Raw genomic sequence first — 57,671 nt, 5'->3', positions numbered from 1 at the left:
ATCCGAACAATGCGGTAGATAATGATCTTACCAATGTGAGCCACCTGCATATCCTTGTGGGAGCAGTCGGTTCGTATGTTGCCCAAACCTTAATATTTGGTGAAAGCGGAACCGTAGGCGATTCTGTTACTGTAGCCTTAAATTTCCCGGCTGCCATTATTTCAGCAGGCTTGTTGAACAGGATCAGCATTGCATCATTTAACGGTGCTACCAATAACGGTGATGCTATTTTCCTCGATAATAACGCGATTAAATTACAAGTATTAGCTAATGGTACATCAGCCTTAATTCGCTTTGCGCCACAAGCTGCGTTTGATAGGGTAGTAGTTACCTTAAACAGTGCTTTGCTTGGTGTAAACAATTCTGTTGATATACTATACGCCAGCAAGCAGGTTGAAAAACCACAATTGGCAACATCAACCATTAATGCTTGTTCGGGCAGCGATGCCACATTTACCGTAAGCAATGCACGTGCAGGGGTAATTTACCAATGGTACGATGCTTCTACAGGTGGTACATTGCTACACACCGGTAATACTTATACAGCAACCAATGTAACAACAACCACTACATATTATGTACAAAGTGCAAGATCGGCCAATAACTGTCCTAACCCTAACCGCGTTGCTGCAACTGTAAACGTTACACAATCTCCGGTTAACGCCATTGTAAGTGTAACAGGTTCTCCGGCATGTTCAGGTGATCAGGTAACCTTAACTGTTACCAATGCGGGTACTAACACAGTGAACTGGTATGATGCACTAACTGGCGGTAACCTGGTATTTACAGGCCCGGTTTACACCGTATCGCCAATTTCATCAGTTACTTATTATGCCGAATTAGCTAATGGTACCTGTACCAGCCCAGCCAGGGCACCGGGTGCTATTACAGTTAACCCTCGTCCATTAGCACCGGGTGTAGTATCCAACAATGTGAGTGTATGTCTTGGAGCATCTGCCACCTTACAAGTGTTAAGCCCTGAAGCAGGTGTTACCTACAGTTGGTATGCCGCTGCTACAGGTGGTGCAGCTTTGGCGCAAGGTACATCCTACAATACACAACCCATTTTAGCCAATACTACTTTTTATGTAGAGGCATCTAACGCATCAGGCTGTATTAATAATGGTGGCCGTACAGCTGTTAATGTAACCACTAACGGACAAATTGCTGCACCAACATTAAGCGCCTCAGCAACGTCCGTATGTACCGGTGGAAGTGCAAGCATCAGCGTTGTTAATCCAATAGCCGGTCTTCAATATAACTTCTATACCGTAGCAACAGGTGGTACACCGGTATTTACAGGTACAACGCTTACATTGAACAATGTTACTGCCGATGCCACTTATTATGTAGAAGCAAGCAACGGAACTTGTACCAGTGCAACCCGTACGCAAACAGATATCACCGTTGTACCTCCGCCAACACCTCCGACTATACAATCAGCTTCTGGTAGTTTGAGCGTATGTTCTGGCGCATCTGCAACGTTGAGCATTGTAAACCCACAAGCGAATGAAGTATATCGCTGGTACGATGCAGCTACAAACGGTACTTTATTATTTACCGGTACCGAATTCCACACACCGGCATTATCAACCAATACAACTTATTATGTAGAAGCTGCACAGGCCGGAAATTGTAACCCATCAACCCGTACATCTGTAACAGTTACTGTTAACGGATTACCTGCTGATCCAACCCTGGTTAATGCTACTGTACCTGTTTGTTTGGGTGGTAATGCAACACTGGCGGTAGCTTCACCACAACCGGGTATTACTTATCTGTGGTACAATAATCCAACATTAACTACGCCAGTATTTACCGGCCAGCCTTTTGTAACAGGTGCCATTACAGCTAACACAACTTATTACTTAGTTGCCATGAACGCCACCGGTTGCACCAGTGCTAATGCAGCTACCGCACAGGTAACTATATCACCTGCACCGGGCGCTCCTGTAGTTGCCAACGGTGCTACGGTAGAAAGCTGTGCAGGTTCGCCGGTTACGCTTAATATTTCTAACCCTCAGGTAGATTTAACTTATAAATGGTACACCACTGCTACAGGTGGCAGTGCAGTAGGTACAGGTACAAGCTTTACAACCGGCAACCTTACAACCAGCATCACTTATTATGCTGAAGCTGTAAATTCTACAGGTTGTACTTCTGATACCCGTACAGCAGTTACTATCGATGTTAATCAATTACCGGTTGCACCTGTAGTAACAGCTCAGGGTGGCTCAACTACGCCATCGGTATGCTCGGGTAGAAGTACTGTACTTACAGCTACAAGCACAACCGCAAACGTGATCTTCAACTGGTACACTGCGGCAACTGGCGGTACGCCGATATTTACAGGGGCAACTTATACTACAGATCCACTGACTGCTAACACAACATTTTATGTTGAAGCAGTAACCAGTACCGGATCATGCCCATCGGCCACACGTACTGCGGTGCAGGTTACTATCAGCAATACAACGGCAACAGCACCACAGGTAAATGCTGCTGATTTAACTGCCTGTCAAAATAGCACAACAACTATACACGTCCTTAACCCTGATCCGGCTACTACTTACAATTGGTACACCGCATCAACAGGCGGCAGCCCGATATTTACAGGCTCTGCCTATACCACGCCACAATTAACAGTCAACACAACTTATTATGTAGAAGCTGTTAACCCGACAAGCTGTAACCCATCTGCACGTACAACAGCAGCGGTAACAGTTAATGGTTTACCTGCCGATCCAACCCTGGTAACAGCAAATATGCCGGTTTGTATGGGCAGTACAGCAGCATTGGCAGTAGCATCACCACAACCAGGTATTACTTACCAATGGTTTGATGATGCAGGGCTTACCCACCAGGTAGCTACAGGTGCAAACTTTACCACACCTGTTATAAATGCTAATACAACTTATTACCTGCGTGCGGTTAATGGTAATGGCTGTAACAGTGCCAACACGGCAATTGCACAGGTAACCATATCAACCGCGCCAACCGCACCGATCATTGCCAACGGTTCAACCGTTGAAAGTTGTGCAGGTGCATCGGTAACGTTAACCATCTCTAATCCTCAATCTGGGTTTGTTTATAATTGGTATGCTGCAGCTACAGGAGGTAGCCCGGTAAATACTGGTATTAGCTTCAACACGGCTGCACTTACAACAGGTGTTACCTATTATGCAGAAGCTGTGAACGCAACCGGTTGTATTTCAGGCACACGTACACCGGTTGTTATTGATGTTAATCCAATACCGGCTGCCCCTGTAGTAACAGCTCAGGGTGGCTCAGCAACCCCATCAGTTTGTTCTGGCAGCAGTGCTGTACTGACTGCAACCAGCACAACACCAAATGTTAACTTTAACTGGTACACAGCAGCAACAGGCGGTACACCGGTATATATGGGTGCAACTTATACTACCGATCCGCTTACTGCCAATACCACTTTTTATGTAGAAGCAGTGAGCAACAGCGGCGGTTGTGTTTCAACCACACGTACAGCGATACAGGTTACTATCAACAATACCATAGCCACACAACCAGTGGTAAATACTGCTGACCTGAATATCTGCCAGAATAATTCAACAACAATCCATGTTACCAATCCTGATGCCTCAACAGTTTATAACTGGTATACAGCAGCAACAGGCGGCACGCCAATTTTTACAGGTACGGCATACACAACAGCTGTATTATCTGCCAATACTACTTATTATGTAGAAGCAGTAAGCAGCCAAAACTGTAGCCCATCAACCAGATTGGCTGCAACAGTTACCGTAGTGCCACAACCAGCCACACCGGTACCAACCAATGCTACCATGACAGCTTGTACAGGCAACCCGGTTACGCTTACGGTGTCATCACCTCAATTGGGTATTACTTATAACTGGTACGATTCTCCATCGAAAAACAATTTGTTGGGTACCGGTCCAAGTTATACAACAGGTACAATAACAGCCAACGCTACTTTTTATGTTGATGCAACAAACGGTTCATGTACAAGCCCATCGGTAGGCAGCGTGCAGGTAAGCGTGAGCCCTATACCGGCAACACCGATGCTGGTTAACGCCACAGTACCAACTTGTACCAGCAGCCAGGTTACCCTAAGCGTATCCAGCCCGATGAGTGGTTTCACCTACAACTGGTACACAGCAGCCACAGGTGGTTCACCGGTTTATACTGGTACAGATTTTACTACACCGGTACTATCAGCCAATACTACATTTTATGTAGAAGCCGTAAATGCAGGAGGTTGTAGCTCACCAACACGGGCTACTGCAACAGTAACCGTTTCGGGAGCACCTACAGCACCAGTAATTGCAGGTAATACAATTGTTTGCCCAGGCAGCACTGCTACTTTAACAGCTACCAGTGCAGATCCTAATGCAGTTATCACCTGGTATGCTGCAGCAACAGGCGGTACAGCTTTAGCAACCGGAGCAAGTTTTACTACACCTGCAATTAATGCAGCAACAACATATTACGCCCAGGCCACTAATGCTGGAGGATGCAGCAGTACAACCAGATCGCCAGCCATGATCCAGGTGTACGCTGCGCCAACGGCGCCGGTTGTTACGGCAACAGTTACAGCAACATCGGTAACCTTTACCTGGAATAATGTATCAGGGGCTAGCAGCTACCAGGTGAGTTTAGATAATGGGGCAACGTTTATAACGCCAAGTTCCGGTATTACAGGTTTGACCGAGATCGTTTCGAACCTGCAGCCTAACCATAACATCAGCATCATTGTAAAAGCTATAGGTTCATCACCATGTTTGTTAAGTGCGGTCTCAAACGCAATTACAGCCATAACCCAGAATCCATTGGGTGATGATGTATTCGTACCAAATGCCTTTACACCTAACGGTGATGGTAAAAACGACATTCTGAGTGTGTATAGCAACGCTATCCAAAAACTCGATATGTGGGTTTACGACCAATGGGGCGAGATGCAATTCCACTCCAACACCCAGGCCTCCGGGTGGGATGGTACCTATAAGGGCAAGCCCCAGCCTGTAGGTGTGTATGTGTACTACATCGAAGCAACCATGCAAGATGGACAAGTAGTTAAGAAAAAAGGAACTATTAACCTAATACGATAATGAAAACCAAACTAATCATAATAGCCTTACTGCTCCAAATTGGGGTAGTAATCCATAGCAGCGCGCAGGTAGATCCGCATTTTTCACAATATTATGCGTATCCCTTATGGCTTAACCCGGCATTAACAGGCGTTATTAATGGCGATGCGCGGGTGGCTGCCAACTATAAAAACCAATGGGCAACCATCAATAACGCTTATGAAACAGCAGCAGTTTCTGCCGATTTCAGAGCGACTGATAAGTTAAGCCTGGGTATTAACGTGTTAAACCAGTCTGCCGGTGGTGCGAGTTATAATTACTTCAGCGCTTACGGTTCATTGGGATACGGGATCACCCTGTCTGACGATGGTAACCAGAAACTGCATTTCGGTTTACAGGCTGGTGTAATAAACCGGGCTTTTGATATGAGCAAGTTGCAATTCGGCAGCCAGTATAACCCCGAAATGGGCTTCGATCCTAATCTGCCGAATTTCGAGAACCTGTCTAATACCAGTAGCACCGTATTTGATGCCAATGCCGGGATCTTTTATTACAATGGCGATCCTTCATCTAATCTGAATGCATTTGGTGGGTTTAGTGCGGGCCACTTATCCCGCCCAAAAGATGGTTTATCGGGTGATGGCAGTAGCCGGATCCCTATTCGCTGGACAGCACATGGTGGTGTGCGTATCAGGGCATCAGACTACTTTGATATTGTGCCGAATGCTTTATACATCAAACAACAGGAAACCACTATAAAAGCTTTTGGTGCGTACTCAGAAGTTAAGTTTCAGGATGATAAGGGGTTGATATTTGGTGCATTGTTCCGTGTTAACGACGCTGCAGTTGCCGATGTGGGTTACCATGTAAGCAACATGATCATCGGCGCCAGTTACGATTTTAATACATCAAACCTTAACCGGGCAACTGGTGGCCAGGGTGGGATAGAGCTTTCTATCAGCTATGTATTCAAAAAACGCATGTCGCAACCAGAACCTATTTGTCCAAGACTTTAACCACCTATCATGAAAAAGATCCTTTCAATAATACTCAGTCTTTTCTGCCTCCTATGGGCAGAAAACACCTTCGCGCAATATACTACGGTAAACTTCCGTGCTATGGGTGATAAGGCCTTTCGTAATAAAGATTACTACGAAGCCGCCTACTATTACAGAAAGGCTGCCGAAGGCCTGAAGCTGGTTCCGCAGATCAAAGTTCCATTTACGCCGGACAATAATGGGAAACAACAGCAACAGGTTAAAGCTACCGATCTTAATTATATCCGTTATCAGCTTGCCGAGTCTTATCGTGGCTACGAGAATTATCTCGAAGCCGAGCCCTGGTATTACCAGGTGGTAAATGAAAATGCAGAATCGCAATACCCACTGGTTAGGCTATGGTATGGCGTATGCCTGCGCGCTGATCAGCATTTTGATGAAGCTATTAAACAGCTCGAAATGTTTCAGCACAACTATAAAGGTGATGGTAAACTGGGTGAACTGGCCGAAAAAGAAATTCGTAATTGCCGCTTTGCGAAAGAGCAATACCAATATCCCATACTGCTTAATGTCACCAAGTTAAAAGGTAAATGGAATTCAGATGGCTCTAATTATGCGGTGGTGCGTAGAGATAACAATTTTTATTTCACCTCTTCGCGCATGATTAAAAGTGATAAAAAGCATTTGAATCGCATTTATCACGCCACGCCGGATATGGAGAGCCCGGAAATTGTTAATCTTCGTGATGCTGATAAGGAGAAGGAAACAGAATACGGTACACCATCACTAAGCCCGCAGGGTAACCGGCTTTACCTAACCAGATGGTATAAAATAGGGACTAAAATTATCCATGCCATTTATAAAAGCGATTGGAACGGTAGTGAGTGGAGCAGTCCACAGAAACTAAACTCGAATGTAAATGCCGATGGGTTTAACGCCATTCAGCCCTTTGTTTGTAAGGATGGCAAAACCATGTTCTTCGTTTCTAACAAACCAGGCGGCCAGGGTGGCGATGATATCTGGATGAGTGAACTGGATAGCAACGGAAATCCAATTAGTTCAATCAATTTAGGTTCTACTATTAATACGCCGAGTGATGAGCAAGCTCCCTATTATGATGAAGGTAATAAGAGGCTGATCTACAGTTCGAAAGGATTTATCGGCTTAGGCGGCTTTGATTTCTTTGAAAGCATAGGCCAGCCCGAACATTGGAGCCAGCCACGCAATATGGGTTACCCGATGAACTCGGCTAAGGATGATCTGTATTTTTCGCCTGACCCTGATAACGATACCAAGTTCTATGTAAGCTCTGACCGGGAGTCTGATTGCTGCCTGGAGTTATTCGAGATTATGGACCAGCGTTATTTTGCCGGTGGCTTTTTGGTTGATTGTAATACGCACAAGCCGCTGGGTGGAGCAATGGTTACACTGATTGATTCGTTGAGCAAGGAGAATATAAAGCAAATAACCCTGGCTAAAGACGGCAAGTATACTTTTAAGATTACCACCAAACGCCCTTATAACTTAATGTTTGAGAAAGACGGTTACTTTACCAAAGTACTGCCATTGCCTAAAGGTGGCAGAACGGTTGCAGATACATTATTCGGCCCGGATGTATGTTTACAGGCATTTGTGGTTGATAAGCCAATGGTTATCAATAATATATTGTATGATTTTGGTAAATCGACTTTAAGGCCGGAATCAGAAACCGAATTGAACGGAGTGGTAACCATCCTGAAAGATAACCCGAAATTTAAGATAGAGCTCAGTTCGCACACCGACTCTATTGGCAGCGATGCTTATAACGATAAGCTGTCGCAAGACAGGGCACAATCATGTGTAGACTATATTATTTCGAAAGGGATAGAGGATACTCGGGTATTTGCCAAAGGTTATGGAAAAACCAAACCTATTGCACCAAACTCGTTGCCTGATGGTAAAGACAATCCGGATGGCCGGCAGTTAAACCGCCGCACAGAATTTACAGTGTTAAAAACAGATTAAGAGGAGAGAGATATGAACACACATTTTTTAGATTCATTTAAAGACATGGGGATAATACAGCTGGTGCTGTCATTTGTATTATGCGTTTACGGTTTTAGTTATTTATTTAAATACGTTTTTGCCCGGTATTACCGTCTGTCGGCCACAGAGCAGGTCGATAAACTGTTAATGGCATTAGCTAATTTTTCGTTAAGTACAGTAAATATTTTATTGCTGTTCCTTTTTAAGGTTTAAAAAAGAAAGCCATACAGTGACACACTGTATGGCTTCTAAAATCAAAAATTGATTTTCGGGGTCTATGTTAAGCCTTTAAAAGAGCAACCAGGTCATTGTTGTTTTGCTGCATAGCATAATCTAATGCAGTTTTATGATTGGTGTCTTGTAATTTTAATTGGGCGCCGTGGCTAAGCAGGGTTTTTACCAGTGCAACATTCTGTGTTTGCACAGCATACATTAATGGGGTAAAACCATTTTTGCTTTGAGCGTTTACGTTTACGTCTTTTTCGATCAGGTAATCGGCAATACGGTCATTTTTAGTTTGGATGGCAATCATTAATGCAGTTTCGCCTTTAGCGTTGGTTGCATCAAGATCTGCACCTTTGTTTTGTAAGTACTTTACTGCAGCGATGTCATTAGTTTTAACTGCGGTGAAAATGTCGTGGGCAAATGCCGTGACCGTTAGGCACAGGGCTACGGAAAGAATGAATAATTTTTTCATTTTTTGTTGGAGTTTTGGGCGTTTATTTGTTTAACAACTGCAAGTACGGAAAATATATTTTATTTGGTTTTACGTTTAAGGCAATGTTAAAAATGCAACCAACTATCCGTTTAACTAATATGAAATAGACTAACTGGTCATTTGATTAAAAAAAAGCATTCAAAACCTGCTATAAAATAGATTATTTATAATCGGTAAAAACGTTACTTAATGTATCCATTACACTAAGCTCAAACCTGTAAGTTGTATGGATTATTAAGGTTTTGTTTTATTCAGAAGATATCCTCACTTGGTAATTTTAGTCAAATCATAGAAAAATATTTCCTTATAGTTTAAGCCGAATGACATTTTAATTACAAAAAAATTCACACCTATAAGTTGTATTGATGGTCTGCTGTGTCAAATTACTATGTGAAACAAATTAACTGCAGTAGCCGGGAAGTTATTTTTATATAAATTAATAACTTGCTAAAGTACAATCGCCTAATAGTTTCGATATGAAAAACATTTCCGGCTTGTTATTTATCTGCTTATTAAATATTCATGTTTCGTATGCACAGCCACGTGCAATCGCTCATAAAACAGATTCCATAAATGCAGTTAAACAAATGCTGCATACAGATTCGTTGCGGAAAAATGTAAAAGGCTTTCCCGTAGAAGCTTTTCATGATACTTTATTTTACATATATGCCAAATTGGGGAGCTTTACAGCAGAAGTGCGTGCCAAAGCAGTGAGCAAACGCATCGAAAAATTGGCCGACGATTACGCTTTCAGCACCGATTCATTAAAAATTACACAAGAGGACGAAACATCTGATATTGCTTATAAAGACCAGTTACTGGTATCTATTTTTGATCAGGATGCCTCATTGCAAAATACTACTAAAGACTCGTTGGCCTTAAAGCTGAAAAATAAGATAGGTAAAGCTGTTATAGATTACCAGGTAAAAACGGGCTGGAAAACTTTACTAAAAGAAACTTTACTGGCCTTGTTGGTAGTGCTGGTAGTGGTTTTATTAATTTATATTATAAGCCGTGCATTTAAGTGGTTTGTAAGAAAAGGCCATGCGTTAAAAGGAAAATTGATCAAAGGGGTAAAGATCAATAATTACGAAGTACTAAATACCGATCAGGAATTTGGGTTGTTAAGCAGCCTGGTAAATCTCATTAAATGGGTTACTATTATTGTTGTTATTTACCTGGCTTTGCCTGTAATGTTCGGCCTGTTTCCTTTTACTCAGGATATTTCTAACCAACTGCTTGCTTATTTCCTCAGTCCATTAAAAAGGATAGGTTTAGCCGTATGGGACTATGTACCTAATTTCATAACCATATTGGTATTGGTTATCATATTTAGATATGTGCTCAGATTTTTTGCTTATCTGAAAAATGAAATAGAAAAGGGAGCCTTAAAAATCCCCGGGTTTTATGCCGACTGGGCTAATCCTACTTATCAAATTGTAAAAGTGCTCACCCTTGCTTTTATGCTGATTGTGATATTTCCTTATATGCCGGGATCAGATTCGCCCATATTTAAAGGCGTGTCTGTATTTATGGGGGTACTCTTTACCTTCGGGTCGGCAGGTGCGCTCAGCAATATTGTAGCCGGGTTAGTGCTTACCTATATGCGGGCATTTAAAATAGGCGACAGGGTGCAGATAGGAGAGATTACCGGCGATATATTTGAAAAAACGATATTGGTTACCCGCATACGTACCATCCAGAATGAGATTGTATCCATCCCAAATTCAACGGTGATGAGCAGCCACACCAAAAATTTCAGTAGCGAGGCGTCAGAGAAGGGGTTGATTGTGTATACTACCGTTACTATTGGCTATGATGCTCCCTGGCGGCAGGTACATCAATTACTCATCGATGCTGCATTAGATACACCGATGATTGAGCAAGAACCTACACCTTATGTACTGCAAACAAGCCTGGATGATTACTATGTGAGTTACCGGATCAATGCTTACACCAAAGAAGCCAACAAACAATCTCGCATATACTCGGCCTTACATGCCAATATTCAGGACCATTTTAATAAAGCAGGGGTGGAGATCATGTCGCCGCACTATAAAGCGCTTCGGGATGGCAATGCCATAACTATCCCTACTGATTACCTGGATAAAGATTATGTGCAACCGGCCTTTCAGACAGAATCCAGAGACAAGAGCCAGGAAACAAGAACCAAGATGCAAAACAAAAAGCAAGAGTAGTCTTGTCTCTTGTTTCTAACTTCTTGTCTCTATACTTAAAATATCTCACCCACATCAATAAACAACCCTCTCGAGCCTTCGCGACCAAAACCATAATCAACAGCGATATTAGTACGCGATGTTTTATTGAGTTTAAGCCTTAAACCGGGGCCCAAGGCGGGCTGGATAGCTTGTAATTTAGTGCCTTGCTGTGCGGATAAGCTTTCGGCATTTACAAAAAATACACCGCCGAGTAAACCATTATTGGTGATCTTAAAGCGGTACTCGCTTTCGGCATAAACCATTTGTGCCCCCCTGAAACGACCTTGAATATATCCGCGACCAGTGGCAGAGTTAGGATCCCATGAGGTACTCGGTAAGTTAAGGTACGATGGGTTACCGCCCAATATCAGCCAATCATAAGACCAGAAAGCCAATACATTATCAGAACCTGCCGGGAACCTGATGTATTTGCGCAGATCAATAATCAATGATTGCCAATCTTGCGTGGAGCCTAAAAATTCCCTGTTATCACGATACTGGATACTGCCATACCAACCTTTAATAGGGTTAATCGAGTTATCCCGTGAATCATGAAGCACATTTAAGGTTAAACCCGATGAAACACTGTGCGAGAATGTACCATACTTAGTATAATCGGATACAACCCCGCTGTTAGCACCAGTTTGTGATACGTTCCAGTAGTTATCTATGGCATAACCTAAACCAGCATACCAGTTACCGGTCACATGTCGTAATGCCGTTTCATAGAAGCGTACAAATGAAAAATCCATCGGGTCTTCATTTTTGATAGATGAGCTGCTACCCAGCCCATAAGTGCTTTGCGGATATTGGTAGTAACGTAAATCGCCCACAAAGTTAAACTTGTTGTTCTTGGTCCAGATGCTGCTTAGCACCGGCATGATAAACTGTTTGTTTTGTGTGTAGGATGCGCTGGCAACAATGGTAGATATTCGCGATTGCGGGCCCGTACGAAAAGCAATATTACCCGATAATACCAGTGCGAATTTAGATACCAGGGTATAACCAACCGCAGGTACTACAGATATTTCGGGTTTAGTGGTAACAGAGTCAGGCTGTGGTGAAGTTTTGGTATGAAACAGCTGATGGATAACGTCGGGCAAGTCTGTCTGGTCGCTCTTTTTAGCCTGGATCTTTGTGGTATCTGTAACATTCTTTTTGCCAGTAACCAGCTGAGGCAGAGATACACTTTTATCGGTCTGGGCTTTTGTGTTAATGCCAAATGCTAACATCAATACAAGGCAAGCCCATAATTTTAAAGATCGTTTTTTCAAACCCAGGGTAATTATTTAGAGATTTGGCGCAATTTTAATACATTTCTGCAATTCAAAGGTAAAGTGCAGGTAATAAAATAACATATTATTTATTTTTATATAAGACATACGAAACTGGAAATACCCTGATTTCATGTTTAATATAATTATATGCCATACACGTACAATCTATTTTCTATATTTAAAACACCAGTTTTAAAGCCGTTTTATTTATGAAAATTATAGCCCATATCCTTATTGCATTTGTTGCCATTGAGCACCTGTATATTTTGTGGATCGAAATGTTCGCCTGGACAACGGTAGGCAAAAAGACATTCAGAACCTTCCCGAAAGAGCTGTTTGAACCAACCAAAGCATTAGCTGCTAACCAGGGTTTATACAACGGTTTTCTTTCGGCCGGGTTAATATGGTCGTTATTGATAACTGATGCCAATTGGAGTGTTTATGTGGCAGAATTTTTTCTGGGCTGTGTAATTGTGGCTGGTATTTATGGTTCATTAACAGCCTCTAAAGGTATTTTTGTAAAGCAAGCCGTACCGGCAATTATAGCCTTAATATTTACTTTGCTGGCCCGATAACAAAAAAGCCAACCATTGAGGTTAGCTTTTACAATAATTGTGGGGTGTATCTGGCTATTTTTTAATTTTGATAGCATCTTTACCTATTAAGAGCAATCAACTACTCCTGCATGGCCTCAGGAGTAGTGTATTGATCGCTTCGCCCCGGTAGTAGTCCTTTATTTCGTTAATTATGAATTGTATAATGATTTTTTAAAGCTTTAAAGGATACAAATACTTTTATTTTTGATTGTATTTTATTAAATAGCTTTAATTTATATTGCAAATATAGTTTTAAAACTACTTAATTATTGAAATGTTGAAAATTTGATGCTGAATATGTTTATAATTTGTTCTTATTGATGGTTTTTTCATCTATTCATTGAATTAAATACGTAAATTTTGTTATTTTATAAGTATTTAATGCGCTTATTGTCTGCTTTTTTGCTTCTTCTACTCAAAAAAGTAGGCGCTTAAGGCACTAAATGTATATCCACTTAAAATGAAAGTCAATATTTTACCTATTTGGCTAGGTAACAGGTTGTATTTCTTCTTAAATGCCGAGGTAAAGTGATGCGCATTCTTATATCCTACAATTTCTGATACTTCACCTACAGTCTTACCTTCTTTTAAGAGTTGATATGCGGAGTCCATCCGTAACTCAAACAGATACCCAAATACCGTATGTCCGAAGAGTTCTTTAAAACCTTTCTTCAACTTAAAATCATTTAACCCGGTTTTGCGTGCCAGTTCAATAAGCGAGCAGGGGGTTTGCAGGTTTTGCTCTACCAGGGTTTTGGCTTCTTCCAATCGCGAAACATCTTCTTTACTAAAGTTTCCGGGCGATGACTGTTTGTTTTCCAGCCGCTCCAGTTGCATCGATAATAGCTCCAGTATCTTGGCCTCCAGGAATATCCTGCGGATATAATCGGGCTGCCCGGCTTTTACCATTTCTTTAATTAGTACCTTAAATCGGCCATCACGGTATTCGTCGGTAGTTACTAAGGTGAATGGTTCCTGGCCGCCGCCTTCAAAGTTTTCGGGTAAAATATCTTTGCCCAATAGTTTGCGGATAAAACGCTGGGTGAGGCAAATGGTAAATACTTCAGTCGGTTGATTTACAACCAGGTCAATATCGAGCGCTGAGCAATAAAAGGTGTGGTACCTGCCTTTCTCTAAGGTTAGGTTAACATCTTCCGTGTTTGATTGTACAGCAAGTTCTCCATCCAGCACAAAATTCATTACCCAGCAAAAGCTGCCGCACTGCAATCGCATGGCCGAAGTAGTATTCACATTAAAGTGACTGTTAAAGAGGCATACCCCTTCAAACCATAACTCTTTGATCTTCATATTTCCCCATTCGGCAGCTGCCGATGAGGTGCGTTGTTCTATGTGTGCGGCCCCGCTAAATTCTTTTGGATAGGCCAGGTTAAGCTGTGATTGCCGGTTAGGCAGAGATGTAAAGTTGATTTGCATATAATCCGTTTCGCGTTGTTTTCAATCCGTTTTGCGTTAACCGCCCAACTGATCTATGGCGCAAATTTGCATCATTATTTTTAATCAGTCTAAATAAATGGAGAAAAAATTTATCTGTGTGTTGATGCTACTCTCTGCAAAGCTGAGCGCACAACAGATAGATACCGCTGCGAGAGATACCAGCAAGGCCAAAAAATTAAAGGAAGTTATTGTAACAGCTACCCGGTCTGCAAAAGATTTAATGACAGTGCCCATGCCGGTAAGTACCATCAGTAATAAAGAAATTAAGAACAGGGGATTGGTGAGATTGGACGAAGTATTGAACGAGCAAACCGGCCTGTCGGTATTACCGGATGCCCACGGTCAGGGTATCCAGATCCAGGGTTTTAGCCCCGATTATACCATGATTATGCTGGATGGACTACCGATCATAGGACGTACCACCGGGATATTAGATCTTACCCGCATCACTACAAACGGTATCGACAGGATCGAAGTAGTAAAAGGCCCGGTATCATCATTATATGGCAGCGAGGCAATGGCGGGTGTGGTAAACCTCATTTCGGCAACACCACCATTGGGTTTCTCCACTTCTGTGGCAGCACGCTATGGTACTAATAAAAATGCCGACTTGTCTTTAAACGCAGCTTATGCCACACCAAGGTTATCTATATCAGGCTTTGTTAACCGTAATAGCAGCGATGGTTATTCGTTGGTGCCCTCATCAGGCAGCCCAACGGTTTCTCCTTTTCATGGGTACACCGTTAATGGCAGGGTTACCTATAAGTTGACACCTAATACAGATCTACGTTTATTGATCAGAAACTACACTAATACTACTAATAACAATTATAGTGTAGATAGCGGGCAGGTAGCCGGTAAAGGAACGGAAAGCAACTTTAGTATCTCGCCATCCATTACGCACCGGTTTTCAGAGAAATTTACAGGCGAGTTGAGATTGTACAGATCTACATACGAAACTACATCGCTGCTCAACTATACCGCTACCAACGCGGTTTACGACCAAACTTATTTTAACCAGGCGTTTAACAGGGCAGAGGTACAGAGTGATTACCAGGTTTACGCCAAATTAAGGGTAACATCAGGAGCAGGTGGTCAATACGAAACAGTGGACGCAACACGGTACGATACCAAACAATCTTTTACATCGGGTTATGTATACGCACAAGGCGATTGGACTCTGATTAAAAAGCTGAACATAATTGCCGGCGGCCGTTTTGATGCGCACAGTGTTTATCGTTCGCAATTTAGCCCGAAACTGGCTGTGAGCTATCAATTGTCAGATAAATTTGTGATCCTTGGCTCGACCGGTAAAGGTTATAAAGCGCCAGATTTCCGTCAGCTTTATCTCAACTTCACCAATGCGGTGGTTGGATACAGTGTATTTGGTTACGAAGAAGCGGCTGCACAAACAGCCAAGCTACAACAACAGGGGCAGATACAAACTATATTGATCGACCCATCCAAACTTCAGCCGCTAAACGCAGAAAGCTCAACAGGATATAACCTGGGTTACCGTTATCGCCCGGTAAAATCATTAATGTGGACAGTTAATTTCTTTCGGAATAATATCCGCGACCTTATTGATGCCGAGCCTATTGCCATCAAAACCAACGGCCAATCGGTTTACTCGTACTTCAACATCCATAGTGTATACACACAAGGAGCGGAGACAGACCTGAGCTATAATTTCCTGAAGCATTGGACTGTGGCCGGCGGCTACCAATATCTACAGGCTTATGATAACAGTGTACTCGACCAGATTAAAGCCGGGCAGGTATACGGTACAGACCCTAAAACCCGCGAAACGGTAAAGGTAACCAAGAGTATGTACGGCGGTTTATTAAACCGATCAAAAAATATGGCCAATGCCCGGATAAACTACCAGGATGATAAAACAGGCATCATTGCATCAGTAAGGGCCATCTATCGCGGTAGGTATGGTTTCTCTGATTTGGATGGTAACGGCATTGTAAACCGTGATGACGAATATGTAAAAGGCTATGTACTCTTTAATGCATCGGTATCTAAACTGTTTTATCACAACCAGCTCCGCTTTCAATTAACGGGCGAAAACCTGGGCGATTATAAACAACCGCTAACCATCAGCAACCTGCCGGGGCGGTTACTTTACGCAGGCTTCACCTATAATTTCAACAAACAATAACTCACAAATAGAAACAAACAAATAAGATGAACAAACTTCAAACTTTAGCTTTAGGATTAATTAGCAGCTCGGTACTTTTTATGAGCGCATGCAGCAAAAACAATGATGATACAACTACGCCCGTAGCTACGCTGAAAACCAACACTGTAACAGACCTTGATGGCTCAAAAGGTAACGTGTACTATAGTTTAGCTAACAACGCTGTTGTAACAGGCGCAGACACCACCGGGACAAAATGGGATGTTAAATTTTCGGGCACCAGTATTTTTATAAACAGCGGCTCGTCTGGCACAGGTACAACACAAGCGCAAGTAGTAAGCAGCACCTTTGCCGATTTAACTACAGCACCAACAAGTGGCTACAAGGCAGATGCTACCGGCGCTGCGGCAATTACAGGGTGGTATACCTATACTGCTACAACTGCACCTCAGCACGCTATTTTAATGGTTCCGGGTAAAATTATTGTGGTAAAAACCAGCGCTGGTAACTATGCCAAGATAGAAATGAAAAGCTATTACAAAGGCAACCCTGATACCACTACGCCAACATTTGCTGATTTAACCACCAGGCCGGCATCAAGAATTTACACATTTCGCTTTGCATACCAGGCAAACGGTACAACCAGTTTACAATAATTCAATTTGAGAAAGGATCAAGTCAGTTGATTCCATGTTCCGCTGCCGCGAGGGCGGCGGAACATATTTTAAAAATCCCCACAAACATGAAAATAAAAAACATTAAAAATCTGATCTTAAGCTTCATCGTATTAATGTTAAGCTACGCGCCGCAAACTATGGCGCAAACATCGCCCAAAATTGTATCTGTAAACGGTACCGTGAGCGAGATACTGGCAGGCATTGGCATGGAAGCCAATATTATTGGCACCGATATTACCAGTAACTACCCGGCTACCCTGAAAAGCAAACCCAAAGTTGGCCACAACCGTAACCTGAGTGCCGAAGGCATTTTGGCTCTGCAACCCGATATTGTAACCGGCTTATCAAATGAATTGAAGCCGGAATTGGTATCGCAATTAAAAAGCACAGGCATTAAACTGGTATTATTTACCCAAACCTATAGCGCCGATGGCACCCGCAAACTGATTAAAGATGTTGCAGCTGCTTTCGGTAAACCAAAGGCGGCCGATCCGCTGATTAAAAAACTGGATAGCGACCTGGCTGCTGCTGCAAAAGTTAATAAAGGCGCTAAACCTAAAGTATTATTTATTTACGCCCGTGGTACAGGCACCATGATGGTAGCCGGCGAAGGCACGCAGATGCAACAGATCATTGAAATGGCAGGCGGCGCAAATGCCGTTACCGGTTTCAGCGATTTTAAACCTTTAACTCCTGAGGCTTTGGTTGCCGCTAACCCTGATGTGATCTTACTGTTTAGCAGCGGTATGGATAGTTTGGGCGGTGCAGCCGGTTTATTAAATGTACAAGGCGTAGCCCAAACCAACGCAGGCAAAAACAAGCGTTTTGTTACGATGGATGGCGAACTGGTAAGCAGCTTTGGCCCAAGATTAGGATTAGCGGTTGGCGAACTGGCACAGAAAATTAAGTAATGATTGTTAAAAATCATAGCTACATACTCATTGGTTTATCGGTGCTGTTGCTGCTGGTAGTTATTGCTTCTATATGTATCGGGGCAGTACACATCCAGGTTAATCAGCTCTGGTCGATGATAAGTTATCATATTGGTTTAAGCGATAAGGCTGAGTTTACCACGCAGCAATTTGCCGTGATGTTTAACCTGCGCTTGCCGAGGGTAGTATCGGGCGTATTGATCGGCGCTGCGTTGGCTGTTGCGGGATCAGCTATTCAAGGCTTATTCCGCAATCCACTGGCCGAGCCAGGGTTGATCGGTATTTCATCAGGTGCTACACTGTTTGCGGCCTTAACTATTGTATTCGGTGGTAAACTGTTAACCCTGATGGGCAGCACTTACAGCTATTACATGTTATCGGTATCAGCCTTTATTGGTGCTTTTATTACAACATTGGCGGTGTATAAACTGGCTATGCGCAATGGCCGCACCATGATAACGGCTTTACTGTTAACAGGTATTGCCATCAATGCCCTGGCATTCTCGTTCACCGGTTTGCTTACTTATATCTCAACAGATGAACAGCTTCGTAACCTTACTTTCTGGAGTCTGGGAAGTTTAGGAGGATCGAGCTGGCTTTCGGTGGGTAGTATATTGCCTTTTATATTGATCCCTGTGCTGGTATTACCATTCATGGGTAAGTCACTTAACGCCATAGCCCTGGGCGAAACGCAAGCCGGGCACATGGGCTTCAACGTAAATAAAATAAAGCGTGCAGTGCTTTTACTGGCTACGATGTCTGTGGGGGCATCAGTTGCAGTTGCCGGTATTATCAGCTTTGTGGGGCTTGTAGTCCCGCATATTATCCGGATAGGTTTTGGTGCCGATAATAGACTGGTAATACCCGGCTCTGCTATACTGGGAGCAGCCATGCTCACCCTCGCCGATCTCGCATCGCGAACCGTAGTCGCACCTACAGAATTACCCATTGGTATTGTAACTGCACTGGCAGGTTCGCCGGTATTTATTTACATGATCAATGCACAAATTAAAAAACAACAGGTATGATCAAGGTTAATAACGTTTCTTATTCCGTTGGCAAAAAGGTGATCTTAAACAATGTTTCGTTTGAAGCTAAACCGGGCGAAATTCTTGCCATCATAGGCGCAAACGGGGCTGGTAAAAGTACCCTGCTTAAATTGTTGTGCAATGAGATGTTGCCATCTGCCGGGCAAATTCAATTCAATGATAAAGATCTGGACGATTATCCAATCAAAGAACTGGCACGCAAACGTTCGGTTTTAACGCAGCATAATACACTCAGTCTTTCATTTACCGTTAAAGAGCTGGTGCTAATGGGCAGATACCCTCATTTCGATGGTCAGCCTACGGAGCACGACATGCAAATGGTGGTTGAAGCCATGCAGGCTACAGGCGTTACCATGATGGCGGGTAGAACCTACGAAACTTTATCAGGAGGCGAGCAGCAGCGTGTGCAACTGGCGCGTGTTATTGCCCAGATCCAGGATGTGCCCAATGGCTGGTTGTTTTTGGATGAGCCTACCAACGGTCTCGATATTCTGCATCAGCAACAATTACTGATGCAGGCGCGTGATATGGCTGATAGGGGATATGGTGTGATCTGCATTCTGCATGATATTAACCTGGCCGCTGCCTATGCAGATCAGATCATGATCCTGAAACAAGGAAAAGTACAGGCTTTGGGCAACCCCGAAGAAGTGGTTACCTGCGAAAACTTGCACGATGCTTTTGGCATTAAGGTGCAATTAATGAAAAATGAAAACTTTAACTGTCCGCTGGTAATTACCACCGGGCGAATTAATTATAACTCGTAAACTAAAACAAATATGGAAAGTACAACACAAACTATAAAAGCGCAATGGGACGCTTTCAAAGAGCAAAATCCTAAAGTGCGCATCCGCGATGCTGCCAAACAACTGGGCGTAAGCGAAGCCGATCTGGTAAATACCGGCATCGGTGTAAGTGTGGTTAGGTTGAAAAATGAGTTCCCCGAACTTTTAAAAGAAGTAAATACACTGGGCAAGGTAATGGCCTTAACCCGTAACGATTATTGCGTGCACGAGCGTAAAGGCATCTACAAAAAAGCGACATTTAACGGCCATGTAGGTTTGGTGGTTACACCGGATATCGACCTGCGCTTATTTATGAGCCAGTGGGCTTTTGGTTTTGCAGTTAATGAGGCAGAGCGCCATAGCTTACAATTTTTCGATAAAAGCGGTGAGGCCGTACACAAGATCTACCTGATTGATGATAGCGACAAACAAGCTTATCAGCAACTGGTAGCAAAATATACTGCAGAAGATCAGCAGGAAACCTTAACTGTTTTACCGGCATCGGCACCAACTGTTGAGTTACCTGATAGCGAAATTAATGTTGCTGAATTTCAGGAAGGCTGGAAAGCTTTGCAGGATACGCACGATTTTCATCCATTATTGAAGAAATATCAAATTACCCGCACCCAGGCTTTGCGTTTAGCACCAGATGATTATGCGGTAAGACTGGAAGTAGCTACGCTTAAAACTATCCTGGAAAATGCATCTGCACGCGGACAAGAGATCATGGTGTTTACCGGCAGCGCAGGCTGTATCCAGATCCATACAGGCCCTATTGTTAAACTGGTAGAAACCGGCCCATGGTTCAATGTGCTCGATCCTGACTTTAACATGCACCTGCGTTTGGATGGTATTGATACTGTTTGGCTGGTTAAAAAACCTACCAATGATGGCTGGGTGCACAGCATCGAAGTATTTGATAAGGATGGAAATACCATTGTGCAATTTTTTGGCAAACGTAAACCCGGCATTCCTGAAAGCGAAGGCTGGAGAACTTTGCTTACAAACAGCACAGCTAAATAATTAAACTTTAAAAGTCCTGGTTACCTGCGGCATAGCAAGCATGCGCCGCAGGTAATGCAGGCACCAAATAACATGGCCATGTGTGAAACCCGAGTATTAGCCCAAAGCGGCACAGCCGTAATATGCGATTGCCCAGAATGTGGTATGATGAGTATATGGCATCAAAACCTGATGCTTAGTTTTACGCCCGACCAGATGGCGGCTTTCCATCAGTTTACGAGTGAACTGAACTTTGACGATCGCAGTTTCCCATTTCCCGATGGATCCGAAAGGGCAGTGGTTTGTACGCCTAACCAGGATATTAATTTCGTATTCACCAAAACAGAATGGCGCGATTTGAATGTTGCTATGGGCGAAGCATTGCAGATGTACGAAGTTTACAAACTGCTTTATTCGCGTTAGTAATTATTGTCGAGGATTTTTTGAAAGGCTTTTTGCGAAAGATTAGGTTTGCGGCTTTTGATGGCCTTAAGTAAATCTTCGTGCAAATGATGGTTCATGGCGAAGTAACCGATTCCCTGCGTATCGCGTGCCGAAAAGAAGTTGCGCATAATTAACACAAAGCTCTGGTAAAGATCGGATAGTACCGGGTTGGCGCAGGCATCGGCAATAGCCACGTGAAATGCAATGTCTGCTTCTGCACACTCTTCCGGATTTTCTGTCTTGATAGCCTGTTTACGTAGCTCCAGGTTACGTTCCATTTCTAAGATGTTGGCCTCGGTATGTTTTTCGGTAGCCAGTTTTACAATCTCTTTCTCTAATAACGACCGGGTGGCGTTAATGTCGTCAAAGTCGGCACGGCGCAAACGCTGTTCAATACCTACTGCCTGGAAATTGTTATTTACAAACGTACCCGAACCTTGCTGCACCTTCAATATGCCTGAGATAGCCAATGTCTTGATGGCCTCACGAATAGTTGATCTCCCTACACCGTAAAGTTGCATCAACTCAGGCTCAGCCGGAATTTTTTCGCCAGGTTTGTATTTACCGTCGGCAATATCCTTCCTTATCTGCTCAACTATTTTGTCGTAAAGTTTCACCGTGTGTATCAATTAATCTTATGCAAAGGTATGATGTTTGTTTCAAATATCATAATTACACTACTTTCGTTAACTATTGCTTTAGCGTTTTAATATTTAATGTATCAGTTTATTGATTGTATGTCAAATTTAAATAAACATCGCATGTATTTATTAAACATCAGATGTTTAATTGTTTTTCTGAAAATTCTTATCTATGTTTGCCTCATATTATTTCGGGCTTAGTTTTAAATGGCCCTTTAAAAAACTGATGATATGACAACTTTAGTATTTTGCATCATTCTGCTGGCAGGGGCGTACCTGGCAGGCTTGGTGGGTTCGTTAACCGGCCTTGGCGGCGGGGTAGTAATTATCCCTTTATTAACGCTGATATTTCACATCGATATTCGTTACGCCATTGGCGCGGCATTACTGGCATCCATCGCCACATCTTCGGGCGCGGCAAGTGCTTATGTAAAGGAGGGCATAACCAATATACGGTTGGGCATGTTCCTGGAAATAGCCACTACCATAGGGGCTGTAGTCGGGGCATTAATTGCGGTTTATACACCTACCAATACCATCGCTATCATGTTTGGCAGTATTTTGATCTTCTCGGCAGCAATGACCCTGCGGAAGAAAAACCAGGAAGCGTTGGCAGAAGGCAGTAAATTATCGTACCTGCTCAAACTAAACAACAGCTACCCAACCAAAGAAGGTAACGTTGAATACAAATTAAAAAATGTAGGAGCTGGGTTCTCCATTATGGCTGTAGCAGGTGTATTGTCTGGCTTATTAGGTATCGGATCCGGCGCATTAAAAGTTTTGGCTATGGATTCAACCATGCGCATCCCATTTAAGGTAAGCACAACTACCAGTAATTTTATGATTGGTGTAACCGCAGCAGCCAGCGCGGTGGTATACCTGCAAAGAGGTTACATGGATCCCGGATTGGCATTTCCGGTTATATTGGGTGTTTTGGGCGGTGCCTTTACCGGATCGAAACTGTTGACCCGGATAGACCCGAAAGCATTGCGGTTGATATTTTGCCTGGCTATAACATTTGTAGCCGTAGAGATGATCTACAACGGTTACAATCATAAATTTTAATCATCAGCATTATGAAAAAAGTTATTTCAAAAAGTTTTTGGGTTGACAAAGACGTTGAACAATTAATAGGCGAATTACTAAGGTACGGGGTTATGATAGCCAGTATTATTGTGCTTTTGGGCGGCATTATTTGCTTATATCAGCAAGGTCAGTTAACGGTGCCATCAAGGCATACATTTACCGGCGAAGGTGCAAGTTATACTACCGTAAAAGGTATTATAAATGGTGTGCGCAATCTTAATGCGCCCGATATTATACAGTTAGGCGTTTTAGCAGTAATTGCCACACCAATATTAAGAATTGCATTCTCGCTGGTTGCCTTTGTGGTAGAAAAGGATAAACTATACGTGTTTATTACCCTGTTGGTATTATGCGTAATGCTGTTCAGTATGTTTAGCGGCTTAAAAGTTTAATCGGCAGGTTCATAATTAATGTATTGTACAAAACGCGGTACGGTAGCAGTATTTGGGCTGCTGCCATGCGGTAAGGCATGATGCCAAATGATAAAATCGCCCGCATTTGCGGCTATAGGCATACTGCCTAAGGCATACAGGTTTTGTTTTTGCGGATCAACACCTTCAGGCAATGCCTCGAGCCAGGCATCAATTTTATGCTGAAAACCCGGTACCAAAGTAAATGCACCCTGGTTTGCGGCAGTGTCTGATAGGTAAAGGATGCCCTGTAAACCAAACGGAATAGGTTTAGTGAATTTTAAATCCCAATGCAGGTATGGGCCTCTAAATTTATGCGTTTCGGTCTCTGGCGGGTTAAAGCCAACGCGATCAGTATTTACCCAGATATCCCTTCGCTGCCAAAGCTCTTCATAAGCCTTTCTTATTTTATCCGATTGCCGGTTACGTTCTAAAGCCGGGTGTTGAAACAACTGCACCATAATACCCTGTTGTGATGGGTGCACATTATACCACGTAGCCGGATCATATCTCTCTACCCTGATATGCTCACAAAGCGCTGCAATTGTTTCATCACAATCTTCTTTATTGACGGCGTTTCTAATTATTACATAGCCGTTCTTATCCCAGCATTTTAAATCTTCTGGTGAGAGTATTTCGTAGGGTACAGGTTCTTTACCGGCAATGCTTTCTCCCGAGAGTATCCGGTTAAACTGCTCAATTTTGCTTTCATTTATGCCTGTACTATTTTCAGATACCCAGTTTTCAAATGATTCGAAATCCGGCGCGCTACGGTACAGGTATTGTAAGGTTGGCTCCAAGCCAATTCCCAGGGCGCTTAATAGGGTAACATCGGTTTGCCACTCGTCTTCTAACTCATCCTGTTTTAGCTGACCGTTACGTTTTAGCATGGCTTTATGCCAGTAACGTTTGAGGTGCATGATATTGAGTTTACCTTTTTCGTGCGATGAAGTTAGGTGAATAGTTAGCATAGTACTGTTATTCGTTTTTATAAATATATCCAAAATTTAGTGCAACAGGTAGCCATAAAATAAGATCGGCCATTAGGGTATCTTTTGCTATTGTAGCTTGTTCAGCCGCCATACTAATGGCTTCGGTGTAATTGGCGTTGGTTTGTAATGCTTGTAAAAAGCACCATTGCCAATACTCAATTTCCTGAAACTTGATGCGATAATGCATTCGGCTAATGGCTAAAAGGCTTTCCCGTTTTTCAGGTATTTCGGCCTCCTGATTTTGATAAACAGCTTTCACATAATCAGCCAAAGGCCAGTTGAGTTTTAATAATATTAAACCCGGCGAAGCCTGAATATTACTCGTATTAAATAGGTATAATAAGTCGTGATGGTTATTAGGTTTAACAGCCATAGCTTCCAGGCCTTTAATTCGTGCAACTTCGGCCAACGATCGTTCCAGTATAGCCAGCTCTACGGGTAAGTCAAATTCACTGGATTGATCTGTGCTTTTAGGCTGAGATGCTTTGAGGAAAGCGGCAAAGTTTTTACCCAGATCATAAAGATCGGGCGAGGTTGATGGTTGCTCAACTAAGTAAGCACGCACAAAGGTGTGGAAAAGCTCGTCGCCCAATAAATGGCAAATTGCAGGATACTCGGCCTCCATGCATTCCAGTAAACGTGCTACGTAACCACGGGCATAGATCTCGATTCTTTGTGCCGATGTTTGCCGTAAGGATGGCTGTACAACTTCTGTGTTGTTGAGCTTATAATAATCGTCGGCCAATTTTATTTTATCATGTAAAGTTCCCGGTTTTACGATGATAGAAGTGAGCCAGCGTTGTATGTTAGCCAGCTCAGTCATGCGTTATCTGCATTTGGTGGTCAACCGGGTTCGATACTGCATCTAAATAAGGAGTTTTGTAAACCGGCACTTCAGGGATGTAACCCTGCATTACCTGCTTGGCTTTTTGCACTTCGGCTACCAGTTCGGGGTATTCGGGTATATTGGCATCCCATTCCAGCAGGGTAGAAACGCCGCCGGTTAGTTCCTGCGCCAAACGGTATAAGTTCCACACCTGCGTAGGGACAGGTTGATCGTGGGTATCCAACAAATAGGTATCACAATCTGTTGGCCCCGCTACGTGCATTTGTACCACAGCCTTGTGCGGAATGTTGCGGATGTAAAACTCAGGGTCGAAGCCGTGATTAAAGCCCGAGACAAATACATTATTGACATCGAGCAATAAACCACAGCCCGTTTTACTAACCAGTTCTGATAAAAATTCCCACTCATGCAAGGTAGAACTTTGAAACTCCATGTACGTTGATGGGTTTTCGAGGATCAGCGGCCGCTGTAAAATATCCTGCACTTGGTTAACCCGATCGGCTACATGTTGGAGGCTTTCGAGTGTTAGGGGCAGGGGCAGCAGATCGTGGGTGTTGAGGTGGGCAACGCCTGTCCAGCATAAATGATCGGAGATCCAAACCGGTTTTACAAAATCGGCCAGTTCCTTTAACTGTTTCAGGTAATTAAGATTCAGCGGATCTGTACTGCCGATGGACATAGACACACCGTGCATCACAACGGGCCTTATGGCGCAAATATGTTCGAGCACATGCCTGCCATAGCCAAAATTATTAATGTAATTTTCGCTGATGATCTCAAACCAGTCAACCACCGGGTCATTTTGCATGAGGTGGCTGTAGTGTTTGCTGCGTAAACCAACGCCCAGGCCCAAATTTGGCAGGCCCAGGCGGTTTGTATCGGTTATACTCATATTGTGAATATTTGATCAGGTAGATGGAGGGAATGCCAACCGGATATCGCTTGGTTTCGGTTTTTCGGGAAGGGGTTGTTTCCTGTGATTTAGTACCTCAGTGTAAGCATTCCATGCAATATCATGTACCATATCGCCGGTGTTGAACGGAACGGTTTCACCATCTATCTTCTGGATAGGGTGCGGTGGCCTCGGCCCGAAATTGTTTAACTCCATAATACCCGATGTTATAGCACTCTGGCCACTACCCGAAATAACCGGATAAATTTGCGATGCCGAAATTGGCACGGCGCAGCCGCCGAAGCTACTGCAAACATTATCGCCAGGCGCACTATAAACCGTTACCGGAGGTTTTGGCGGCTTAGGGCCGCATAAATTCTCGGCTGTTTTTAGCGACATCACACTGCTGCCGCATGATTTGGATTGACCAACCTGCTGCACAAAACCACAACCGCCTTGTGCCTTACAAGAGTTTGAACCACGGCAGTTATGATAAATTTCGGCAGATGCACAAGTGGCAGGATCGGCTGTACTTGGTTCATTGAGATCCAAGCCCTGGCAGGCATGATAAAGCACGCCATCTTTAATTGGCTGTACCCCGCGCGAAAGATCTGGCAGTTGGCCAAATACCGCCCAGCACATCATCAGCCTGTCGCCAGAGCCACCCATGGATGGGAATGGGAAACCAACACCCGCATTTGCCCAAAACTGATCGAGCACGGTTGTAATCCCTGCAATAGCACCGGTTGCTATTTCGCAGAACTGCTGATAGTTAGCCTCGCGTTTAGGATCGTTCAAATCACCGGTACCGCTTGGGTCGTTCAATCTGTTTAAAGCACCTGCAATTTCCTCGGCTTTTGGTAAAGGGTATTTGTTCTGGTCGTATGTATCTGTTTTAAGGTCCTCGGGTTGCCATTTATTGAGGCCCGGTCTTGTTTTTTTGTGCCAGGTTGGCCAGGTTACAATCCGGTCGCATTCCAGATCGGTTCTTATTTCTATAAAGCGTTCGTAATGGTCGTGCTCACCGTTACCGTGGCGTGCAAAAGCATGGCTTGAAGGGGCAGGTTTACCGGTATCAGTAAAGTTGGGGTAATCTGTTTTTAGTGCTTCATCAGCTGCCTGGTTAATCGGTTTTACAGCCTGTAAACCAAATGACGGACGCATGTTTTTGGTAATATCGGCACCTTCGCCCTGGTCGGTAATGGCACAGATCAATCTGAACACCAGTTCTTTTGCCCGCTCCGGCAACCAGCCTTCAATTACGGTATCCATATCCTGAAACTCCTTGTAAGGGTGGCCGGATGATACGGTATTAAATATATCCTGCTGGATGGCTGCGGGTTGATAGATCTTTTCCCAAAGTGTGGTTACTTCACCGTCAAGATCTTTGTAGGTAATGTCCAGATAATCCCAAAGGCACTGGTACATCTGGCCTATACTGCCAAACATCGGTAGTGTATCGCCTTGTTGCCAGTTTTCAAACGGTGCGGTTGGGAAGTATTTATGTTTTTCTTCGTCCTTAACCCGTCCCTTGGCAATCTCTTCACCAGCTTCAATCGCCAGGAAAAGATCATTTTGGGTATGGTTCAGTTCATCAAGCTTAACCCTGATTTTGGTATAGTCGATACCTTCGTAAAAGTCTTTACAGTCTTTCAGGTCGATAATGCCTGGTATCACAGTCGAATCCGGGCTGTAACATTGCCATGCATAGTTATCGGCCTTGGGCGATAGCTGGGTAAATACCGGCACTACGCCAACTGCAGTGGCAATGTTTGATGCCAGTTGCAGGTGCAGCATTTCTTCAATAAACACACTGAAAATGGTATTAAATGCTTTCTCATTCTCGGGAATGTTTTTAGATGGATTAATCCCCGGCCTGAATGTAGGAGCCAGGCCCGGCCATAAACGCCCCTGGTACAAACTGTTTTGCCCGGTAATTTGGTGCACACCTTGTATGGAGTACAACGTTGTCATGTAAAGCGGGATGGTAAACAGTTCTACATTTACTGCGGTTTGCACAATGGCCTTAACAGCGGCATAATCAGTTTCAAAAAGCGACGGGTCGCGGTCGAAGAGATCTTTTTTGTCTGCTTGTGTTTTCATGAAATGGATAGGTTATTTGGTGCAATAAATGTATCAAATAATTATCCATACAAACAAATAAGTTGTACCTGAAATTTGGGGTTTATGTACCTTATTTATAGGTGGGTAATAGGGGGAAATAAAGTGGTTTTTACCCTGTGCAATAATTGATATGCTCACAAACTTTGTCATTTCGACGAACCGGGCAGGACATTGTGTAGTTGGAGGTGAGGCGAAATCTTCTACATTATGCTTCAATCTCCGTAAGAAAGCATGTAGCATAAGATTTCTCACCCTTGCCCCACAATTGCCCACGCTTCAAGGTTCGAAATGACAAAAGTTGCAGACATAATATAATATAGGTAATAATCGGATTTTAAACTTTATCGACTACTGCTTATCCAAAATAGAATTAATTACACCGGCCAGCCTAATGCCGCCTTTTTCAATTCTTTTTTCGAGGATGGGTAGGTGTTGCTGATAATATTCTTCGGTAAAATTATTGTCTTGCGCAGCTTCTTCATACAGGATGCTGCTGATCTGGTACGATTCCCATAACCAGATCATTACCGGGTCTTTTTGCCATTTTTCTATTTCAACAGGTGTAGCGTTGTCATATTCGGTAGCCATTTTTTTGTACGAGAAGCCCTGGTGGTCTATAATACCTTCGTCCCATAAACTGTGCAGGCTTTCGTTGTATCCGCTATGGATTATTTGGATGTTATTGCCGCCTTTATCCTCCGCATGGCTAACGTGCATCGGCTGGTGCAAATCGCCAACAATGTGCACAATAAACTTTAAAGCAAGGGCTTTTTGCGTTCTCGATTTGGTAGGGTCGCCCAGTTCGTGTTCGAAATTGAGCAGGGCTTTGTAGCCGTTATCACCCGGTGAATTGGTTATAGCATTGGCAAATTGATCGAAGGTATAGCCACTCGGCAAGTTTACAAAGTGCCAGGGCGCGGTGTATTTGTACTGAGGGTTACTGCGTAATTCATCAGCATAAGTACTTACATCGGCCAGTGATTCATTACCCAGCAACTTTTTAACGGCTAAACGCGCGTTAGGGGTGAGGTGATTCTCGGCTATCTGGGCCACAGCGCGGTGACCGGTTACACCCCAAGATACCAGGCTTAAAGAACATACGGCCATTAAGGCCAATACAAAGTACTTTTTCATCGACATATAAACATATAAAGTGATGTAAATATGAGTATGTTATATGAAGATGTGATTAAGAGAGCAAGGATTTTTAGAAGAAGGACAAAGGACAAAAGGAGTAAGGATTAAGAGAGCAAGGATTTTTAGAAAAATGATAAAGGACAGGATATAGTATAGATGTTCGTCCTTCATCCTTTTTTTCGTCCTTACTCTTTTGTCCTTTATCTTTCTTCTGCTAACAGCGCCACTACTTCTTGCCAGTTATTGGCCCGTTGGTGGTGGTTGTAGCTCACATTATGGAAGGCATGGAACATAATAGTTTTGCCTTTAAAATTATCGAGGTTTTTAAGGTGGTCATCAATCATGTAATCGGTATTGATAATGCTTTTATCGCCGCAAAATATAATGTTTTTCCAGCTAATGGCTGGGAAGTGGGTATTTAACCATTCCAGTTTTTCGGGCAAACTTAAGGGGAATTCCATAGCTGCCGATACGATATAGATTTCGAATTTCTCTGATAGTGTTTTAATAGCTTCCTGTGCGCCTTCCATAAGTGGGAGCGTGGAGAAAAAACCCGGCGTTAAAACATATTTGCGCATCATACCTTTTTCGGGAAAGGCAGTTTCTTCGGTTTTACCGGCTAACTGGTCTTTGGTCATCTTGATGCCGAAGTCGCGTTCGTACCAGTTTAACCATTGGGTTTCTACATCGGCTAAAACGCCGTCCATATCTATAGCAATTGTTTTTTTCTTGTCTGCAATACTCATACTGCAAATAAAAGGGTAAAGGAGGAAGGATAAAAGAGAAAGGACAAAAGATAAAAGAGAAAGGATAAAAAAGAAAAAGAGTACGTAAGGGTTGAAAGATAAACGCAAATAATTGAGCGATAAATTTAAGACGCTCATTTTGTGTCTTTCGTCTATTGTCTTTCGTCATTTCTCCTATAAATATTGTCACATTTTAAAATTTTAAACGTCTTGTAGGTAGGTTTTACAAAAGGTAAGAAAAGTTTCTTACCTAAAATTTGTTTCGTACGAAAATATTCCTACCTTTGATTTGGAGATAAATATGGAAGCACAAAACAAGCAAATAGAGCCTACTAAATCGGAGTTGGAAATACTACAGGTGTTATGGGAATTAGGCCCATCTACCGTACGTGCGGTTAACGATGAGCTGCTGAAACAAAAGGATGTAAACTATACGACCACCTTAAAGCTGATGCAGATTATGGCCGACAAAGGCATCCTGAAACGCGACGAAAGCCAGATGAAACATATTTACAGCGTGGTAGAGGAGGAGCAGAAAACCAAGGCCCATTTGCTGGATAAGTTTGTGGATTCGATGTATAAAGGTTCGGCAGGTAAACTGGTAATGCAGCTGTTGGGCAACAAAAAGGCATCGCAACAAGAATTGCAGGATATAAAAGACCTGCTTAAAAAACTAGAAGAATAATTGATCATTTAAAAGAGATACGATCATGGATCTTTCAATGGTAAAGGAAACAGCTGGTTATGTAGTTAAGGCATTATGTAATACATTGGTGCATTCACTATGGCAGGGTTTGTTACTGGCTGCTGTGGCGGGTTTAATTGTGATCTGCACCAGACGGTCGAGCCCGGCCCGCAGGTATAATTTGCTGATCGCCTCTTTGGTGTTATTTGCCTGTTCGGTTACTTATACTTTAATAGATCAACTGCAGGAAGTGCAGGTTTATAGAACAATAGTGCTTATAAAACCGCATCAATTGCATAACAATGCGGCCGATGTACGTATTAAAATTACTACCCCTGTGTTCCCTCAAATCAGAATGATCAATGATAGTAAACTGTTCAACTACTTAAATGAGCATTCTTATACCATTGTATTAGTATGGTTCCTGATTGTTTTTGCACGCTGTTTACAGTTGATTACAGGTTTGCATAGTTTATATTATATGCGCCGCAGAAACATTTTCGCTGTGGATGAAGCCTGGGAAACCCGGGTGAAGGAGTTAGCCCAACGACTGGGTATTAAGCAAATTGTCCATATTGCAGAATCGGGCATGGCCAAGGCGCCAATGGTTATTGGTCATCTGAAACCGCTGATCCTCATTCCTGTCGGCTTGATGACCACCTTATCTACTGATGAAATTGAAGCCATACTGGTGCATGAACTGGCGCACATCCGCCGCCGCGACTATTTGGTGAACCTGCTGGTAAGTTTAATGGAGATCGTTTTCTTTTTTAACCCGGCCGTATTATGGATCTCCTCATTAATTAAAGCCGAACGCGAGAACTGTTGCGATGATATTGCTGTAGCACAAACCAGCAGCAAGGTAAACTACATCAGGGCACTGGTTTCGTGCCAGGAGTACCAGCTTTCGGCACCGGCTTACGCTATGGCTTTCAGCGGACGTAAAAACCATTTAATGGGTAGGGTAAAGCGCATGGTATCTAATAATAACCAGTCGCTTAATGTAATGGAGAAATCGTTACTGGCCCTATGCCTGGTTACAGCCGGATTATTGACTACTGCTTTCTCTAACGCCGATAAAATAAACAAACTGGTTGATAACACAGCCAAAGTAATTACTCATGTAAGCAAATCAATTAAACAAGAAGTAACATCAGAAACTGTGACTGAAATACCGGATAGTGCCACCATTAAACCGGTTACAACGGTTGCAGCTGAGGTTAAACCCGTAACTGATACAGCCGAAAGAGTAATACCTGTGGAGAATGATACGATCATACATATAGCAAAAACGCCACAGCCAATTGATGAAATAACACCCATAAAAGAACCCATACGGCCTATTGATCCGATTACCCCGATTACTCCGATTAATGTTAAACTGGATTTGAAAGTAGGAGTCGATCCACAAACCCTGGTTAAACTTAATGATGCGAATCAAAAGATACAGGATGCTAATCACAAAATTAAATTAGCAGCAGTACAAACCAGGCTGGCCGATCAGCAAGCTTACACTGCTTCAAAAGCTAGTTATGATGCTGACAGACTAAAATCGTACAAGCCGTATGATGCGGCAGATTATAAACCTTATGATGCCAATAGAGAGAAAAGCAACAGGGATAAACTTACCGCAGAATTGGTAAAGCAAGGCATTATTCAAATGCATAGCGACCTGGAATCTTTTAAACTGAGTGACACTGAATTTATCGTGAACGGCAAGAAGATGCCGGATGATGTTTTCCTGAAGTTCAAGAAAGCATTTGTGCCGGCACCTGATAAAGGTAAAAAAGGAAGCTGGTCGTGGATGTATAACTATAATACAGAAACAACAATCCAATAAATATTTTAAGCCTGATTTTTAATTCACAGAAATGGTGAACAGGGAAAACTATGCCTTAAAGTTCACCAATAGACTATAACACAACCTTAAAAACATACCATACAATGAGACTAAAAATTGCGGCTTTAATAGCCACATGGATAACTATTGCCTCAACTTTTGCATTTGCCCAAACGGGTTTTAAAATAAGCGGTCAGGTTAATGGGAGCGACGGCAAATCAATGGATGGGGCTACCGTATACCTTTTACGTGCTGCCGATTCTGTACTGGTTAAAACGGCCTTGGCTAATCAATCAGGTGTTTATCAGTTTGAGAATGTGAAGCAGGGTGATTACAAGCTTTCAGTAACCATGATGGGCTATCAGAGATATAAAAGTGAAGTGATTAAGCTAAGTCAAAAGGATATAACTATCCCCGCCATTATCTTACAGCAAAGTGGTACCACTTTAAAGGAAGTAACCATCAGCAGCCAAAAACCGTTGGTAGAGCATTTGATTGACCGCACAATTGTTAATCCCGATGCCTTAATCAGCAACGCAGGTGGAACAGCTATTGATGTTCTGGAAAAATCGCCGGGCGTTATAGTTGATGAGAATGGCGCCATCAGCCTGCAAGGCAAAGGTAATGTGAAGATCTTTATTGATGGTAAACCGACGTATCTTTCCGGTATCGATCTGGAAAATTATCTCAAATCCCTGCCATCATCAAGTATAGATCAGGTTGAATTGATGACCAATCCACCTGCCAAATATGATGCTGCGGGTAATGGCGGGGTGATTAATATCCGTACAAAAAGGGGTAAGGCTAAAGGCTTTAATGGTGGGGTAAACCTCAGTTATTCGCAGGGGCACTATGCCAAAACTAACGATAGCTTTAACTTCAACTACCGCGATAACAAGTTTAACCTGTTTGGTAACCTTAGCCTCAGTACCAGCAATAATTATAACGATCTGGATATTAACCGCCACTTTGTGGATGATAACGATCAGCCGGTTACCAATTTCCTGCAAAACTCCTTTATCCGCCGTAAATCGCAGAGCTATAATAGTAAGATTGGATTAGATTATTATGCTTCAGACAAAACCACGCTGGGTATCGGCCTTACCGGGTTGATTAACCCAGGTACTGAGCGTGTGCTAAACAGCAGTAAGTTTATGGATGCCCAGAACGTGCTCGATTCAACCATTATTGCCCATAACGCGCAAGACCGTACCTTTAAAAACGGTGGTATCAACCTAAACTATCGCCACGAGTACGATAAAAAAGGCCACGAGCTAACAGCAGATGTAGATTACTTAACCTATAACACCAACAATAACCAAACTTTTAACAACTACAGTTACCTGCCCGATGGTACGCTGGCCGATAATGATATGCTAACCGGTACGCTACCTGCTAATATCCACATTTACTCGGCCAAGGCAGATTATACGCACCCGTTGAATGATGGGATTAAGCTCTCAGTTGGTGGTAAAACCAGCTATACCAAAACAGATAATGTAGCCGATTACTTTTATACCGTTAATGATGTAACCACACCAGATTACGGCAAAACCAACCATTTTATTTATAAAGAAACCATCAATGCGGGTTATATCAACGCCAGCAAGGATTTTAAACGGGTTTCTATCCAGGCGGGCTTACGGTTTGAGAATACTGTTTCAGATGGTAACCAGTTAGGTAATGTGCAAAAGCCGGACTCGACCTTTAAACGCAACTACGGTGGCTTTTTCCCTACCTTTTATTTCCAGTACAAAATTGATAGCGCGGGTAAACAAACTATCGGCTTAAACTATGGCCGCAGGATTGACCGTCCGTATTACGAAGATCTGAACCCCTTTATTGCGCCACTGGATAAATTTACCTATTACGCTGGTAACCCTTTCCTGAAACCTTCATACACCAACGAGATTGAAATAACCCATACCTATAAAAACATTACCACCAGTCTGGATTACAGCAAAACACACGATGATGTAAACGAAACCATTGAAATTGTGGACGGTATTTATTACAGTCGCCCCGGTAATATTGGTACTACCATTAATAAGGGTATTTCTGTTAACGCCACGTTCGATCCTTATAAATGGTTTAACTTTAATATGTACGCAAGCCTCATCAATATCCACACCATCAGCGATTTTTATACCGGCACGCTGGATACCAAAGGCACATTTTGCTTCTTAAAACCGGTAATGCAGTTTAAATTCAAGAACGACTGGACCTGGCAGGTTGATGGCATGTACCAAAGCAAGGTTACTTCGGCTCAATTTATAGTAGGGCAAAGGGGAAGGGTTAATACAGGCTTATCTAAGAAACTCTCGGGTAGCACTTCGCTTAAACTGGTGGTGAATGATATTTTCAAAACCATGGTAAACAGCGGTGTTATTAATAACCTGGCCAATACCCACGCTGATTACCATAACGTAAGCGATAGCCGTACTGCAGTTGTATCACTGAGTTATCGTTTCGGTAAGGCCATCTCTGACCAGCGGAAGCATAACGCTAACGGTGCAGAGAGCGAACAAAACAGGGTAAAGAACTAAATAAAGTGAATTTTACCCCTTGAAATACCGTGAAATCACTACCCGGTAAGCGGTGGCCGAATCTTAATTTTAAGCACTAAATCTTAAAACGCAGATCAAATGGCCATGTATACCACCCGGGTAGAAATTCTGGGATCGAAAGAAGAAAACATCTATCACAAAATTGATAACCTGATGAAGGCAGCAGGCTTCGGCAAAACCATCCAGCTTACATCGCGCAGCCCTATACATGAGCTGCCTGTTGGTTACTATAACTGGATAGGCGAGGTTAACCCCAATGCCGTGCTCGAAGCTGCTATCAATGCCACTATGCATATCAGCAAAAAAGTGAAGATCATGGTGAACAGGGCTGATGGGATTAGGGGATTGGCGTAAGGCAGAACTTGATCAAATTGTTATTCAAAATAGCAGGTAAATCAGTTTCCTTTATTTATGTCTGTCATTTCGACGATAGGAGAAATCTTATGCTCTTAAAAGGCAAGCTATACAAGATTTCTCCTATCGTCGAAATGACAAAGTTTTTAATTTATTGGTAAAACTTAGTCCGGTCAGACTTAACGGTAATCAAAAAGCCCAAACTTATTTTTAGTTTGTGAGTATTATAAATACTACAGAATTTGAATAATGATAAAGCGACTACTGATTACTGCTTGTATAATGGCTGCAATAACTTTAACCCATGCCCAGCAACATAGTGCCGATTTAATTGAGGTTATTTCTTTCGGAAAGAATCAGCCTATTGGGGTTACGGTTGCGCCTAGTAGTAACCGGTTATTTGTTTCCTTTCCACACCGCGAACCTTATGTTTATGGGCTCACCGAAATAGTGAATGGCGAGCGTGTACCTTTCCCAAATGCCGAATGGAATAAATTTGTAACCGATAAGCCCGAAAACCATTTTGTAAACGTACAGGACCTATACGCAGATGATCAAAATTACCTGTGGGTGTTAGACTCCGCTCCGGCAGGGGCATCGTCTGTTTTTGGTAATGATAAGGGTGCGCCTGCACAGGGGCAGTTTAAACTGATCCAGATTGATCTGGATGCTAATAAAGTAAAGCATATCTACACTTTTGATGATCTGCCGAAAGATAAAAGCGCGCTCAACGATATGTGTATTGATAACAGTAAGCAACTGGCTTATTTATCAGATCCTGGTTTGCACGCCATTGTGGTACTGGACTTGAAGAGCGGCAAAAGCAGGGTAGTACTCCAAAACGATAAGTCGACCTCGGTTGTGCCGGGTTTTAAATTGCATCTGGATGGTAAGGATGTGGTTGATGATAACGGTAAGCCATTTACCTCAAACGTTAACGGCATCGCTTTAACCAAGGATAACAAATACTTCTACTTTAGGGCCATTAACCAAACCAAGTTGTATAGGATCCTCACAACAGATCTTGCTAATCCATCACTTACCGATGCTGATCTATCATCCAAAGTAGAAATGGTGGCCGAAACGGGCGTGTGCCACGGTATGATAGCCGATGTAAAAGGCAATATTTACCTCAGTGATTCGCCCGACCATGCCATACAATATGTTACGCCCGATGGTAAAGTACATTTCCTGGTAAAGGACGAAAGACTGATCTGGCCCGACTCATTTGGTATTGGAAACGATGGTTATCTGTACTTTAGCTGTTCGCAGGTGAACCGATTGCCTAAGTATAATGGCGGGCAGGATAAGGTTGAATATCCGTTCCGCGTTTATAAAGTTAAATTGCCTTAATTATTATTGCAATCATCCCTAAACAGAAACAATATTTATTATTTTTGCGGCATACAATATTGTTTAAAAGTACGTTTAGAGGGGTAGTAAAACCCCAGTAAAAAAAGGTTCAAACACGGTCAAATGTTAAAATGTGTGAAATCATATATTTTAAACAATAAATGATCTTAATTTGGGCTAAATTTCACAGATGAAAATAAAATATACCCTTCTACTTGTTTTTTGTGCATTCCTGATACAAAGCTGTAAAAAAGACGGCGTTACAGCATCCACTACAACTACTGCGCCTATCTCACCTTTTCAGGCTTATTTAGACGGAACTTTATGGGCACCCAGCGATACGCTGAGCGCCGTTGTAACTTATAACCCAACAACAAAAACAAGGGTACTAACCTGCAGTGCAACACATGCGCAAAAACAGGTTACTATGGCTATTACAAATACCAATTCACCTGCCGGTGTTAATTTCCCGATAGGCACGTATACATCAAATGCAACATTTAACTATAGCACACTGCAAAACGTAGGCGGTAAATATGTATACACACCATTTGGCACCACTAAAGATGGTTCTCAGCAAATCATCATTGCATCAATTGATACGGTGAAGAAAACCCTGACGGGTACTTTTAACTTTATTTCTACCAACACGGTTTACGATAACAACGGCAACTTTGTATCTATCAGTATTGCACAAATAGCAACCGGGCAGTTAACCAGCTTGCCTTATACTTACAAAACGGTAACCAACTAAGCGAAGATATTTTCAATAAAAAAAGCCGTCTCAATTAATGTGACGGCTTTTTTTTGTTTAATGAAATGCTGATTGTATTTATTGAACAGGAAGTGTAAACCAGAATGTACTGCCTACACCCAGTTTACTATCTACGCCAATTTCGCCGCCGTGGCGTTTAATAATTTCGGCGCTGATGTACAGGCCAAGGCCAAGGCCCGAGAATTGGGTGCCGCTATGGTCGGCACGATAATAACGATCAAACAGGTGAGGGATTTTTTCCGGCAAAATACCCGGTCCTTTATCCGCCACAGATATTTTTACCTTGTTGTCTAACTTTTCAACCGCAATAATTATATCAATTGAATTGGGCGCATACTTAGCCGCATTGTTTAAAAAGTTGATCATAACCTGTTCAACCCGTTGCTCATCAGCATAAATAAACGAATCAAGATCGCCGTTTATGTTTAATTGATGTACGCCTGCAGAAAGCAAGTGATAGCTGCTGCTGTTAATCATATCACCAACCACAAACTGTTTTTTTCGTAATTGCAGTTGGCCATGGGTAATACGGTTAACATTTAAAAGATCATTGATCAGGTTGTTCAGTCTTTCCAGGCTGCGTCCCGATTGGTCTATCAGTTTAGCCAGCATAACAGGGGATGGATTGTTCTTCATCCGCTCTAATAACTGGATAGAAGCCTTCAGGCTGGTAACCGGCGTTTTTAACTCGTGGCTGGCAATACTGATAAAATCGTCTTTTTGCTGTATTGATTTTCTGCGTGCGGTAACATCTGTAAAAGTTACCACGCCGCCATTCAGTTTCCCGTTTTGATCAATAAGCGGTGCTGCATTGATAGAGATGTATGAACGTTCTTTATCCTCAAACTGTATGGCTATTTCGTGGTCGTAAATAGCTCTTTGCGTGGCAAACATAATTGCCATAGGGTGCTCATCATCCGGTAGGGCAGAGCCATCGATATGCAAATTTTGCCATTTGGGGTTATCTGCAGAAAATAAAGCCGCTTCCCCATCTTTAATGCCAAAAATGGTTTGCGCCATTGGGTTGGCATATATTAGTTTGCCTTCGGTGTCAACAATACCTACGCCCTCGGCCATGGTATCCAATATACTTTGCAGGCGTTGCTGGTTTCCACGCAGGTTTTCTTCAATCTTTGTTTTTTCGCGGATGTTGATCTCCAGCTCGTGTGTGCGTTCTTTAACCGTATTTTCCAGATTGAGGTTTAAATGGTACGCTATCTCCTGGGCTTGTTCAAGCTGTGCGTTTTTTTGCTCTAAAAGTTCCTGGGTTGCCTTTTGTTCTGTTAAGTCAGTAATAATAACACTTAACGAGAGGCCTTCATCCAGATCAAGTGTTTTTAGCGAAAGTAAGGCCGGGATTTTTGGACTATAATTAGTAAGTAATGATAGTTCGCCTTTGGTATTGCCTTTCCAGGCTTTATTAATTAACGACTCGCATTCTTCCAGGCAATCTTCGGTAATAAATTTATAAAATGATTTACCGGTAACTTTTTCGAGCGGTAAGCCAACCAATTGGGCAAACTGCGAATTGCTATATAAAATATGGCCGTTCTCATTAAGCGTAACCGCGCCTTCGGTCATTTGCTCAATAAAAATGCGATAAGTTTGATCGGCGCTTTTTAGGGTATACAATTGGTGCCCTTCGCCGTCGTTCACAATCAAAGCATCAACCTCACCTGTACGGATGGCTTCGATGGTATCGGTCGCTTCTTCTAATCTGAAGCGCGTTTCCTCCATTTCAAGCTGTAAATCTTTCAGCTCTTTTAACAGGTCCTGATAGGTTCTTGTAGTTTCCAAACTGTGAAAAATTTACAATAAGCCAAGGCCGCGAAGTACCTTATTTGTGTCAGACATGTCTCCGACCAATCTTCGCATGGGGGCCGGATCTTTTTTTATCAATACAGGTATAGCCGATATATCTTCACTCTTAGCCAGCAAAGGCTGTTGGTAAACATCAATAATCTCTAACTCGTACCTATCTTTTAAATGTTGTTCTAAAATAACATGCAGGTTATTAATTGCCCGTACAGAAGCAGGAGATGTGCCGGTTACAAACAAACGCAGCTTAAAAATCTGTTCATCATTCGTATCCCAATCAATAGCATCATCGTTTTTATTTGTCATGTTATATTTTAGTTATGCTATTATTTTTTGGTACGGATATCAAGCCCAACTAAAACTTTTTCTTCGTTAGATAGGTCGCCAATAATTTTACGTACCGGCTCCGGTACTTTTTTAACAAGGGTAGGGATGGCCAAAATCTGGTCGCCTTCCGCCAATTGCGGTTGTACCAGCAAATCTATTACCTCAATGCTATATTGGCCCTTTAAATGTTCTTCACAATATTTTTTAAGGTTATTTAATGCAGTTACAGATTTTGTTGTTTTACCTGCCACATATAGCCTTAATTCATAAGCTTTACCCACTACTTTTTATTTTTTTTATTTTTACTTTTTGTTGTGTCTATATCGTCGTCAATATTTTTACCCCTTAAGCTGGTTAACTTTTGGCGGTTTTGCTGCAGTACATCCTGTTTAATGGCTTCTTCTACATAAGTCTTATTCAGTTCTGCTTCAGTCGATTCAAATTCAGATCTCAAACTTTCAATTTTCGATTCCAAAACTTTGCGTTTACGTAACAGCTCCTGGTCTTTAAAGCCAATAGAGTGTGTGTGTAGTACCTGCCCGGTTTCTTCCAGCAGTATTTGAGCCTCACGCGCCGAACCTGTAAGTATGCCATCAGGCCCCACATAAACATCAATAAGGTCTAAACCTTTGTCTGAAATTAAAAATTCACGCACCTGGTTAGAGTGTTTCATCCCGCGCGATTTCATAATGTATAAACCGCGGTTACGCTCGCCATTCAATTCAATATCCCTGATTAGTAACCAGGCATCAACCAATGATGATACGCCCTCGTCCGTTTGCTCACTTACAACCGTGTTTAATGATAAAGCTGTAAACATCACGGTAATTTGCTCTTCCTGTAAAAAATCGATCAGCCTTACCAGCATCGATTTTACTTCACTTACCGAACCAACCGTAATCAGGTTAGTTATCGGGTCTAAAATAACTACTTTAGGTTTAAATTTCTTGATAGCCTTATGTATGGCAACCAGATGCATCTCCAAGCCATATAGGGTTGGGCGCGATGCATAAAACTGTAACAAGCCTTTATCTATATGGTTTTGCAGATCCATGCCAATAGAGCGCATATTACGGATAATTTGGGCCGGCGACTCTTCAAACGCAAAAAACAAGCACTTTTCGTTACGCAAGCAGGCTTCATTACAGAAACTGGCTGCTATGCTGGTTTTGCCCGTACCTGCGGTGCCCGAAACTAAAATGCTGCTGCCACGGAAAAAGCCACCCTTGCTCAGCATCTTATCAAGTGCAGGTATGCCTGATGAGAATCTGTCGGACGATACCGGTTTATCTAACTTTAATGAGGTTACCGGTAGCACCGATATACCATCTTCGTCAATTAAAAAAGGATACTCATTGGTACCATGCGTAGTACCCCGGTATTTAACAATACGTAAACGGCGGGTAGAGATCTGGTTGATAATGCGGTGATCCAGTAAGATCACACAATCAGATACATACTCTTCCAACCCCTGGCGGGTTAAGGTTTTTTCGCCTCTTTCGCCGGTAATAATAGCGGTAACGCCTTTATCTTTTAACCATTGAAACAACCTGCGCAGCTCAGCACGCAGAATAGCTTGATTAGTTAGGCCAGAGAAAAGGTTCTCGATGGTATCCAGCACAACACGCTTGGCGCCAATACTGTCAATCGCGTAGTTTAAGCGTATAAATAAACCTTCAAGGTCATATTCGCCGGTTTCTTCAATTTCGCTGCGGTCAACATGAATATAATCTATCTTGATTTTTTTCTGCTGTTGAAGTTCGTTCAGATCGAATCCTAATGAAGCTACGTTGGTGGCCAGCTCATCTGCCTTTTCTTCAAATGCTATAAAAACACCCGGTTCATTGAACTGAAGAGCGCCCCGCACAATAAACTCGATGGACAGTAGCGTTTTACCACAACCTGCGCTGCCGCATACTAAAGTGGGCCTGCCGGTTGGCAAGCCGCCCATGGTAACTTCATCTAATCCTATAATACCTGTTGGTGTTTTGGGCAATTCTTTAGGCAGTTGCCTGGGGGTTATCGGTGCTTTTTTAGAAGGCATATTGAAACTATATGGAAATTACTAATGTAGCAATTATTTTTATTACTAATTAAATAAGGGTTATGCTTGTGTAGCTCTTTTGGTGTAAACTTTTAATAGCATAATAAACTTAAATGGCATTAAAGTGTTTTTCAAAAAGCGGTTTATTGATAATCAATAACATACTTATTACATTAAGCTGATCTAATATATGAGCAGTAGCCTATACATTTGATTTAACTATACCATTTGATATGAAATACAGAAATTTTGGAAACGGAGAAAAGCTTTCGGCCATTGGCCTGGGCTGTATGAGCATGAGCCATGCCTATGGTGTGCCCGATGATAAAGAATCAATAGCAACACTAAACTACGCACTAGAACTGGGCATTAACTTTTGGGATACCGCCGATGTTTATGGCAGTGGGGTGAACGAAGAGCTGATATCCAACGTATTAGTGCCTAACCGCGATAAAATATTTATAGCTACCAAGTTTGGTTTTACCCAGCGTGAGGGCAGCAATGGCTACGGAATGGTGTTTGATGGATCGCCGGCTTATATGAAAAAGGCCCTCGAAGCTAGCTTAAAGCGATTGAAGGTTGATGTGATCGATCTATACTACGCCCACCGCATCGACCCCAATGTACCCGTTGAAGAAATGGTAGGCGCTATGGGTGAGTTAGTTAAAGAAGGTAAGGTACGTTATCTGGGTTTGTCTGAGGCTTCGGCAAACTCCATCCGCAAAGCACATGCAACCCACCCGATTGCTGCTGTGCAAAGCGAATATTCCCTATTAACCCGCGATGTAGAAGCAAGTGTATTGCCAGCCTGTAAGGAGTTGGGAATTGCCTTTGTGCCGTTTAGCCCGCTGGCCAGGGGATTAATGACCAATACCTTAAACTTAAAAGATTTACCCGATAACGACTTCCGCAAAAAGCTGCCGCGTTACCAGGAAGAACACCAGGACAACAACCAAAAACTGGCACAATCTTTTGCCGATCTGGCTGCTGAAATTGGTTGCAGTCCGGCACAACTTGCCCTGGCCTGGGTACTAAAACAAGGTGACAATATCATCCCGATACCGGGTACAAAAAAGCGGGATAAGTTGGCCGATAACGCCGGGGCTCCTGACGTAGAATTGTCAGCAGAAAATTTGAGCGACATAGAAGACCTCCTTAAAAAATATCCAAATACAGGTGCCAGATACGATGAATCTGCCGCTAAAATGGTAGATAAAAGTTAAGAATTGACATTTTATCGCATAAAAACCATTACTCAAATAAGTAATGGTTTTTACTTTTAAAAGACACTTGAAATTGAAATAGTGTTTGAATTACGTAACTTTGTATATGGTAACTACAGAATCACTCGAAGAATTTTATCAGCATAAGCAACAATGGATGCCCGAGAATATCCAGAAGGAGATAGGGCATTTTAATGTTTTTAGAATGGAGGATTGTATTGGCCCTAATCCGGCTAACGGCCATGTAAGCTATAGCCGCAGGAGTTATTACAAAATAACCATGATGCGCGGCAACAGCACATGCCACTATGCTGATAAGAGTATCGACGTATCTGGTACTACTTTGATGTTTTTTAACTCGATGGTGCCTTATGCCTGGGAAAACCTAACAGACGATAGAACAGGTTTCTTCTGCATTTTCACCGAAGAGTTTTTTACCGATAAAATACGTGGTGGCCTTAATGAACTTCCTATGTACCAGTTAGGTAATAGTCCGTTTTATCCATTGAATGCCGAGCAGGAGGCTTATGTATCTGAAGTATTCAATAAAATGATGACCGAGATTGAATCGGACTATATTTATAAATATGACCTGTTGCGCAATTATGTAACGGATATCATTCATTACGCACTAAAAACAAAACCATCTGAGGCATCATGCAGGTATACCGATGCTAAATCGCGTATTACTGCTGTATTTACAGAATTGCTGGAGCGCCAGTTCCCGATAGAGACACCGTCGCAGCGATTTGCTATGCGTTCGGCTAATGATTTTGCCAACCAGCTATCAGTGCACGTAAATCACCTGAATAGGGCCATTCGTGAAACCACAGGCCAAACCACCACAGACCGTATTGCCGAGCGTTTACTTAGCGAAGCCAAAACCCTGTTAAAACATACCGACTGGAATATTGCCGAAATTGCATACTCCCTTGGCTTTGAAGAACCCACCCATTTCAATAACTTTTTCAAAAAGAAAACTGCTTTAACCCCAAGTTCATTCAGAAATGTTTGAATTTCGTAAGTATCTGTTTGCTTAGCGTAATCACTTGCTTTTAATGTTGCCCTACCTTTGTTTTATCAAACGAACAAAGATTTATGGAACAAAAAAAAGTATGGTTTATTACAGGGGCATCTAAAGGTTTCGGGTTAAGCATGGTTAGGCAATTGCTAAGTGCGGGCCATTATGTTGCTGCTACTTCCCGCGATTTAGATGAACTGGTTAATGCTGTAGGTGGCGAGTCGCCCAACTTTTTACCGTTGCAGGTTAACCTGACTGATGAAGATAGCGTTTGCAAAGCTATCCACACAACTCACCAAACATTCAATCAAATTGATGTAGTAATTAACAATGCCGGTTATGGCATTGGCGGCAGCATTGAGGAACTAACTGACCAGGAAACCCGCCAAAATTTCGACGTTAATGTGTTCGGTACTATTAACGTTATACGCAGTGTAATGCCTTACCTGCGTAGGCAAAAATCAGGTCATATCATCAACATTTCATCTATAGCAGGTATTGCGGGTGGTACAGGCTGGCCAATCTATTCGGCTACCAAGTTTGCCGTTATCGGCCTTTCGGAAGTATTGGCGCAGGATGTAAAATCATTCGGTATTAAGGTTACTGTTGTTGCACCAGGAGCATTCAGAACCAGTTTCTTAACACCTGAATCACTGGTGATGACTAAAACACCAATTGCAGAGTATACAGACGTACGTGCCACCCACGCCCGCTTCATCGATATGAACGGGCATCAAGCCGGTGACCCGGAAAAGGCCTCTGAGGCCATCATTCAGGTGGGTTTAGAAGAAAATCCGCCGTTATACCTGCTACTGGGCAGCGATGCTTACAATAGGGCAATGGCGAAACTTGATCTGCTGAATAAAGAATTCCGCATGAATGAGGAGTTATCAAAGGCTATGGATTATCATGGTTAATCATTAAAATCTATCTAAAACAAACAATAAAATGGAAAATCAAAAAGTATGGTTCGTAACCGGTGCTTCTAAAGGTTTAGGCCTGGTACTGGTACAAAAACTAATAAAAAACGGCTATAAAGTAGCGGCAACATCGCGCAATATATCAGACCTGATCAAAGTGGTTGGTGCCGAAAATAACGACTTTCTGCCGCTATCTGTCGATCTGAAAAGCGAAACAAGTGTAAAACAGGCTATTGACAAAACAATTAACACATTTGGCCAGATTGATGTGTTGGTTAACAACGCAGGTTACGGTTTTTTGGGCGGATTAGAAGAAACTTCCGACCAGGAAGCTCGCGATAACTTCGAAGTAAACGTATTCGGTTCGCTAAATATTATCCGCTATGCCTTGCCTTATATGCGTGAGAAACAAAGCGGACATATCCTAAACATATCATCAATAGGTGGCTTTACAGGTGCATTTCCTGGTTTTGGAATCTACTGCGCAACCAAATTTGCGGTAAACGGATTCTCAGAGTCTTTATCTGCCGAAGTAAAACCTTTTGGGATCAAGGTAACCATTGTTCAACCTGGTTATTTCCGTACCAATTTTCTTGATGCGGGTTCATTAGTTACGCCTAAAAACCCTATTGATGCTTACCAGGGCATTCGCGATTCGCAAAATGCACATCAAAACCAGATTAATAATAATCAACCCGGCGACCCTGAAAAAGCAGCTGATGTAATGATCAAAATTACGTTAGAAGAAAATCCGCCGCTTAACTTATTCCTTGGTGAGGATGCGTACAACGCTGCCCAGGCAAAAATTGCCTACGTGCAAAATGAAATGGAGACCTGGAAAGAACTAACTGTTTCAACCTCGTTTCAAAACTAAAACAACCACTCTATTATATAATAAAAGCGCTTTCTGTACTACAGAAGGCGCTTTTTGTATGTAATAATTTGCTAACAATTGCCTGCATTGGTATTTAAGGCTTCTAATATTGTATTTTGGTATCTTCAAATACATCAAAACCATTATGAGATTATTATCAAGACTGTTTGCCATAGGCATCGCAGTATCCGGCATTTGCTTTGCCGCCAGTGCCAAACCCATCAAAGTTACCATAGTAAAAAAAGGAGACGGCTACACTTTATTGCGTGGCGGTAAGCCTTATTTTATAAAGGGAGCTGGAGGCAGCAGTTACCTGGATAAATTGGTAGAATGCGGCGGTAACTCAATCCGCACCTGGAATAGTAACATTGGCGCTTTAAACCTCAAAGAAGCGTATCAGCGCGGCTTAACTGTAACTATGGGCTTAAGCGTGGGCATTGAGCGCCATGGCTTTAATTATGATGATACCGCGGCTGTGCATGCGCAATTAGAAACACTCCGTAAGGAAGTAAGAAAATATCGTGATAGCTCGGCTCTGCTGATCTGGGATATTGGTAATGAGCTTAACCTGAACTATAAGAACCCTAAAGTTTGGGATGCGGTGAATGGTATTGCCAAAATGATCCACGAGGAAGATCCCAACCATCCGGCTACAACAAGTCTGGCTGGTGTTAACCCTAAAGTAGTGGCTGAAATTATAGCACGCTGCCCTGATTTGGATCTGTTGGCTGTACAGGTTTACGGTGGGTTAGCTAAAGTGCCCCAGCAAATCCGTGAGGCTAAATGGACTAAAGCTTACATTGTAACCGAGTGGGGGCCGACCGGGCACTGGGAAGGGCCGCAAACGCCATGGAAAGCTTCGGTAGAAGAAACCAGCACAGAGAAGGCTGCAGTGTACAAAAGTAGATACGAAGCCTCCATTAAAGTAGACAAAAATTGCCTGGGTTCTTACGTTTTTCTGTGGGGACAAAAACAAGAACGTACGCCAACCTGGTACGGCTTATTTACCGAAAATGGGGAAACCAGCGAGGTAGTGGATGTGATGCAGTACCTTTGGACCGGCAGCTATCCAAAGAATCGTGCACCGCATCTGGACTCACTTTTATTAGAGAATAAACGCGGAACCAATTCTGTTTATCTGCAAGCCGGTAAAGCTTACCAGGCTGAAGCTTTTGTGCATGATCCTGAAAATGATAAACTTACAGCAAGGTGGGAGTTATTACCAGAGAGCACTGATCTTAAAACAGGTGGAGATCATGAATCGAGACCGGAGCCAATAGCCGGTTTAATAGGAGATGCCAATACTGAGCATGCAATCATAAAAGCACCTGAAAAGGAGGGCGCGTACCGCTTGTTTTTGTATGTTATGGACGGACATAATCACGTTGCCACCGCGAATATCCCTTTTTATGTAAAACCCTAGTAATTTGGTGTAAAATAATGTTGTATTTTATTGTAAATGAATAATTTGTGTGTAACTTGTATTGCCTGCGATATTATAAACGATAGTTAAATTTATCGATTTAATAATTTTAATGTCAGATTTTGGGAATGATTACTGATTCCGTAAAAATCGATACACAATTTGTCGGCATAGTTGTTGTAAATAATATAACACAGCAGTTAATGCTGCCTTAGTAAATACCAATTATCATCAGCAATATGAAAGAGCAACATCATGTAAAAGGGAATGCCGCAGTGCAGGGAGGATCAACATCAGACCGCAACTTCAGCGATTTGAAACAGGCCGAACAGAAGCGTGGCATTAGTAACGGTGGTGGCCAAAGTGCTAACCAAACCTGGAACCGTGACAGCGTACACAAACCCAAACGCAGAATGTTATAAGGACAAAGAAAGCCTCCCGAAAAACGAGAGGCTTTTTTTGTGGGATGCCTGTTCTATTTGCTTATTGTTAAAATAACCCCATACCCGTCGGGATCAAGATATAACGTACCGTTTGCCTGCCAGTATGGATTTTTAGGTTCAACTTCAGAGATATTATTGTTTCGGAATATAGCCTTGAGCGATTCATATTCTTCAATCGATTTTAAATAGAAAACCAGCAAATCATCTTCATCGGGTTTATGCTGTGGTAGATCTTTTGATACTGTAAATTCGAGGTGCCAATTCACATTCTGGAACCCTAAGAAAACACCATCGTAACCAGCATGATTCTTAAATTCGCCAAGCACATTCAATCCCAATAAATTTTTATAAAAATGTATGATGCGTTTAAGATCTATGGTATGGCGGGCTACTCTAAACTTCATGTATCTAAATTTGTAACATTAGTAAAACTAATCAATCTTAAAACAGATTAAACTTAAAATAATCGCAGTAATGAAAAAAAGCCTGATGATACTGGTTGCCGGCCCATACAGATCCGGTACCAACGATGATCCCATCTTAATTGAAGCCAATGTAAAACACATGACAGATACAGCATTAGCCGTTTACCGCTTAGGCCATACACCGGTACTGGGCGAATGGTTTGCCTTACCTTTAATTGAAGCAGCAGGATCAAAACAAGTTGGCGACGATGTATTTAATGAAATATTCCACCCGATAGCTATACAACTGATAGACCACTGTGACGCAGTGCTGCGTATTGGCGGCCCATCTGCCGGGGCAGATGAAATGGTTGCAGTAGGGTTGGCTAAGCAAAAAGAAATATTTTACAACCTGGATAATGTGCCACGAATATAGAGACAGCATATATTACCCCAAAACTTTATAAGGACAAAGGAAGGCCTTCCGAAAAACGAGAGGCTTTTTTGTAGGATATTTCTACTACTTTACCGTCATTGCGAGGAACGAAGCAATCGCGAACTATACAGAGCCACTCTGTAGGTCGGGGATTGCTTCGTACCTCGCAATGACGTTGATATTGTTTAACTATACTTCTTTCCCAACTCTTCGCTTACTTTATTCGCGTTAGCAATAATACTTTCAGGATAGCCGATAGCCTTTAACACGGCTATGGCATTCTTGTGCTTTAATATACCAGGCTTTATCTTGTAATCGAAGATCAATCGTTCATCGGCCGCCATTTCTTCGAACGAGTATACAGCATATTCATCACCTAATAATTCGGCCAGTTCCAGATCGTGGGTTGATACAAATACGAAGTTTTTGTTGGCTGATAAATGGGAGAGGATAGCCCTTGCTGCCGCTACACGTTCAATGGTATTGGTACCCCGGAAAATTTCATCGATAATAATAAGGCAATTACCGTCGTTGGCCTTTACGTGGTTCAGGATGTTGTAAATAGATAGAGCCTCGGCCTGGAAATAGCTTTTTGATTCGTCCAGGCTATCAGTCATGTTTATACTGCTGCAAATATCCAAAAGAGGAGCCTGGTAGCTATGTGACGTTGAGGTGTATAAAGTTTGCGCCAACAAAGTGTTAACAGATATAGAGCGTATAAAAGTTGTCTTTCCCGACATGTTGGAGCCGGTAATCAATACACCCTGATTAAACTTGGCAGATAAGGAATTTGGTATGCAGTTTTCAATCAATGGATGATAGAGATCTGTAATTTCCAAAGTTTCTCCGCCAATGGTAAAATCGGGTTTGCAATAATAGGGTAGTCCTGCACGTAAGGATTTTACGCTGATGGCGGCATCTATTTCGGCCACGTAATTAAATAGCAACTCGATCTCTTGCTGATGATTATTTACTTCGTCAATAACCGTGATAAAACTGCGGGGCTCTAACAGGGACAATATCTTGAATAGTTCCCAGATCCCGGAGCCGAGATCTGTTGGATCAGCGCTAACGCCGCCATCCAAACTTACTATGGTGAGCTTGCGGTTAAGTGTCTTTAGTTTCTCAATACATGCTTGTGCTTCTTTATAGCCCGCAGTCTGGATGATGTTGCTGATCTTACCGGCCACACCAATCATAGTTTTTAATTGCGGAAGCGAATGCACAAAGGCAAAGATCTTATCTTTATTAGTAAAGTGCAGGTAGAAATTATAAAGCGTAAGTGCCAATGTAAGAAAGAATAAGAACTGATTGTGCAAAACAATAGTGAGTGTCAATGCAGCAATCCAAAGTATGCCCGCAAAGCGGATATACAGCTTCTCTCCAAATGAGTAATCGAGCACCGCTTTACTATGAAATAACTGATGCACATAATAAGCATCGCTTTTATTTAGCCGTTGCAGCTCCATGCTGATGGCCTCACGCTTGGCATCGTCAGCACCAACCTGTTCAATCAGCTGATCGAAATCGAGTAGTTTGTGACGTTCACGTTCGGGCTTGCGTAATTTGGCGTATAAATATTGCTGACCAGGTTTTGAGTTGGTGCGATCTACGTAGGCAAAAAGCTTTTCTAGATCGATATCATTCGCCAGCGCATCGCTTAAAGGGTTTTGGTGTAGTTTATCGCTGTAATTACCAATGAGCCTAAAGTTACGAATAGCATCAACCGGTTGTCCCCAATTTTCACGAAGCTCAATAAGCAGGCGTTTCCTTTTCTGGATCCGTTGGAAGTTACTGTAAGTGAAAATAGCAATAAGGACAATGGCAATAAAAGGTAGCACGATCATAATATGAAGGTACAATTTATGTGCATATTACCGCACAACCATCTGCGCCGTATTGCGGCTTAATTGCTCCAATAATACTTTCCGATCGCCGATTAAAGCTTTTAAATCTTCTTGCTTATAATGCCTTACTGTAATGATAGTGAGATCGTTATTGTATTTTACATTAAAGCTTTGTTTAAGTGATTCTAAAAGCTTCTCGAAACGTTCGGCACGGTAGTCAAAACACACAGTAAAACTTAATGCCGATACCTGCATCATATTGATCTTCACATGTTTTGATGCGAAAAGGGTAAATACAGAGCTTAGATGATCCTCGGTAATAAACGTATAATCCTTAGCCGAAACTGATAATAATACTTGTTCTTGTTTCACAATGATTACCGGCTTTTCGTAGTGCTGCAAACCAATTTCAGAGATTACGGTTCCCAAAGCATCCGGATCGGTAAAGGGTTTTACCAGTAGCGGGATATTAGCATTTTGTAAAGGTTTAATGGTTTTAGGATGGATAACACCTGCGCCATAGTAGGTCATTTCAATGGCTTCGGTGTAGGATAGCTCATCAAACTTTACCGTATCAGCAAAGTGTTTAGGGTCGGCGTTTAAAATGCCGGGTACATCTTTCCAGGTGGTAACAGATTTGGCGTTTAAGCATGCTGCAAAAATGGCTGCTGTATAATCAGAACCTTCACGGCCGAGGGTAGTGGTAAAGTTCTCCGAAGTGCCGCCCAGAAAGCCTTGTGTAACTACAATGCTGTTATTTAACATTGCCGGAATATCCTGTTGAATATGTTCGCAGGTTTTAGGCCAGTCTACAATGCCTTCGCGGTAAGTGTTATCGGTATGGATATAGCTGCGTACATCAAGCCATTTGCTTTTAAGCTCAATGTGGTTTAAATAGGCAGTTACAATGCGGGTTGATACCAGTTCGCCGATGGACACGATCTGATCGTAAATGAAGTCGTAATCATCATGCGGTTCATCTTCAATCATCCAGTCAATCTCAACAAAGGTATTTGCTACTTCGTCGAAAACAGGGTTGGAAGGCTCAAACAGTTCGTGCAGTATGTTATAATGATATTGTTTGATCTCGTCATAGATCTGATGCATAGCATCAGCTTGATTAACATAAGCATTGGTCAGTTTTTCGAGCGCATTGGTGGTTTTACCCATTGCCGAAACCACTATAAGCAATTGCTGACCGGTATATTTTTGAACTACTTTACCCAGGTTAATGATACCCGGAGCATCCTTAACAGAAGCCCCGCCGAATTTGAAAACAAGCATTTATTTGATGTATTGTGCTACAACCGTATTGGGCCGTATTAATTTTTTAATTTGTGTATAAGGAATAACCAGATCGGTTTTACCGGCCGCGTAAGGTTTAATCTCGTACTGGTTGTAAACGAAACGCAGTCCTAATGGCGAGATCAGGAAGTTTTCATTGAGGCTGAATTTATCATCCTTAAAAAAGTAATCGTTTTTAAGTGACGAGGTATCGCTCAGATTTTCCTGCTTACGGAAGATCTTTTCGGCAATAACATTTAATTGTGGTTCGTAGCCATCAACCAAAATATCTTTCAGATCGAGATTTTTATGCATTTTGGTTTGCCAGTTTATGAAGCCGGTGAACGAAGCGCCATGAGCACCACCCAGGTAAGCGTAGCCATCAATCTGCAAAGTGGTTAATGCCGAATCCTGGCGTACAATGGTAGCTTTATTATCCAGGGTGTAAAACATAGTTGGCCGGCTGGTAGTCTTCAGATCCTCTTTGTACGAGTTCATAAAATGAGTTACCAGCGGATCAAAATCGGTATTCATTTTACCATCCACCATAAACATATTAGAGATCTTTCTCTTTATGGTATCGTTTAAATCGGGTTGATTATGAAAATCAGGATATACGATCTTTAAAACGGTACAGCCACTATCCGGCTTATTTCCGCAATTATCAGCACGTTGCTTAAAAGTTTTATACTCATAAGCCAATGTATCTTTTGATATACCGGCCTTTACATCCGGGTTTTTGACAGTGCCGCCACAACTAGCTAAAAGAACTGCCAATGCAGGGAAAACTAAAAATTTCATACCTCGTAAGCTAAAATCTGTTCCTTACTTAACGCTGCATTTAGCCAACCTGTTTCAATGTTAGCTTCGTATTTTTTGTAAAATTTAATAGCAGGCTCATTCCAATCCAATACCTGCCAGGTCATCCCGTTAAAGCCGAGCTCCTGTGCTTCCTGTATCAGGCGATCGAACAACAATTTTCCAATGCCTTGTCCGCGAAATGCTTCGGTAATGATCAAATCTTCCAGATATAAGCGCTGGCCTTTCCAGGTAGAGTAACGGATGTAATATAAAGCAAAGCCTACAATCAGCCCGTCCATGCTGGCTACAAAAGCTTTCCATACGGGTTTAGCGCCAAAACCGGCTTCTTCAAATTCCTGTAGAGAAACGGTTACTTCTTCAGGCGCCCGTTCAAACAACGCCAGTTCATGTACCAGATCGAGCAAACGTGCGCAATCGTCCTTTTTAGCAACCCTGATCTTTACATCCATATTGTGATTTATTTAGATTTCACTGATTTAGTAAGTGATTTCACCGAGGACTGCTACTGCAACTCGCTACTGCCACTAATTATTCTTAAAGTGCTTTATAACACGTTGTCCAAACACTGTACTACCCAGTCTTACAATAGTAGCGCCTTGCTCAATCGCAATTTTATAGTCAGACGACATGCCCATCGATAGCTCATCAAAACTATCTTCCTTACGGAAATAGCTTTGCTTTATACCATCAAAAAAGGTATCCAGCTCGTAAAACTCTTCTTTAATCTGCTTTTCGCTATCCGTATTGGTGGCAATACCCATTAAGCCGCGGATGCGCACATTTTTCAATTCGGCGAACTCTTCAGAACGAAGTAGTTCTATCACTTCGTCAAAGCCTAACCCAAACTTAGTTTCTTCGTCGGCAATGTAAACCTGGAGCAGGCAGTCGATTACGCGTTTGTTTTTGACGGCCTGCTTGTTAATCTCCTGTAGCAGTTTAATACTGTCAACAGATTCAATCAGGGTAACAAAAGGCGCAATATATTTTACCTTATTGGTTTGTAAATGGCCAATGAGGTGCCATTCTATGTCTTTAGGCAACTGTTCGTACTTCTCTACCAGTTCCTGTACCTGGTTTTCGCCAAACGCACGCTGGCCGGCGTCGTAGGCTTGTAATATGTCTTCAACGGGTTTGGTTTTAGATACGGCAACTAATTTTACCTGTATCGTTTCCAACTCGCTTTTTAAGTTTTTGATATTCTCTGCAATGCTCATTAAATGCGTAATTTTGCTAATAGTAACCGCCGCTAATTTACAGAATGCGTATTTATAATAACTTGTTTTTTTTAGGATTGCTTTTTATTGCAGCTTGCAATAGTAAAAAAGTTCCCGATGGCATCATTCCGCAAAAAAAGATGACCAGCCTTTTAGCCGAGGTCCATATCGTTGATGGTAGCCTTTATACCATATCACAAGCGCCAGATACCTTATATAAACATGGTATGGCCCGATACCTCGAGTTATTTAAAAAATATGGTACCGATACCGTGCAGTTTAAAAAAAGCATGCAGTATTATACCGCCGATCCCGATAAGATGGAGGCCATGTACACGCAGATACTGACTGATATGACGGCGAAATCAGATTCGTTGAATAAAGTGAGGGTGAAAATCGATGCTGCAAAAGCAGATTCGATGCAGAAAGCTAACAAAAAGGCGTTGGCACATAAAACCGACTCGCTTAATAAAATTAAAAAGGAAATTAAGAAATGATATACCCGGAAAATAGTGTAGATAAGCTGGGATTTACCGAGGTTAAAGAACTAATAAAAGCACATTGCCTGAGTATAATGGGCCAACAAATGGTTGACCGGATACAGGTGATGAGCAATTTTGAACAGATCCGTAAGTTTTTACATCAGGCTCACGAATTTAAAAATATACTGCAGAGCGATACCGTACTACCCATTAACCATTTTTACGATTTGAAGACCCTGGCAGCCAAGATCAGGATTGAGGGTACGTTTTTAAGTGAGGAGGAATTTTTCCAGACACAGGTATCGTTATCAACCGTATTTGCTGTTATTGGCTATTTTAATGAGCGTACGGGACTATATCCAAACCTCGAAGCTTTGTTTGAGCATTTACCTATCGAGAAAACCATCGTTAAAAAGATAGATGCTGTTATTGATGCCAAAGGTAAAATCAGGCCCAACGCATCGCGCGAGCTGATGGACATTACTGCCGGTATAACCCGCGCAGAACAGGAAGCCCGTAAAAAGATAGACCAGATTTTCAAAAGCGCTACCGCTAATGGCTGGACTGCTGATGGTTCATTAACCATCCGTGACGGCCGTTTATGTATCCCTATTTTGGCAGAGAACAAGCGTAAGGTAAAAGGTTTTATTCACGATGAATCAGCCTCTGGCCAAACTGTTTACCTGGAGCCCGAAGAGGTTTTTACACTGAACAACCAGGTGCGTGACCTGGAGTTTGAACGCCGCCGCGAGATCATCAAAATATTAACCGCTCTTACAGATGAACTGCGACCTTATGTGCCTTTGCTTTTATCGTACCACAGCCTTTTAACCAAGTTGGATTTTGTACGTGCCAAAGCGTTGTTCGCTATTGATATTGAGGCTGAGATGCCGATTGTGAGTAATGAAGGCAGCATCAGGTTAATTAACGCCCGTCACCCGCTGCTTACGCTGAGCTTTAAAAAAGAAAAAAAAACAGTAGTGCCGCTCAATGTTACTATTGATGAAGGTACGCGCATCGTAGTTGTATCTGGCCCCAATGCCGGTGGTAAATCTGTTTGTATGAAAACCGTTGGTTTGCTGCAAATGATGGTGCAGGCAGGCTTGCTGATCCCTGCTGATGAAAACAGTAATGTAGGCACGTTTAAACAGATTTTTGCTGATATAGGCGATGATCAGTCTATCGAAAGCGATTTAAGTACCTATAGTGCGCATCTCTCAAAAATGAAACACTTTGTAGAGAATGCCAATGGTAAAACACTGATTTTGATTGATGAGTTTGGTACCGGTACCGATCCGCAATTCGGCGGACCTATTGCCGAAGCTGTGCTCGAATCATTGAACCATAAAAAGGTGAGGGGCATGGTTACCACGCACTATTCAAATTTAAAGATCTTCGCCAGCAATGCCGAAGGGCTGGAGAATGCTTCGATGCTGTTTGATAACGTGCAGATGAAACCGCTCTATATTCTGGAAGTGGGCAAACCGGGCAGTTCTTACGCATTTGAGATCGCACAAAAAATCGGTTTACCGCAAAATGTGCTGAACCTGGCTAAAAACAAGATTGGCTTTACACAGAAAAAAGTGGATACCTTATTGGTTGACCTGGAGCGTGAAAAGAAAGAGATTTTCGATACCAAAAACGCCTTAGATAAGCAACAACGCAAAGTAAACCAGTTACTTGCCGAGAATGAACAACTAAAAGGATACCTTGAGGAGAACAAACGCGCTTTGATCCGCGAAGCCAAACAAGAAGCTCAGAGTATCATCTTAAATGCTAATAAACTGGTTGAAAATACCATTTCGGGCATTAAGAGTAGCCAGGCTGATAAAGAGACAACCCGTAAACTGCGCGAAAACCTGAATGAGGAACTGAAGAAGAATACCATAAAACCGGTAACGCCTAAACCTGCAGCCAATGCCGAAAGCGATGAGCTTAAAGCGGGCGATTGGGTAAAACTAATAGATTCTGAAACAACAGGCCAGGTAATTGAGGTTGCTAAAGACAACGTGATCATCGCCATTGGCGACTTGCGTACCGTGGCTAAGAAAAAGCGCGTACAAAAGGTATCTAAGAAAGAAGTACCAAAGGATATTCGAAAGATCTACAGTTCGCACACCAGTGACGTAGCGAGTTTTAGCCCCGAGATTGACGTACGTGGTATGCGTGGTGAAGATGCGGTACATGCTATCGAAAAACTGTTCGACCGTGCACTAATGATGGGCGTAGGTTCATTGAAAATTCTGCATGGTAAAGGTGACGGTATCCTGCGAAAATTAATCCGTGATTATCTGAAAAAATACGACCAGGTTGGCCGTATGGAAGATGAGCATGCTGATAGGGGCGGCAGCGGTATTACTTATGTGTATTTGAAATAATTAAGAAAAAATACCAATTTGTCATTGCGAGCGAAAGCGTGGCAATCTCGTCGTAAGCATATCAAATTTGTATAGATACGAGATTGCTTCGTACTTCGCAATGACAAAATTTATAGTTGTATGAGAAAATACGTTATAATTCTATTTGTAGCTTTTATCAGTTTACAGGCCTGTGCTCAGTCCACCATCATTAAAAATAATGATCCACATATCCATTATATGGGGCGTGTGGCAACCACAGATTCAGCAGCTGTATTAAGCTGGGCAGGAAACTCTGCCACTATAAACTTTAACGGAACTGGCGTAAAGGCCCTGTTAAAAGATGAACATGGCGAAAATTACATGAAGGTAATTGTTGATGGGAAGGTATTACCTGATATTAAATTGGATAGCACAAAGCGTACTTACACTCTGGTTGATCAATTACCCGCCGGCCATCATAATCTACAATTATACAAGCGTGGCGAATGGGCTTTTGGTAAAACATGGTTCTACCAATTTGAACTTGACAAAAACACATCGATTGAAAGTGCGCCTACTACTAAAAAACGTAAAATAGAGTTTTTCGGCAATTCAATCACCTGTGGTTATGCGGATTTAGATGTTGAGGGGAAGGATCGCGGCAGCAGCCCCTTCGAGGACAATTATCTTAGTTACGCAGCCATTACAGCCCGCCATTTTGATGCCGAGTATAGCTGTGTTGCTAAAAGCGGAATTGGCGTATTGGTAAGCTGGTTTCCTATGATTATGCCCGAAATGTATGATCGTCTGGATGCCACAGATCCAAATAGCAAATGGGACTTTACGAAATATACGCCGGATGTGGTGGTGATCAACCTTTTTCAAAACGATTCCTGG

Annotated in this window: 51 protein-coding genes (2 of these 51 only partly in view); 31 read left to right on the top strand and 20 right to left on the bottom strand. The window is 42.4% G+C overall.

Annotation, left to right across the window (positions count from 1 at the left end; genetic code table 11):
• The 4 genes in view from PQO05_RS16010 to PQO05_RS15995 are tightly spaced (at most 12 nt apart) and all read left to right on the top strand, a layout consistent with a single transcriptional unit that may run on beyond the window.
• Positions 1-5,102: the 3' portion of a T9SS type B sorting domain-containing protein gene (locus PQO05_RS16010; RefSeq protein WP_273628386.1), read on the top strand. Its footprint begins 4,909 nt before the window's first position; the window shows 5,102 of its 10,011 coding nt (coding positions 4,910-10,011); the start codon falls outside the window, past its left edge; it ends in the stop codon at positions 5,100-5,102.
• Positions 5,102-6,097 carry a PorP/SprF family type IX secretion system membrane protein gene (locus PQO05_RS16005; protein ID WP_273628385.1) on the top strand — a complete coding sequence of 332 codons (996 nt, stop codon included), beginning with the start codon at positions 5,102-5,104 and terminating at the stop codon, positions 6,095-6,097. Before PQO05_RS16010 ends, PQO05_RS16005 begins: the two co-directional genes overlap by 1 nt.
• Positions 6,098-6,106: 9 nt before the next feature.
• The gene (locus PQO05_RS16000) at positions 6,107-8,083 is read left to right on the top strand and encodes an OmpA family protein (protein ID WP_273628384.1); all 1,977 of its coding nucleotides are present in this window, start codon (positions 6,107-6,109) and stop codon (positions 8,081-8,083) included.
• A 12-nt stretch (positions 8,084-8,095) separates the two neighbouring features.
• Positions 8,096-8,317, top strand: coding sequence for a hypothetical protein (locus tag PQO05_RS15995; protein WP_273628383.1), 222 nt, complete (start codon positions 8,096-8,098; stop codon positions 8,315-8,317).
• Between the two features lie 67 nt (positions 8,318-8,384).
• Here the strand turns inward: PQO05_RS15995 and PQO05_RS15990 are convergent, their stop codons facing one another.
• Complete coding sequence (locus PQO05_RS15990; RefSeq protein WP_273628382.1) at positions 8,385-8,801, bottom strand: ankyrin repeat domain-containing protein; 417 nt, start codon at positions 8,799-8,801, stop codon at positions 8,385-8,387.
• A gap of 497 nt (positions 8,802-9,298) precedes the next feature.
• Here PQO05_RS15990 and PQO05_RS15985 point away from each other — a divergent pair, with 497 nt between their 5' ends.
• A complete protein-coding gene (locus PQO05_RS15985) occupies positions 9,299-11,020 on the top strand; it encodes a mechanosensitive ion channel family protein (RefSeq protein WP_273628381.1) in 1,722 nt (573 codons plus the stop codon).
• A 35-nt stretch (positions 11,021-11,055) separates the two neighbouring features.
• Here the strand turns inward: PQO05_RS15985 and PQO05_RS15980 are convergent, their stop codons facing one another.
• Positions 11,056-12,315 (bottom strand): BamA/TamA family outer membrane protein, encoded by a 1,260-nt coding sequence (locus tag PQO05_RS15980; RefSeq protein ID WP_273628380.1) that lies wholly within the window; start codon positions 12,313-12,315, stop codon positions 11,056-11,058.
• Positions 12,316-12,527: 212 nt separating this feature from the next.
• On the opposite strand from PQO05_RS15980, the gene PQO05_RS15975 reads away from it, so the two are divergent.
• Positions 12,528-12,893, top strand: a complete 366-nt coding sequence (locus PQO05_RS15975; protein WP_273628379.1) for a DUF1304 domain-containing protein — start codon at positions 12,528-12,530, stop codon at positions 12,891-12,893.
• 432 nt (positions 12,894-13,325) lie between these two features.
• On the opposite strand, the gene PQO05_RS15970 is transcribed toward PQO05_RS15975, so the two are convergent.
• Positions 13,326-14,348: a helix-turn-helix transcriptional regulator gene (locus tag PQO05_RS15970; RefSeq protein ID WP_273628378.1), complete on the bottom strand. Its 1,023-nt coding sequence runs from the start codon at positions 14,346-14,348 to the stop codon at positions 13,326-13,328.
• A gap of 97 nt (positions 14,349-14,445) precedes the next feature.
• Between PQO05_RS15970 and PQO05_RS15965 the strand changes: the two genes are divergently transcribed.
• The 7 genes from PQO05_RS15965 (at position 14,446) to PQO05_RS15935 (ending at position 21,383) form a co-directional block, all read left to right on the top strand.
• Entirely contained in the window at positions 14,446-16,536 is a 2,091-nt protein-coding gene (locus tag PQO05_RS15965; RefSeq protein WP_273628377.1) for a TonB-dependent receptor plug domain-containing protein, read from the top strand.
• 26 nt (positions 16,537-16,562) lie between these two features.
• Positions 16,563-17,171: an HmuY family protein gene (locus tag PQO05_RS15960; protein WP_273628376.1), complete on the top strand. Its 609-nt coding sequence runs from the start codon at positions 16,563-16,565 to the stop codon at positions 17,169-17,171.
• 86 nt (positions 17,172-17,257) lie between these two features.
• The gene (locus tag PQO05_RS15955; RefSeq protein ID WP_273628374.1) at positions 17,258-18,103 is read left to right on the top strand and encodes a heme/hemin ABC transporter substrate-binding protein; all 846 of its coding nucleotides are present in this window, start codon (positions 17,258-17,260) and stop codon (positions 18,101-18,103) included.
• Positions 18,103-19,152 (top strand): FecCD family ABC transporter permease, encoded by a 1,050-nt coding sequence (locus PQO05_RS15950; RefSeq protein WP_273628372.1) that lies wholly within the window; start codon positions 18,103-18,105, stop codon positions 19,150-19,152. The genes PQO05_RS15955 and PQO05_RS15950 overlap by 1 nt, the downstream gene beginning before the upstream one ends.
• Positions 19,149-19,940 (top strand): heme ABC transporter ATP-binding protein, encoded by a 792-nt coding sequence (locus tag PQO05_RS15945; RefSeq protein WP_273628370.1) that lies wholly within the window; start codon positions 19,149-19,151, stop codon positions 19,938-19,940. The genes PQO05_RS15950 and PQO05_RS15945 overlap by 4 nt, the downstream gene beginning before the upstream one ends.
• A 12-nt stretch (positions 19,941-19,952) precedes the next feature.
• Positions 19,953-20,981 (top strand): hemin-degrading factor, encoded by a 1,029-nt coding sequence (locus tag PQO05_RS15940; protein WP_273628369.1) that lies wholly within the window; start codon positions 19,953-19,955, stop codon positions 20,979-20,981.
• 78 nt (positions 20,982-21,059) lie between these two features.
• Positions 21,060-21,383, top strand: coding sequence for a DUF6686 family protein (locus PQO05_RS15935; protein ID WP_273628368.1), 324 nt, complete (start codon positions 21,060-21,062; stop codon positions 21,381-21,383).
• Here the strand turns inward: PQO05_RS15935 and PQO05_RS15930 are convergent.
• The gene (locus tag PQO05_RS15930; RefSeq protein WP_273628367.1) at positions 21,380-22,021 is read right to left on the bottom strand and encodes a FadR/GntR family transcriptional regulator; all 642 of its coding nucleotides are present in this window, start codon (positions 22,019-22,021) and stop codon (positions 21,380-21,382) included. The genes PQO05_RS15935 and PQO05_RS15930 overlap by 4 nt on opposite strands.
• Positions 22,022-22,276: 255 nt before the next feature.
• On the opposite strand from PQO05_RS15930, the gene PQO05_RS15925 reads away from it, so the two are divergent.
• Complete coding sequence (locus PQO05_RS15925; protein WP_273628366.1) at positions 22,277-23,110, top strand: sulfite exporter TauE/SafE family protein; 834 nt, start codon at positions 22,277-22,279, stop codon at positions 23,108-23,110.
• A gap of 11 nt (positions 23,111-23,121) precedes the next feature.
• Positions 23,122-23,523 carry a DUF1634 domain-containing protein gene (locus PQO05_RS15920; RefSeq protein WP_273628365.1) on the top strand — a complete coding sequence of 134 codons (402 nt, stop codon included), beginning with the start codon at positions 23,122-23,124 and terminating at the stop codon, positions 23,521-23,523.
• On the opposite strand, the gene PQO05_RS15915 is transcribed toward PQO05_RS15920, so the two are convergent.
• The 6 genes from PQO05_RS15915 to PQO05_RS15890 all read right to left on the bottom strand — a co-directional run bounded on the left by PQO05_RS15915 (position 23,520) and on the right by PQO05_RS15890 (position 30,279).
• Positions 23,520-24,512, bottom strand: a complete 993-nt coding sequence (locus PQO05_RS15915) for a phytanoyl-CoA dioxygenase family protein (RefSeq protein ID WP_273628363.1) — start codon at positions 24,510-24,512, stop codon at positions 23,520-23,522. The genes PQO05_RS15920 and PQO05_RS15915 overlap by 4 nt on opposite strands.
• Positions 24,513-24,519: 7 nt before the next feature.
• On the bottom strand, positions 24,520-25,356 hold the full coding sequence (locus PQO05_RS15910) for an HvfC/BufC N-terminal domain-containing protein (protein WP_273628361.1): 837 nt from the start codon (positions 25,354-25,356) through the stop codon (positions 24,520-24,522).
• Entirely contained in the window at positions 25,349-26,272 is a 924-nt protein-coding gene (bufB, locus tag PQO05_RS15905) for an MNIO family bufferin maturase (RefSeq protein ID WP_273628359.1), read from the bottom strand. Before bufB ends, PQO05_RS15910 begins: the two co-directional genes overlap by 8 nt.
• A gap of 15 nt (positions 26,273-26,287) precedes the next feature.
• Positions 26,288-28,375 (bottom strand): ferritin-like domain-containing protein, encoded by a 2,088-nt coding sequence (locus PQO05_RS15900; RefSeq protein ID WP_273628358.1) that lies wholly within the window; start codon positions 28,373-28,375, stop codon positions 26,288-26,290.
• A 369-nt stretch (positions 28,376-28,744) separates the two neighbouring features.
• Entirely contained in the window at positions 28,745-29,530 is a 786-nt protein-coding gene (locus tag PQO05_RS15895) for a S1/P1 nuclease (RefSeq protein ID WP_273628357.1), read from the bottom strand.
• A 203-nt stretch (positions 29,531-29,733) separates the two neighbouring features.
• The gene (locus tag PQO05_RS15890) at positions 29,734-30,279 is read right to left on the bottom strand and encodes a 5' nucleotidase, NT5C type (protein ID WP_273628355.1); all 546 of its coding nucleotides are present in this window, start codon (positions 30,277-30,279) and stop codon (positions 29,734-29,736) included.
• A 301-nt stretch (positions 30,280-30,580) separates the two neighbouring features.
• Between PQO05_RS15890 and PQO05_RS15885 the strand changes: the two genes are divergently transcribed.
• The 6 genes from PQO05_RS15885 (at position 30,581) to PQO05_RS15860 (ending at position 37,832) form a co-directional block, all read left to right on the top strand.
• The gene (locus PQO05_RS15885; RefSeq protein ID WP_273628353.1) at positions 30,581-30,964 is read left to right on the top strand and encodes a BlaI/MecI/CopY family transcriptional regulator; all 384 of its coding nucleotides are present in this window, start codon (positions 30,581-30,583) and stop codon (positions 30,962-30,964) included.
• 25 nt (positions 30,965-30,989) lie between these two features.
• A complete protein-coding gene (locus tag PQO05_RS15880) occupies positions 30,990-32,804 on the top strand; it encodes a M56 family metallopeptidase (RefSeq protein ID WP_273628352.1) in 1,815 nt (604 codons plus the stop codon).
• Between the two features lie 104 nt (positions 32,805-32,908).
• Complete coding sequence (locus PQO05_RS15875; protein ID WP_273628351.1) at positions 32,909-35,350, top strand: TonB-dependent receptor; 2,442 nt, start codon at positions 32,909-32,911, stop codon at positions 35,348-35,350.
• A gap of 99 nt (positions 35,351-35,449) precedes the next feature.
• Positions 35,450-35,725: a hypothetical protein gene (locus PQO05_RS15870; protein WP_273628349.1), complete on the top strand. Its 276-nt coding sequence runs from the start codon at positions 35,450-35,452 to the stop codon at positions 35,723-35,725.
• A 249-nt stretch (positions 35,726-35,974) separates the two neighbouring features.
• Positions 35,975-37,078, top strand: coding sequence for an SMP-30/gluconolactonase/LRE family protein (locus PQO05_RS15865; RefSeq protein ID WP_273628348.1), 1,104 nt, complete (start codon positions 35,975-35,977; stop codon positions 37,076-37,078).
• A 190-nt stretch (positions 37,079-37,268) separates the two neighbouring features.
• Positions 37,269-37,832, top strand: a complete 564-nt coding sequence (locus PQO05_RS15860; RefSeq protein WP_273628346.1) for a DUF6252 domain-containing protein — start codon at positions 37,269-37,271, stop codon at positions 37,830-37,832.
• 78 nt (positions 37,833-37,910) lie between these two features.
• On the opposite strand, the gene PQO05_RS15855 is transcribed toward PQO05_RS15860, so the two are convergent.
• From PQO05_RS15855 to kaiC, 4 genes are read right to left on the bottom strand one after another with little or no spacing between them, the layout of a single operon-like run.
• Positions 37,911-39,650 (bottom strand): ATP-binding protein, encoded by a 1,740-nt coding sequence (locus tag PQO05_RS15855; protein WP_273628345.1) that lies wholly within the window; start codon positions 39,648-39,650, stop codon positions 37,911-37,913.
• Between the two features lie 12 nt (positions 39,651-39,662).
• Positions 39,663-39,977, bottom strand: coding sequence for a circadian clock KaiB family protein (locus tag PQO05_RS15850; RefSeq protein WP_273628344.1), 315 nt, complete (start codon positions 39,975-39,977; stop codon positions 39,663-39,665).
• 20 nt (positions 39,978-39,997) lie between these two features.
• Positions 39,998-40,279, bottom strand: a complete 282-nt coding sequence (gene kaiB / locus PQO05_RS15845) for a circadian clock protein KaiB (protein WP_273628343.1) — start codon at positions 40,277-40,279, stop codon at positions 39,998-40,000.
• Positions 40,279-42,042 (bottom strand): circadian clock protein KaiC, encoded by a 1,764-nt coding sequence (gene kaiC, locus PQO05_RS15840; protein WP_273628341.1) that lies wholly within the window; start codon positions 42,040-42,042, stop codon positions 40,279-40,281. Before kaiC ends, kaiB begins: the two co-directional genes overlap by 1 nt.
• A gap of 233 nt (positions 42,043-42,275) precedes the next feature.
• On the opposite strand from kaiC, the gene PQO05_RS15835 reads away from it, so the two are divergent.
• The 6 genes from PQO05_RS15835 (at position 42,276) to PQO05_RS15810 (ending at position 47,925) form a co-directional block, all read left to right on the top strand.
• Entirely contained in the window at positions 42,276-43,265 is a 990-nt protein-coding gene (locus PQO05_RS15835) for an aldo/keto reductase (RefSeq protein ID WP_273628339.1), read from the top strand.
• 106 nt (positions 43,266-43,371) lie between these two features.
• Entirely contained in the window at positions 43,372-44,280 is a 909-nt protein-coding gene (locus PQO05_RS15830; protein WP_273628337.1) for a helix-turn-helix domain-containing protein, read from the top strand.
• Between the two features lie 83 nt (positions 44,281-44,363).
• Complete coding sequence (locus PQO05_RS15825) at positions 44,364-45,203, top strand: SDR family NAD(P)-dependent oxidoreductase (protein ID WP_273628335.1); 840 nt, start codon at positions 44,364-44,366, stop codon at positions 45,201-45,203.
• Positions 45,204-45,234: 31 nt separating this feature from the next.
• A complete protein-coding gene (locus tag PQO05_RS15820) occupies positions 45,235-46,080 on the top strand; it encodes an oxidoreductase (RefSeq protein WP_273628333.1) in 846 nt (281 codons plus the stop codon).
• A 145-nt stretch (positions 46,081-46,225) separates the two neighbouring features.
• Positions 46,226-47,503 carry a glycoside hydrolase 5 family protein gene (locus PQO05_RS15815; protein WP_273628331.1) on the top strand — a complete coding sequence of 426 codons (1,278 nt, stop codon included), beginning with the start codon at positions 46,226-46,228 and terminating at the stop codon, positions 47,501-47,503.
• Positions 47,504-47,742: 239 nt separating this feature from the next.
• Entirely contained in the window at positions 47,743-47,925 is a 183-nt protein-coding gene (locus PQO05_RS15810) for a hypothetical protein (protein ID WP_273628328.1), read from the top strand.
• 53 nt (positions 47,926-47,978) lie between these two features.
• Here PQO05_RS15810 and PQO05_RS15805 read toward each other — a convergent pair whose 3' ends face one another.
• Entirely contained in the window at positions 47,979-48,350 is a 372-nt protein-coding gene (locus PQO05_RS15805; RefSeq protein ID WP_273628327.1) for a VOC family protein, read from the bottom strand.
• A gap of 70 nt (positions 48,351-48,420) precedes the next feature.
• Here PQO05_RS15805 and PQO05_RS15800 point away from each other — a divergent pair, with 70 nt between their 5' ends.
• The gene (locus PQO05_RS15800) at positions 48,421-48,786 is read left to right on the top strand and encodes a DUF4406 domain-containing protein (protein WP_273628325.1); all 366 of its coding nucleotides are present in this window, start codon (positions 48,421-48,423) and stop codon (positions 48,784-48,786) included.
• A gap of 185 nt (positions 48,787-48,971) precedes the next feature.
• On the opposite strand, the gene PQO05_RS15795 is transcribed toward PQO05_RS15800, so the two are convergent.
• From PQO05_RS15795 to PQO05_RS15775, 5 genes are all read right to left on the bottom strand, one after another.
• Positions 48,972-50,633 (bottom strand): MutS-related protein, encoded by a 1,662-nt coding sequence (locus tag PQO05_RS15795; protein ID WP_273628323.1) that lies wholly within the window; start codon positions 50,631-50,633, stop codon positions 48,972-48,974.
• Positions 50,634-50,660: 27 nt separating this feature from the next.
• Entirely contained in the window at positions 50,661-51,917 is a 1,257-nt protein-coding gene (locus PQO05_RS15790) for an aspartate kinase (RefSeq protein WP_273628321.1), read from the bottom strand.
• Entirely contained in the window at positions 51,918-52,718 is an 801-nt protein-coding gene (locus PQO05_RS15785; RefSeq protein ID WP_273628319.1) for a DUF3298 and DUF4163 domain-containing protein, read from the bottom strand.
• Complete coding sequence (locus PQO05_RS15780) at positions 52,715-53,188, bottom strand: GNAT family N-acetyltransferase (RefSeq protein ID WP_273628316.1); 474 nt, start codon at positions 53,186-53,188, stop codon at positions 52,715-52,717. The genes PQO05_RS15785 and PQO05_RS15780 overlap by 4 nt, the downstream gene beginning before the upstream one ends.
• A 75-nt stretch (positions 53,189-53,263) precedes the next feature.
• The gene (locus PQO05_RS15775) at positions 53,264-53,953 is read right to left on the bottom strand and encodes a YggS family pyridoxal phosphate-dependent enzyme (RefSeq protein ID WP_273628314.1); all 690 of its coding nucleotides are present in this window, start codon (positions 53,951-53,953) and stop codon (positions 53,264-53,266) included.
• A 44-nt stretch (positions 53,954-53,997) separates the two neighbouring features.
• On the opposite strand from PQO05_RS15775, the gene PQO05_RS15770 reads away from it, so the two are divergent.
• The 3 genes from PQO05_RS15770 to PQO05_RS15760 form a co-directional block, all read left to right on the top strand.
• Positions 53,998-54,450 (top strand): DUF4296 domain-containing protein, encoded by a 453-nt coding sequence (locus PQO05_RS15770; protein ID WP_273628313.1) that lies wholly within the window; start codon positions 53,998-54,000, stop codon positions 54,448-54,450.
• Complete coding sequence (locus tag PQO05_RS15765; protein ID WP_273628311.1) at positions 54,447-56,813, top strand: endonuclease MutS2; 2,367 nt, start codon at positions 54,447-54,449, stop codon at positions 56,811-56,813. Before PQO05_RS15770 ends, PQO05_RS15765 begins: the two co-directional genes overlap by 4 nt.
• Before the next feature lie 120 nt (positions 56,814-56,933).
• A protein-coding gene (locus PQO05_RS15760; protein WP_273628310.1) for an SGNH/GDSL hydrolase family protein crosses the window boundary here: on the top strand, positions 56,934-57,671 show its 5' portion. It continues 339 nt past the right edge of the window; only the first 738 of its 1,077 coding nucleotides appear in the window; it begins with the start codon at positions 56,934-56,936; its stop codon lies beyond the right edge, outside the window.

This window comes from Mucilaginibacter jinjuensis, from assembly GCF_028596025.1.
Lineage (GTDB): Bacteria > Bacteroidota > Bacteroidia > Sphingobacteriales > Sphingobacteriaceae > Mucilaginibacter > Mucilaginibacter jinjuensis.
This window is presented reverse-complemented; position numbering and strand designations above follow the sequence as displayed.

Coding starts and splice junctions, on each gene's coding strand:
- PQO05_RS16005 (WP_273628385.1), top strand. CDS start 5,102: ATGAAAACCAAACTAATCATAATAGCCTTACTGCTCCAAATTGGGGTA.
- PQO05_RS16000 (WP_273628384.1), top strand. CDS start 6,107: ATGAAAAAGATCCTTTCAATAATACTCAGTCTTTTCTGCCTCCTATGG.
- PQO05_RS15995 (WP_273628383.1), top strand. CDS start 8,096: ATGAACACACATTTTTTAGATTCATTTAAAGACATGGGGATAATACAG.
- PQO05_RS15990 (WP_273628382.1), bottom strand. CDS start 8,801: ATGAAAAAATTATTCATTCTTTCCGTAGCCCTGTGCCTAACGGTCACG.
- PQO05_RS15985 (WP_273628381.1), top strand. CDS start 9,299: ATGAAAAACATTTCCGGCTTGTTATTTATCTGCTTATTAAATATTCAT.
- PQO05_RS15975 (WP_273628379.1), top strand. CDS start 12,528: ATGAAAATTATAGCCCATATCCTTATTGCATTTGTTGCCATTGAGCAC.
- PQO05_RS15970 (WP_273628378.1), bottom strand. CDS start 14,348: ATGCAAATCAACTTTACATCTCTGCCTAACCGGCAATCACAGCTTAAC.
- PQO05_RS15965 (WP_273628377.1), top strand. CDS start 14,446: ATGGAGAAAAAATTTATCTGTGTGTTGATGCTACTCTCTGCAAAGCTG.
- PQO05_RS15960 (WP_273628376.1), top strand. CDS start 16,563: ATGAACAAACTTCAAACTTTAGCTTTAGGATTAATTAGCAGCTCGGTA.
- PQO05_RS15955 (WP_273628374.1), top strand. CDS start 17,258: ATGAAAATAAAAAACATTAAAAATCTGATCTTAAGCTTCATCGTATTA.
- PQO05_RS15950 (WP_273628372.1), top strand. CDS start 18,103: ATGATTGTTAAAAATCATAGCTACATACTCATTGGTTTATCGGTGCTG.
- PQO05_RS15945 (WP_273628370.1), top strand. CDS start 19,149: ATGATCAAGGTTAATAACGTTTCTTATTCCGTTGGCAAAAAGGTGATC.
- PQO05_RS15940 (WP_273628369.1), top strand. CDS start 19,953: ATGGAAAGTACAACACAAACTATAAAAGCGCAATGGGACGCTTTCAAA.
- PQO05_RS15935 (WP_273628368.1), top strand. CDS start 21,060: ATGTGTGAAACCCGAGTATTAGCCCAAAGCGGCACAGCCGTAATATGC.
- PQO05_RS15925 (WP_273628366.1), top strand. CDS start 22,277: ATGACAACTTTAGTATTTTGCATCATTCTGCTGGCAGGGGCGTACCTG.
- PQO05_RS15920 (WP_273628365.1), top strand. CDS start 23,122: ATGAAAAAAGTTATTTCAAAAAGTTTTTGGGTTGACAAAGACGTTGAA.
- PQO05_RS15915 (WP_273628363.1), bottom strand. CDS start 24,512: ATGCTAACTATTCACCTAACTTCATCGCACGAAAAAGGTAAACTCAAT.
- PQO05_RS15910 (WP_273628361.1), bottom strand. CDS start 25,356: ATGACTGAGCTGGCTAACATACAACGCTGGCTCACTTCTATCATCGTA.
- bufB (WP_273628359.1), bottom strand. CDS start 26,272: ATGAGTATAACCGATACAAACCGCCTGGGCCTGCCAAATTTGGGCCTG.
- PQO05_RS15900 (WP_273628358.1), bottom strand. CDS start 28,375: ATGAAAACACAAGCAGACAAAAAAGATCTCTTCGACCGCGACCCGTCG.
- PQO05_RS15895 (WP_273628357.1), bottom strand. CDS start 29,530: ATGAAAAAGTACTTTGTATTGGCCTTAATGGCCGTATGTTCTTTAAGC.
- PQO05_RS15890 (WP_273628355.1), bottom strand. CDS start 30,279: ATGAGTATTGCAGACAAGAAAAAAACAATTGCTATAGATATGGACGGC.
- PQO05_RS15885 (WP_273628353.1), top strand. CDS start 30,581: ATGGAAGCACAAAACAAGCAAATAGAGCCTACTAAATCGGAGTTGGAA.
- PQO05_RS15880 (WP_273628352.1), top strand. CDS start 30,990: ATGGATCTTTCAATGGTAAAGGAAACAGCTGGTTATGTAGTTAAGGCA.
- PQO05_RS15875 (WP_273628351.1), top strand. CDS start 32,909: ATGAGACTAAAAATTGCGGCTTTAATAGCCACATGGATAACTATTGCC.
- PQO05_RS15870 (WP_273628349.1), top strand. CDS start 35,450: ATGGCCATGTATACCACCCGGGTAGAAATTCTGGGATCGAAAGAAGAA.
- PQO05_RS15865 (WP_273628348.1), top strand. CDS start 35,975: ATGATAAAGCGACTACTGATTACTGCTTGTATAATGGCTGCAATAACT.
- PQO05_RS15860 (WP_273628346.1), top strand. CDS start 37,269: ATGAAAATAAAATATACCCTTCTACTTGTTTTTTGTGCATTCCTGATA.
- PQO05_RS15850 (WP_273628344.1), bottom strand. CDS start 39,977: ATGACAAATAAAAACGATGATGCTATTGATTGGGATACGAATGATGAA.
- kaiC (WP_273628341.1), bottom strand. CDS start 42,042: ATGCCTTCTAAAAAAGCACCGATAACCCCCAGGCAACTGCCTAAAGAA.
- PQO05_RS15835 (WP_273628339.1), top strand. CDS start 42,276: ATGAAATACAGAAATTTTGGAAACGGAGAAAAGCTTTCGGCCATTGGC.
- PQO05_RS15830 (WP_273628337.1), top strand. CDS start 43,372: ATGGTAACTACAGAATCACTCGAAGAATTTTATCAGCATAAGCAACAA.
- PQO05_RS15825 (WP_273628335.1), top strand. CDS start 44,364: ATGGAACAAAAAAAAGTATGGTTTATTACAGGGGCATCTAAAGGTTTC.
- PQO05_RS15820 (WP_273628333.1), top strand. CDS start 45,235: ATGGAAAATCAAAAAGTATGGTTCGTAACCGGTGCTTCTAAAGGTTTA.
- PQO05_RS15815 (WP_273628331.1), top strand. CDS start 46,226: ATGAGATTATTATCAAGACTGTTTGCCATAGGCATCGCAGTATCCGGC.
- PQO05_RS15810 (WP_273628328.1), top strand. CDS start 47,743: ATGAAAGAGCAACATCATGTAAAAGGGAATGCCGCAGTGCAGGGAGGA.
- PQO05_RS15805 (WP_273628327.1), bottom strand. CDS start 48,350: ATGAAGTTTAGAGTAGCCCGCCATACCATAGATCTTAAACGCATCATA.
- PQO05_RS15800 (WP_273628325.1), top strand. CDS start 48,421: ATGAAAAAAAGCCTGATGATACTGGTTGCCGGCCCATACAGATCCGGT.
- PQO05_RS15795 (WP_273628323.1), bottom strand. CDS start 50,633: ATGATCGTGCTACCTTTTATTGCCATTGTCCTTATTGCTATTTTCACT.
- PQO05_RS15790 (WP_273628321.1), bottom strand. CDS start 51,917: ATGCTTGTTTTCAAATTCGGCGGGGCTTCTGTTAAGGATGCTCCGGGT.
- PQO05_RS15785 (WP_273628319.1), bottom strand. CDS start 52,718: ATGAAATTTTTAGTTTTCCCTGCATTGGCAGTTCTTTTAGCTAGTTGT.
- PQO05_RS15780 (WP_273628316.1), bottom strand. CDS start 53,188: ATGGATGTAAAGATCAGGGTTGCTAAAAAGGACGATTGCGCACGTTTG.
- PQO05_RS15775 (WP_273628314.1), bottom strand. CDS start 53,953: ATGAGCATTGCAGAGAATATCAAAAACTTAAAAAGCGAGTTGGAAACG.
- PQO05_RS15770 (WP_273628313.1), top strand. CDS start 53,998: ATGCGTATTTATAATAACTTGTTTTTTTTAGGATTGCTTTTTATTGCA.
- PQO05_RS15765 (WP_273628311.1), top strand. CDS start 54,447: ATGATATACCCGGAAAATAGTGTAGATAAGCTGGGATTTACCGAGGTT.